38 protein-coding genes and 1 pseudogene (1 of these 39 running past the window's edge) are annotated in these 57,671 nt (G+C 72.9%); 7 read left to right on the plus strand and 32 right to left on the minus strand.

Annotated elements, in window-relative coordinates; genetic code table 11:
* The 6 genes from NFU81_RS22780 to NFU81_RS22805 form a co-directional block, all read right to left on the minus strand.
* Nucleotides 1–564: SCO3242 family prenyltransferase (locus NFU81_RS22780; RefSeq protein ID WP_251492838.1), on the minus strand; the 564-nt coding region annotated here is incomplete at its 3' end.
* Nucleotides 561–1,721, minus strand: a complete 1,161-nt coding sequence (locus NFU81_RS22785; RefSeq protein ID WP_251492840.1) for an inositol-3-phosphate synthase — start codon at nt 1,719–1,721, stop codon at nt 561–563. The genes NFU81_RS22780 and NFU81_RS22785, both read right to left, overlap by 4 nt.
* Nucleotides 1,722–1,838: 117 nt before the next feature.
* Nucleotides 1,839–3,023: a ScyD/ScyE family protein gene (locus NFU81_RS22790; RefSeq protein ID WP_251492842.1), complete on the minus strand. Its 1,185-nt coding sequence runs from the start codon at nt 3,021–3,023 to the stop codon at nt 1,839–1,841.
* A gap of 326 nt (nt 3,024–3,349) precedes the next feature.
* Nucleotides 3,350–4,885, minus strand: a complete 1,536-nt coding sequence (locus NFU81_RS22795; RefSeq protein WP_251492844.1) for an MFS transporter — start codon at nt 4,883–4,885, stop codon at nt 3,350–3,352.
* Between the two features lie 148 nt (nt 4,886–5,033).
* Nucleotides 5,034–6,812 carry an FAD-dependent monooxygenase gene (locus tag NFU81_RS22800; protein WP_251492846.1) on the minus strand — a complete coding sequence of 593 codons (1,779 nt, stop codon included), beginning with the start codon at nt 6,810–6,812 and terminating at the stop codon, nt 5,034–5,036.
* A gap of 144 nt (nt 6,813–6,956) precedes the next feature.
* Nucleotides 6,957–7,760 carry an AfsR/SARP family transcriptional regulator gene (locus NFU81_RS22805; RefSeq protein WP_251492848.1) on the minus strand — a complete coding sequence of 268 codons (804 nt, stop codon included), beginning with the start codon at nt 7,758–7,760 and terminating at the stop codon, nt 6,957–6,959.
* Nucleotides 7,761–8,754: 994 nt separating this feature from the next.
* Here NFU81_RS22805 and dxs point away from each other — a divergent pair.
* Nucleotides 8,755–10,668: a 1-deoxy-D-xylulose-5-phosphate synthase gene (gene dxs, locus NFU81_RS22810; protein ID WP_251492850.1), complete on the plus strand. Its 1,914-nt coding sequence runs from the start codon at nt 8,755–8,757 to the stop codon at nt 10,666–10,668.
* 140 nt (nt 10,669–10,808) lie between these two features.
* Nucleotides 10,809–11,726: an aromatic prenyltransferase gene (locus NFU81_RS22815; RefSeq protein WP_251492852.1), complete on the plus strand. Its 918-nt coding sequence runs from the start codon at nt 10,809–10,811 to the stop codon at nt 11,724–11,726.
* Between the two features lie 106 nt (nt 11,727–11,832).
* On the opposite strand, the gene NFU81_RS22820 is transcribed toward NFU81_RS22815, so the two are convergent.
* The gene (locus NFU81_RS22820) at nt 11,833–12,759 is read right to left on the minus strand and encodes a sigma-70 family RNA polymerase sigma factor (protein WP_251492854.1); all 927 of its coding nucleotides are present in this window, start codon (nt 12,757–12,759) and stop codon (nt 11,833–11,835) included.
* A 243-nt stretch (nt 12,760–13,002) separates the two neighbouring features.
* On the opposite strand from NFU81_RS22820, the gene NFU81_RS22825 reads away from it, so the two are divergent.
* Complete coding sequence (locus NFU81_RS22825; protein ID WP_251492856.1) at nt 13,003–14,799, plus strand: serine/threonine-protein kinase; 1,797 nt, start codon at nt 13,003–13,005, stop codon at nt 14,797–14,799.
* Nucleotides 14,800–14,992: 193 nt separating this feature from the next.
* Nucleotides 14,993–15,400 carry an SRPBCC family protein gene (locus tag NFU81_RS22830; RefSeq protein ID WP_251492858.1) on the plus strand — a complete coding sequence of 136 codons (408 nt, stop codon included), beginning with the start codon at nt 14,993–14,995 and terminating at the stop codon, nt 15,398–15,400.
* 45 nt (nt 15,401–15,445) lie between these two features.
* Here the strand turns inward: NFU81_RS22830 and NFU81_RS22835 are convergent, their stop codons facing one another.
* A complete protein-coding gene (locus NFU81_RS22835; protein ID WP_251492860.1) occupies nt 15,446–16,708 on the minus strand; it encodes an acyltransferase family protein in 1,263 nt (420 codons plus the stop codon).
* A pseudogene (locus tag NFU81_RS22840) lies at nt 16,705–17,292 on the minus strand (glycosyltransferase family 2 protein); the annotation flags it as partial. The gene NFU81_RS22835 and the pseudogene NFU81_RS22840, both read right to left, overlap by 4 nt.
* A gap of 155 nt (nt 17,293–17,447) precedes the next feature.
* Here NFU81_RS22840 and NFU81_RS22845 point away from each other — a divergent pair.
* Both NFU81_RS22845 and NFU81_RS22850 read left to right on the plus strand, forming a co-directional pair.
* On the plus strand, nt 17,448–17,687 hold the full coding sequence (locus NFU81_RS22845; RefSeq protein WP_251492861.1) for a hypothetical protein: 240 nt from the start codon (nt 17,448–17,450) through the stop codon (nt 17,685–17,687).
* An 80-nt stretch (nt 17,688–17,767) separates the two neighbouring features.
* Nucleotides 17,768–19,072: an outer membrane protein assembly factor BamB family protein gene (locus NFU81_RS22850; RefSeq protein WP_251492863.1), complete on the plus strand. Its 1,305-nt coding sequence runs from the start codon at nt 17,768–17,770 to the stop codon at nt 19,070–19,072.
* Nucleotides 19,073–19,144: 72 nt separating this feature from the next.
* On the opposite strand, the gene NFU81_RS22855 is transcribed toward NFU81_RS22850, so the two are convergent.
* The 22 genes from NFU81_RS22855 to NFU81_RS22970 all read right to left on the minus strand — a co-directional run bounded on the left by NFU81_RS22855 (nt 19,145) and on the right by NFU81_RS22970 (nt 55,652).
* Entirely contained in the window at nt 19,145–20,713 is a 1,569-nt protein-coding gene (locus NFU81_RS22855) for an alpha-L-arabinofuranosidase B (RefSeq protein ID WP_422665264.1), read from the minus strand.
* A 231-nt stretch (nt 20,714–20,944) separates the two neighbouring features.
* Nucleotides 20,945–21,961: an ABC transporter permease gene (locus NFU81_RS22860; protein WP_251492865.1), complete on the minus strand. Its 1,017-nt coding sequence runs from the start codon at nt 21,959–21,961 to the stop codon at nt 20,945–20,947.
* The gene (locus tag NFU81_RS22865; RefSeq protein ID WP_251492867.1) at nt 21,958–23,574 is read right to left on the minus strand and encodes a sugar ABC transporter ATP-binding protein; all 1,617 of its coding nucleotides are present in this window, start codon (nt 23,572–23,574) and stop codon (nt 21,958–21,960) included. The genes NFU81_RS22860 and NFU81_RS22865 overlap by 4 nt, the downstream gene beginning before the upstream one ends.
* The gene (locus NFU81_RS22870) at nt 23,574–24,761 is read right to left on the minus strand and encodes a substrate-binding domain-containing protein (RefSeq protein WP_251492869.1); all 1,188 of its coding nucleotides are present in this window, start codon (nt 24,759–24,761) and stop codon (nt 23,574–23,576) included. The genes NFU81_RS22865 and NFU81_RS22870 overlap by 1 nt, the downstream gene beginning before the upstream one ends.
* A 595-nt stretch (nt 24,762–25,356) precedes the next feature.
* Nucleotides 25,357–26,157 (minus strand): inositol monophosphatase family protein, encoded by an 801-nt coding sequence (locus NFU81_RS22875; RefSeq protein WP_251492871.1) that lies wholly within the window; start codon nt 26,155–26,157, stop codon nt 25,357–25,359.
* Nucleotides 26,154–27,317 carry a phosphoserine transaminase gene (locus tag NFU81_RS22880; RefSeq protein WP_251492873.1) on the minus strand — a complete coding sequence of 388 codons (1,164 nt, stop codon included), beginning with the start codon at nt 27,315–27,317 and terminating at the stop codon, nt 26,154–26,156. The genes NFU81_RS22875 and NFU81_RS22880 overlap by 4 nt, the downstream gene beginning before the upstream one ends.
* A gap of 59 nt (nt 27,318–27,376) precedes the next feature.
* A complete protein-coding gene (locus tag NFU81_RS22885; RefSeq protein WP_251492875.1) occupies nt 27,377–28,444 on the minus strand; it encodes a TauD/TfdA family dioxygenase in 1,068 nt (355 codons plus the stop codon).
* The gene (locus NFU81_RS22890; RefSeq protein WP_251492877.1) at nt 28,441–29,346 is read right to left on the minus strand and encodes a class I SAM-dependent methyltransferase; all 906 of its coding nucleotides are present in this window, start codon (nt 29,344–29,346) and stop codon (nt 28,441–28,443) included. Before NFU81_RS22890 ends, NFU81_RS22885 begins: the two co-directional genes overlap by 4 nt.
* A 166-nt stretch (nt 29,347–29,512) precedes the next feature.
* Nucleotides 29,513–30,976, minus strand: a complete 1,464-nt coding sequence (locus tag NFU81_RS22895) for a diaminopimelate decarboxylase (protein ID WP_251492879.1) — start codon at nt 30,974–30,976, stop codon at nt 29,513–29,515.
* A gap of 34 nt (nt 30,977–31,010) precedes the next feature.
* Nucleotides 31,011–32,441 (minus strand): aminotransferase, encoded by a 1,431-nt coding sequence (locus NFU81_RS22900; RefSeq protein WP_251492881.1) that lies wholly within the window; start codon nt 32,439–32,441, stop codon nt 31,011–31,013.
* Between the two features lie 78 nt (nt 32,442–32,519).
* Nucleotides 32,520–33,500: an NAD(P)-binding domain-containing protein gene (locus tag NFU81_RS22905; RefSeq protein ID WP_251492883.1), complete on the minus strand. Its 981-nt coding sequence runs from the start codon at nt 33,498–33,500 to the stop codon at nt 32,520–32,522.
* A gap of 78 nt (nt 33,501–33,578) precedes the next feature.
* On the minus strand, nt 33,579–35,483 hold the full coding sequence (locus NFU81_RS22910; protein ID WP_251492885.1) for an FAD-dependent oxidoreductase: 1,905 nt from the start codon (nt 35,481–35,483) through the stop codon (nt 33,579–33,581).
* Nucleotides 35,480–36,643: a kinase-like protein gene (locus tag NFU81_RS22915; RefSeq protein WP_251492887.1), complete on the minus strand. Its 1,164-nt coding sequence runs from the start codon at nt 36,641–36,643 to the stop codon at nt 35,480–35,482. Before NFU81_RS22915 ends, NFU81_RS22910 begins: the two co-directional genes overlap by 4 nt.
* A 37-nt stretch (nt 36,644–36,680) precedes the next feature.
* A complete protein-coding gene (locus tag NFU81_RS40850; RefSeq protein WP_285833820.1) occupies nt 36,681–44,831 on the minus strand; it encodes a type I polyketide synthase in 8,151 nt (2,716 codons plus the stop codon).
* A 212-nt stretch (nt 44,832–45,043) separates the two neighbouring features.
* Nucleotides 45,044–45,532, minus strand: coding sequence for a YbaK/EbsC family protein (locus tag NFU81_RS22935; RefSeq protein ID WP_251492889.1), 489 nt, complete (start codon nt 45,530–45,532; stop codon nt 45,044–45,046).
* Between the two features lie 129 nt (nt 45,533–45,661).
* Nucleotides 45,662–46,996, minus strand: coding sequence for an MFS transporter (locus tag NFU81_RS22940; protein ID WP_251492891.1), 1,335 nt, complete (start codon nt 46,994–46,996; stop codon nt 45,662–45,664).
* Nucleotides 46,993–48,315, minus strand: coding sequence for an ATP-grasp domain-containing protein (locus NFU81_RS22945; protein WP_251492893.1), 1,323 nt, complete (start codon nt 48,313–48,315; stop codon nt 46,993–46,995). The genes NFU81_RS22940 and NFU81_RS22945 overlap by 4 nt, the downstream gene beginning before the upstream one ends.
* 142 nt (nt 48,316–48,457) lie before the next feature.
* Nucleotides 48,458–49,963, minus strand: a complete 1,506-nt coding sequence (araA, locus tag NFU81_RS22950; protein ID WP_251492895.1) for an L-arabinose isomerase — start codon at nt 49,961–49,963, stop codon at nt 48,458–48,460.
* Entirely contained in the window at nt 49,960–50,685 is a 726-nt protein-coding gene (locus NFU81_RS22955) for an L-ribulose-5-phosphate 4-epimerase (RefSeq protein WP_251492897.1), read from the minus strand. The genes araA and NFU81_RS22955 overlap by 4 nt, the downstream gene beginning before the upstream one ends.
* A gap of 90 nt (nt 50,686–50,775) precedes the next feature.
* Nucleotides 50,776–52,437, minus strand: coding sequence for a ribulokinase (gene araB, locus NFU81_RS22960; RefSeq protein ID WP_251492899.1), 1,662 nt, complete (start codon nt 52,435–52,437; stop codon nt 50,776–50,778).
* A 91-nt stretch (nt 52,438–52,528) separates the two neighbouring features.
* Nucleotides 52,529–53,599, minus strand: coding sequence for a LacI family DNA-binding transcriptional regulator (locus NFU81_RS22965; RefSeq protein WP_251492988.1), 1,071 nt, complete (start codon nt 53,597–53,599; stop codon nt 52,529–52,531).
* Nucleotides 53,600–54,473: 874 nt separating this feature from the next.
* Nucleotides 54,474–55,652, minus strand: coding sequence for an MFS transporter (locus NFU81_RS22970; RefSeq protein ID WP_251492900.1), 1,179 nt, complete (start codon nt 55,650–55,652; stop codon nt 54,474–54,476).
* Between the two features lie 38 nt (nt 55,653–55,690).
* Here NFU81_RS22970 and NFU81_RS22975 point away from each other — a divergent pair, with 38 nt between their 5' ends.
* Complete coding sequence (locus NFU81_RS22975) at nt 55,691–56,278, plus strand: CGNR zinc finger domain-containing protein (RefSeq protein WP_251492901.1); 588 nt, start codon at nt 55,691–55,693, stop codon at nt 56,276–56,278.
* Nucleotides 56,279–56,317: 39 nt separating this feature from the next.
* On the opposite strand, the gene NFU81_RS22980 is transcribed toward NFU81_RS22975, so the two are convergent.
* Nucleotides 56,318–57,671 carry the 3' portion of a glycoside hydrolase family 30 beta sandwich domain-containing protein gene (locus NFU81_RS22980; protein WP_251492903.1) on the minus strand. The gene runs 578 nt beyond the window's last position, so 1,354 of the gene's 1,932 nt are visible here — the last part of the coding sequence; its start codon lies beyond the right edge, outside the window; the stop codon is at nt 56,318–56,320.

Genomic DNA, 57,671 nt, shown 5'->3' on the forward strand with positions numbered 1-57,671 from the left:
CGTCGCGGGGGGCAACACCGGGCGGCCGCAGCCGGCCTCCCGGCGGGACAGCGCGGTGACGGTGTACGTGTGCGCCGCCACCGTCAGCGCGGGCACCGCCGCACGCCACCACTTCCCCGGGCGCGAGGTCGCGCCGAGCAGGACGTCGAGCCCGCGGCAGGCGGCCATGGCGGCGGGTCCCGCGCCGGTGCCCTTGAAGGCGGTGTCGTACGCCCACACCGCCGCGGTCAGCGGTACCGCCACCGCGAGCGCCCGCCGGCCGCCGGCCAGGCCCGCCAGGGCCAGGCCCGCCGCGCTCAGGCCCGCGGCGACGCCCAGGGCGGCGCCCGGCGAGACGCGGCCGGACGGTATCGGCCGCTCGGGGCGCTCCTCGGCGTCCAGTTCGCGGTCGGCCCAGTCGTTGGCCGCCATGCCCGCCCAGTACAGGCACACCGCGGACGCGGACAGCCCGGCGGTCCTGGGACCCAGCACGCCTGCCGCCGCGGCTCCCGCGACGGCGTCGCCGGGAACCGACAGGGCGGCCGGCGCGCGGACCAGCTCCGCGAGGTCGCGCAGCCCGGTCACCGCCCGCCGCCGGCGCCGGCCTCGGCGCCCAGTCCGGCGACGAAGGTGCGCAGCGTCTCCCACTGGGCGTGCAGCGCGTGGTCGACGTCGCCCATCGGGTCCTTGAAGAAGTACGCCAGCTGCTCCAGCGGCCCGCCTCGGCCCGCCTCGTGGGCGGCCAGCGTGATCCTGGCCAGGTCCAGGACGAGCGGCGCGGCGAGCGCGGAGTCGCAGCCCTGCCAGGTGAACTGCAGGCACATGCCGGTGCCGAGGAAGCCGGCGAAGGTGACCAGGTCCCAGGAGGTCTTGAAGTCGCCGATGTCGGCCACGTAGTCGATACGGGTGTCGCCCTGCGGCGCGTAGCCGAGGGTCTCGCGCAGCACCCGCTGCTTGCTGACCGACTTGGCCGCGTTGGCACCCGGGTCGACGAGGTTGGCGCCGTCGCCGCCGCCGAGCAGGTTGACGCCCGACCAGGTGCGCACGTCCAGGTTGCGCATCGCGAACATCGGCGCGAGCACCGACTTCAGCAGCGTCTCGCCGGTCTTGCCGTCGTGGCCCGCATACGGCAGGCCCTGCTGCGCGGCGAGTTCGGCCAGGGCGGGCAGCCGGGCGCCGGTGGAGGGGGTGAAGTCGACGTAGGGGCAGCCGGCGGAGAAGGCCGCGTACGCGTACAGCGAGCTGGGCGGCAGCACGTCGCCCGGTTCCGCCAGCGCGGCGGCCAGGGCGTCGAGCCCGGCGTGGGCGGGGTGCTCGGCGGGCGCCGCCTCGGTGGAGGAGACGTTGACCACCACGACCCGGTCGAGCCGGTGGCGGGTGCGGAAGTCGGTGAGGTCGCGGGCGATCAGCGCGGCGGTCTCCGCCTGGGTGGCGCCCTCGGGCGCGTGCCGCAGGTCCGCGTCGACCGCGTCGAGATCGGATTCCAGGGCCTGGACCAGCCGGGCCGGTACGACACCGGCGGCGGCGAGCTGCTCGGCCTTCTTGGCCAGCGGTCCCGTGGTCACGTCGTGGCCGCCGAAGCGAAGGTCGCCGAAGCCGGGCAGTGCGGCGCTGTTCATGTCTGGGTGGGCGGTCACGCATCCCACCGGGTCGGTCAGTCCTGCGCGCAGCGCGAGGGCGCCGACCACGCTGGTGGTGGCGACGGAACCGCGGGCGCCGATGAGCCAGATGCCAGCACGCACGTTCTTGTCCTCCGATCACGAACACAGCGAACGGATGGTGCGGTTCCCGTTGCGGGCCGCGGCCGGGGCCGGAGGCCGCGCGGCAGCGGCCCGCAACAGGGTGGTGACCGGTCGGTCTCAGCCGATCTTGATGATCTCCCCGTCGTGCGCGCCGACGGTCGACGAGGTGGTGCACGCCGGCGCGTCGTCGCAGGCGGGCCACATCATCGTCTTGCTGGCGACGTAGATGGAGCCGTCGCGGCCGGCCAGGAAGCCGGTGGGCGCGAAGAGCTTGCCCGACGCCAGCACGGTGCGCTCGTTGGTGTAGCGGTTGATCTGGATGACGTCGCCGATCGGGTCACCGGTCGGCAGGAAGCCCGTGGTGTCGAACTCGGTGACGTAGAAGTCGCCGTTGGCGCCGAAGCCGCAGCCGCTGATGGCGCTGAAGCCGCTCTGCCACACCGACAGGCTGCCGGTGCGCGGGTTGTACTTGTAGATCTTGGCCTCGGTGTTCGAGCTGGGCTTGCCGGTGATCTCACCGACGTAGACCGACTGGTCCGGGCCGACGGCGACGCAGGACGGCACGGAGTCGACGCCCGTCGAGGTCTTCGGGATCCACTTGAGGACCTTGATGTTGCCCCAGGGGTCCACGGAGTCCAGGGTGTTGGCGGCCGCGTTCACGGTGTAGAAGCCGCCACCGGGCTTGGTCGTCACCGCGTACGGGTTGGACTCGGGGTAGCTGTTGCCGAGCTCCAGGTGCGCCTGCGTCCACTCGTAGTCGAACGAGCCGACGTTGGCGACGTCCGTCGCCTGGTTCCCGGTGATCTTCAGCAGGCCGCCGTACTGCGTGGTGAGCGACGCCTTCAGGTCGGCCGGGATGGTGTCCGGGATCTGCTGTGCGGAACCGGTCTCCAGGACGTACAGGTGCCCGTCGGAGTAGGTCAGGCCGTTGGCGCCGACCACCTCCTCCTGGTTGAAGTTCGACGCCAGGCCCTCGATGATCCGCACCGGGGTGCCCGAGGAGACGTCCGCGAGGGACCCGGTGAAGCCGAAGCACTTGGTCGGGAACCCGGTGCCCACGCAGGTGGGCGGGGCCTCACCGGCCTCGGAGACGATGAGGTGTCCGCGCGGCCCCCAGACCAGGCTCCGCGGTGAGTTCAGGCCACTGGCCACGACGGTGACCGGTGCGTTGCTGGTCAGATGGGCGGGATGATGGGCCGCCTGGGCCTCCGCCCCTTCCGAGGGTCCTGCACCCACGCCGACGAGTGCTGTCGCCGCCGCCACGCCGGCGAACAGCAACCGACTCGTTTTGAGACGCCACATCTTGGCCCCATCTCCTCCGGGTTCGGGTGATCTGATTGCGTGAACGCCAAGGCGCACACAGGGAAACCGCCCGTCACGGTGGTGACCGGCGCGTTTCCTGTTGCCCCAGGCGCCTCAGCATTGATCAGCCGTCTTGGCCGGGACTGTTCGTCTGCTTGGCGCCGACTTGGTGTCGACGCGAAACCGACGGGGGACGGGACCGGTGGTGACCGCGGGCCGCCGGGCTGCGGACGCGGTGCGCGGGCGCTCCTGACGCGGGAACGGCGGCGGGCCGCCCGGCATGCGCCGGACGGCCCGCCGCCGTCACCGGTGGTGCCGTGGACGTCTCAGGAACGTGCCTTTTCGGCCGCGACGGCCGGCTTCGCGGCGCCGGGTCCGTGCGCGGGCGCCGGCAGCGGGCCGCTGCGCAGCAGCGCGCCGCAGATGACCGCGCCGACGCCGAAGATGGCGGTGCACCACCAGAAGACGGTGCTGTAGCCGTGGATCGTCGCGAGGTGGATCTGCACCGGGTTCGGCTTGCCCTGTGCATGGCTGCTCAGGTAGTGGGTGGCGGCGCTGGCCGCGATCGTGTTGAGCAGCGCGGTGCCGATCGCGCCGCCGAGCTGCTGCCCGGTGCTGATGGTCGCGGAGGCGATACCCGCGTCGCGGGGCTCGACGCCGGAGGTGCCGGTACGCAGCGCCGCCGCGTAGATCAGGCCCATGCCGAAGCCGCTGACCACGGTCGGGCCGAGGAGGGCCGCCGCGTAGCCGGAGTCGGGCCCGATCTGCGTCAGCCAGGCCATCGCGGCCGCGTTGACCAGCATGCCGCCGGCGACCAGCGGCCGCGGCCCGAACCTGGGCATGATCACGATGTTGCCCACGTTGCTCGCGACCGCGGTGACCGCGACCATCGGCAGCAGGGCCACACCGGAGGTGATCGCCGAGTAGCCCAGGTCGGTCTGCATGTAGTAGATGAGGAAGAGCAGGACGCCGAAGGTGCCCATGCCGACGATCAGCCCGGTCAGGTACGCGCCGCCGCGGTTGCGGTCCAGGACCACGCGGGGCGGCAGCAGCGGGTGCGGTGCGCGGAACTGCCAGAAGGAGAAGATCACCAGCAGGACGCCGCCGGCCGCCAGGACGGCCCAGGTGGAGGTCGCGTGCCAGCTGTGGGTTGCGGCGTTGGAGAAGCCGTAGACCACGCAGAACATCCCGCCGGACACCACGATCACGCCGGGGATGTCCATCTTGGCGCCGGACCTGGGCTGCCGGGTCAGCAGCGTCAGGCCGCCGACGAGCGCTATGGCGGCGAAGACCAGGTTGACGTACATGCACCAGCGCCAGGACAGGCCTGAGGTCAGCGCGCCGCCGATCAGCAGGCCTATGCCGCCGCCGCTGGCCGCGACCGCGCTGAAGACGCCGAAGGCCTTGCCGCGTTCCTTGGGGTCGGTGAAGGTCGTGGCGAGCATCGACAGGGCGGTCGGCGCCAGCAGCGCCGCGAAGGCGCCCTGGCAGGCGCGGGCCGCGACCAGCATGCCGAAGCTCTGGGCGGCGCCGCCGACGGCGGAGGCGAGGGCGAAGCCGCTCAGGCCGATGAGGAAGGTCTCCTTGCGGCCGACGAGGTCGGCCAGCCGCCCGCAGAAGAGCAGCAGGCTGCCGAAGCAGAGCGCGTACGCGGTCAGGATCCACTGCTTGTCCGCGTTCGAGAAGTCGAGGGCTTCCTGGGCCGACGGGAGTGCCAGGTTCATGACCGTGATGTCGAGGGTGATCATCAAGTAGGCGGTGCAGATGACGGCGAGGACCAGCCACCGCCTGGGGTCCCCGGCCGCTGTCCCGGCCGCCCCCGGCCCCTGTCCGGCTGCGGGGGCTGCGCTCCGTGCTGACATGTGTTCATCTCCTAGTCGCAGTGAACGAGCATCAGGCTCCGCTCGTATGACAGGCACTGGCGATCGGATGTGACCGTGGCCCGCCACTTTCGGACGTCCGGCGCCCCGTGACGTGATGTCGGCCGCCCGGGGGCCGGGGCGGCGCGGGCTAGCGCACCTCGGCGGCCTGGTGGTCCAGGATCTGCGAGACCACCTGGCTCAGGACCTCCGCGGGAGTGTCGCTGCCGCCGGTCGAGCGCCACGCGACGTGGTTGTCGGGGCGCACGAGGAGGGCGCCGGCGTCGCCGATCTCCCGGACCGCCGCCCACCGGCCGTCGGCGTCGGTGCAGTCGGCGCCGTCGGCCGGGTCGCCGATACGGGCCGTGGTGATCGGGACGGAGAACTTCTCCGCGACCTGCGCGGCCGCCTCCACCCACGCGGCGCCCGCAGGACCTGCGATCAGCGCGAAGCCGGTGCCCGCCAGGTCGTGGGTGGACAGCCGGCGCCCCTCCCGCTCGATCCAGGCGTGCGCCAGCCGGTGCCCGGGGCGGGTCGTGGGGTGGTACGCGTCGCCCATCGGTGAACGGGCCGGCGGCGGGCTGCCGTCGGGGACGACGGCGCCGTCCTCGTACGCGAAGCCGATCTCCAGGTCGTGCGCCTGGCATTCGGCGCGGTGGGTGCCGAAGATCTCCGCGGCCCGCGCCCTGACGGCCTCGCCGACCGGCGAGGTGTCGAAGTACGTGCTGAAGGCCGACGAGCGGTGCTCCGGCAGGATGTGCGCACCCAGGCCCACCGCGGCCTCGGTCATCAGCCGGTGGTGGAACCAGGTCGTCAGCCCCCACTCGACGTTGCGCTTGCCCAGCGGGCGGCGCTCGGCCTCGTAGGTGTCCAGCAGGCTGTCGTCGGCACGACCCGAGACGACCGCGGCGAGCTTCCACGCCAGGTTGTGCACGTCCTGGATGCCGCCGTTGAGGCCGAGCCCGGTGGTCGGCGGCTGGCGGTGCGCGGCGTCGCCGACGATCAGCACCCGGCCGTCGCGGTAGCGGTCGGCGAGCACGCCCTCCACGCTCCAGTGCGACACCTTGTGCAGCGTCAGGTCCAGGCCCGGCAGGCCCAGCACCTCGCGGATCCGCGCGGTGATCGCCTGCGGGTCGTCGCGGTCCGCGTCGCCGGGGACGAAGTGCAGGCCCCACTCCTCGCAGGCCTTGCCCCAGCTGGGGCCCATCTCCAGCAGGGTGCTGGACAGGTCGGGGCGGTAGGGGTTGAGGAACCAGGTGATGATCGTGCCCTCGTGCCACCAGCGCGACAGGTCGGCGGAGAAGTACGCGGTGGTGACGTCGACCATCGCGGGTACGCCCTGCATCCGCACGCCCAGCTGCGGGCCGAGGGTGCGGCCGCCGTCGGCGGCGACGACGTAGCGCGCGATGACGGTGGTGATCTCGCCGGTCGCGGTGTCGCGGATCTCGGCGACGACGTGGTCGCCGTCCTGCGTGAAGGCAGCCAGCTCGTGGCCGAACAGCACCCGCCCGGGATTGCGCTGCTCGGCCTGGCTGCGCAGGATCGGTTCGAGGCGCAGCTGCGGCAGCTTGATCGGCAGCACGGGTCCTGCCGCCGCGTAGGTCCCGGTCAGGGCGCCGCCGCCGAAGGCGTCCATCTCGTGGATCACCTGCCGGTCCAGCGGCCCTTCGCCGGTGAGCGTGGTCTGCCAGCGCACCCTGCCGAACTTCTCCAGCGGGGCCGCCCGTTCGACCGCGGCCTCGTAGAGGCCGTGCTGGCGGAAGATCTCCATCGTGCGCTGGTTGAGGTAGTGCGCCTTCGGCAGTTTCGACGTGTCCGCGTGCCGTTCCACCAGCAGGTGGTCGACTCCGTGGTCGGACAGGAAGACGGACGCGGACAGCCCGCACCCGCCGCCGCCGACGATCAGAACCGGAACCTCGATAGCCTCCATGTTCTGCCTTCCCTCATATGACGGCCCGGGCGCGAAGGCCCGGGCCGACGTATCACGGCCGATGCTGAGGGGACCCAGCATCGGCCGCGGGAATTGGCCGGCACCTGTCGGCGGGTTGGTGCCGGCTTGGCGTACGGGGGCAGCTCAGGCGGACTTGGCGATCACCCGGGGGTGCGGGCGCCAGTCGAGGGCGGGAGCGTGGTTCAGTATCTCGTTCTCCAGGTGCTGCAACGCGGGTCTGGGGTCGATGCCCAGCTCCTCGGCCAGCCGTTTCTGGTTGGTCCGCAGCACCCCCAGCGCGTCGGCCTGCCGGCCGGCCCGGTAGAGCGCCAGGCTCAGCAGCTCGCAGCCGTACTCGCGCAGCGGGTGCGCCCGGGTGAAGGCCTCCAGTTCGGCGACCGCCATCTCGTGGGCGCCGACCGCCAGCAGCGCGGCGCAGCGCCCCTCGACCACCGAGAGCCGCAGCTCCTCCAGCCGGGCCACGTCCGGCCGCACGTAGGTGGTGTCGGCGACCTCGGCGTAGGCCTGGCCGCGCCACAGCGCGAGGCCCGCCTCGAACTCCCGCACCGCCTGCTGGGGTTCGCCCCAGTCCAGGGCCTGCCAGCCGGCGGTGGCGCGTTCGCTGAAGCGGTGCACGTCGACCTCGACGACCCGGCTGTCGAGCAGGTAGCCGCGGCCGTAGGTCCGTAACACCGTCGCCGGGGTCCTGGGCGCGCGGTCCGGCTCCAGCACCCGCCGGAGGTTGGCCACGTACGCCTGCAGGGAGGTGATGGCCGACGGTGGCGGATTACCGGTCCACAGCTCCTCGACGATCATGTCGACGGCCACCGGTTGGCCCACCTTGCTGACCAGCAGCGCCAGCAGCGCACGCTGCTTGGGCGCTCCCGGATCGACCAGCCGGCCGCCGACCACCGCCTCGATCGGGCCGAGTGCCCGGAATTCGGCCATGGGTTGCGGAGTGTCCGGAATCTGCGGCGACTGCCCGGGGGTCCAGCGCACCGCACCCGGGGGTCCCGCGGGTGTCGAAGCGATGACTTCCGGCCGACTTCTCTCCCCGATCGTGCCGACGACTCGGGGGGGCGGCGATGGCAATGGATCAGCATCGAGGTCTTTAGCGAAATACTCTTTCAAAAACTCGTTCGTGCGCCGAAGTTCCCACACTTCGCGTTCCAACTCGGCGATGCGCCGGGCATCCGCGTTTCCGCTCACTGACGGCCGCCCGCCTTCGGTCCGCGTAGGGCGGCCGCCGACTAACTCAGCGCCGATGACGCGGCTATCGACATTGATTTCCTCGTTCGCCATCCCGAACTCCCAACATCTCACCGCCTGATCCGGTCGCCCGACCGGACCGGATTGCGGCCTGGCAGGCTGCCGGGCGTCACGGCCAGGCAGTTTCCGGTCACCGAACGCTCCGTATAGCGTGCGCGAACGGCCTACATGAGACGACTTTCAGAGTGCGCTCACAACACGCCGGGGGAACGCCAGAAGGCACGCATCCCTGAGGGGTATGCGTGACCCAAACACGATGTGTTGCCGGAAACGGCAATCGTGACTGGAGTGCCGATGCTTTCGACTTCCACCGGACCTGGCGACCAGAATGTCAACTCCCGGTCAATACGCCCACGGTCGGGTTCCAGTCCTGCGTCAAATAATTGCACGTCGCGCCCCCGCTGCGCTAAATAATTATCCAGTCTGCGCGAGAGAGTCTAGCCCTGTGCTCATAGAGAGTCAAGGGCGCGTTACAATCCGTAGCGGTAATGAGGCAAATACGCACGAAATCGGTGCAATGACTTATCACTTGCCCCTGTAGGCCGCCGCCTCCGCAGCCTACCCTCCGGCGGGCCGCGCAGTGACAGGAAACTGTCATCGAGGGGAACGGCGGCAATATGTTGCCCCTGGCCACGGGTTGACGGTATTTCACCGCCGCCAGGAGTGTTGCCGTATGACACTCCTTGATTCACTCCGCGGTCCACAGGACTTGAAGGATCTCGGACCGAATGAGCTGACGTCCCTGGCCGCGGAGATCAGGAGCCGCCTGATCTCGACAGTGTCCGCGAACAGCGGGCACCTGGGACCCAACCTCGGGGTGGTGGAGCTGACCATCGCCCTGCACCGGGTGTTCGACTCGCCGCAGGATCCGCTGGTCTTCGACACCGGCCACCAGTCCTACGTGCACAAGCTGCTGACCGGCCGGCAGGCGGAGTTCGCCACGCTGCGGCAGCCCGGCGGCATGTCCGGCTACCCCAGCCGGGCGGAGTCGCCGCACGACCACGTGGAGAACTCCCACGCCTCGACCTCGATGTCGTACGCCGACGGGCTCGCGAAGGCCTTCCGGCTGCACGGGGAGCAGGACCGCACCGCGGTCGCGATCATCGGCGACGGCGCCCTGACCGGCGGCATGGCCTGGGAGGCGCTGAACAACATCGCGGCCGACCGCACCAACCGGGTGGTCATCGTCGTGAACGACAACGGCCGCTCGTACGCCCCCACCCACGGCGCCATCGCCACGCACCTGGCGCAGGTGCGGACGACCCGGCGGTACGAGCACGTCCTGGACACCGTCAAGTCGACGCTGCCCAGGACCCCGCTGGTCGGCGCCCCGCTCTACGAGACGCTGCACGGGATCAAGAAGGGGATCAAGGACGTACTCCAGCCGCAGGTGATGTTCGAGGACCTGGGCCTGAAGTACGTCGGCCCGATCGACGGCCACGACCAGGCCGCGGTGGAACGGGCGCTGGCGCACGCGCGGGGCTTCGGCGGGCCGGTCATCGTGCACGTGCTGACCCGCAAGGGCCACGGCTACCCGCCGGCCGAGAACAACAACGAGGACCACCTGCACCAGGTCGCGGCGGGCACCGACCCGCTGACCGGGACGACGGTCAAGGCGGCGGCCCGCACCTGGTCGCACGTCTTCGCCGACGAGATCCTGCGGATCGGCCACCGCCGCAAGGACGTGGTCGCGATCACCGCGGCGATGCTGCACCCGACGGGGCTGGCGCCCTTCGCCGAGGCCTACCCGGACCGGGTCTTCGACGTCGGGATCGCCGAGCAGCACGCGGTGACCAGCGCGGCCGGGCTCGCCATGGGCGGCCTGCACCCGGTGGTGGCGCTCTACTCGACCTTCCTCAACCGGGCGTTCGACCAGCTGCTGATGGACGTGGCCCTGCACCGGCTGCCGGTCACCTTCGTCCTGGACAGGGCCGGGGTCACCGGCCCCGACGGCGCGAGCCACAACGGCATGTGGGACGGCTCGATCAGCCAGCTGGTGCCGGGCCTGCGGATCGCCGCGCCGCGGGACGCGGCCCGGCTGGCGGAGCTGCTCACCGAGGCGCTGGACGACGCCACAGGGCCGACGCTGCTGCGCTTCCCCAAGGCCCCGGCCGGCGGCGAGGTCCCCGGCCTCGGCGTGCTCGGCGGCATGGACGTCGTGGCCAGGCCCGAGGCGGGAGCGGCGGTGGACGTGCTGCTGGTCGGCGCCGGGGTGATGGCCGGCGTCTGCGCGGACGCCGCGTCCCGGCTGGCCGACCAGGGCATCGGCGCGCTGGCCCTTGACCCGCGCTGGGTCAAGCCGGTGGACCCGGCGCTGGTCCCCGCGGCGCGGGACGCGCGGCTGGTGGTCACCGTCGAGGACAACGGCATCGCGGGCGGCTTCGGCGACGCGGTCTCCCGCACCCTGCGCCAGGCGGGCGTCGACACCCCGGTGGTGGCCTTCGGCCTCCCGCAGGAGTTCCTCACCCACGACAACCGGGGCGACATCCTCGAACAGGCCGGGCTGACCGGCCGGGACATCGCCAGGTCGGTCACCGAGGCGGTCTCGGGGCGCGGCACCAAGGACACCGTCGTCGGCTCGCGCTGACCCGCGTACGGGAGCGGGCGCCGGCGGGGCGGGCGCGCAAGCAGCCGCCAAGCCGGCGCCAACCGGCAGCACAGTCCCGGCCAAGGTGCGTGGCCAATGCTGGGGCGACCGACCGTCACGATCTATGCGTGGAGGATTCAATGTCCGGAGCCGCTGAAGTCGAGCGCGTGTATTCGGCCATGGAGGAATCGGCCGGGCTGCTCGATGTCGCCTGCTCGCGTGAGAAGATCCAGCCGATCCTTACCGCGTTCCAGGACGTACTCGCCGACGGCGTGATTGTCTTCTCGATGGCCAGCGGCCGCCACGCGACGGAGCTGGACTTCAGCATCTCGGTGCCGGCCGACCACGGTGACCCGTATGCCGCGGCGCTTGCGCACGGGCTCATCCCGGAGACCGACCACCCGGTCGGCGACCTGCTCGCCGACACCCAGAAGGCGCTTCCGGTCTCGATGTTCGCGGTGGACGGCGAAGTCACCAGCGGATTCAAGAAGACCTACGCCTTCTTTCCGACCGACGACATGCCGGGTGTCGCGCAGTTGATGGACATCCCCTCGATGCCGCCGAGCGTGGCGCAGAACGCCGAACTCTTCGCCCGGTACGGCCTCGACAAAGTGCAGATGATCTCGCTCGACTACAAGAAGAACCAGGTGAATCTCTACTTCAGCAATCTGAAGTCGGAATTCCTTGAGCCCGAGCCGGTGCAGTCGCTGGTCCGCGAGATGGGCCTGGAACTCCCCGGCGAGAAGGGGCTGCCGTTCGCCAGGCGGTCGTTCGCGATCTACCCGACGCTCAGTTGGGACTCGCCGAAGATCGAGCGGCTCTGCTTCGCGGTGATCTCCACCGACCCGACCCTCGCCCCCGCGCAGGACGAGGCGGACCTCTCGCTGTTCTCGACCTACGCGAACAACGCGCCTTACGCATATGCCGGTGAGAAGCGCACCCTGGTCTACGGCCTGACGCTGTCGCCGAGCGAGGAATACTACAAGCTCGGCTCGTACTACCAGATCAGCGATATCCAGCGCAGGCTGCTGAAGGCGTTCGACGCCCTCACCGACTGACCCGCCGTACGCTTTCCCTTCCGCCGGCGCGCGTGCGGGGCGGCCTCCTGGAGGCCGCCCCGCACGCGCGCCGCGCTGTGCGCCCGGGTGTCGCCCGGGGTGTCGCTCAGGTCAGGACGATGTCGATGCCCGCCAGGTCGGCCTGGACGTCGATGGCGGCGATCCGCCCGCCGTCGATGGCGAAGCGGAAGACGACCCGCGGTGCGCCGTCGTGCGCCCAGACCAGGCCGGGCGAGCCGTCGACGAGGGCGGTGACCGGGGACCAGGTGCGGTTGAGGAAGGCGCGGGTGACGGCGTCGGCGCCGTGCACCTCGGGGACGGTGTTCCAGTTGGCGGCGTCGGCCATCCTGATCGCGGAGTCGTCGGTGCGCAGCACGATGTCCGGATCGAGCACCGCGAGCAGCGCCTCGAACTCGCCCTCGCGGGAGGCGGCGAGGAAGGCGCGGACCAGGTCGGCCCTGCCGGCCTGGGCGGCGGCGTCCGCGGTGTCGTCGCCGGCTCCCCTGGCCCCGGCGTCCGCCGCGTTCGCGCCCGCCCCGGCCTGCTGGACGCGGCGCCGGGCGCGGCTGGCCAGCTGGCGTGCCGCGGCCGGGGTGCGGTCCACGATGGGCGCGATCTCCTCGTAGGGGACGGCGAACATGTCGTGCAGCACGAAGGCCAGCCGCTCCGCGGGGGTGAGGGTGTCGAGGACGACGAGCAGGGCGAGGCCGACCGAGTCGGCGAGCATTGCCTCCTGTTCCGGGTCGGCGATCACCTCGGCGCGGTGCGCCGCGGCGTCCTCGGGGGCGTCCACCAGGTCCTCGCGGCGCGACTTGCGGGACTTCAGCATGTTCAGGGACACCCGGGCGACGATCGTGGTGAGCCAGCCGCTCAGGTTCTCCACGGCGTCGACGTCCGCGCGGCTCAGTCTGATCCAGGCTTCCTGGACGGCGTCGTCCGCCTCTGACAGCGAGCCGAGCATCCGGTACGCCACGGCGCGCAAGCGGGGCCGGTCGGTCTCGAACCGCTCGACCAGCCAGTCGTGTTCGTTCATCACGTCACATTCTCCCACTGGTGCCTGCCAGAACATGACAGCCGGAAGCCCGCCGATGTGACGGGACGGCATATCGTCCGCCGCCCCATCCGCCACCCGGACCTCTGCCCGACACACCCCGACGATACGGGGCGTGAATGAACGGCGACACGGCGTCCCCCTCCATGCGCCCGTTGCCGGGCGGGTTGTCGACCACTCGTGGTGCGTGTGGGTAACCTGACGCGCATGCACGGGGGTTGGGACATGGACGTCGATCTGGGCGGGAGCGGTGCCCTTCCGCTCGCCGAGCGCGACCCGCGGCGGATCGGGCCGTTCCCCGTGGTCGGGGTGCTGGGCTCCGGCGGGATGGGCCGGGTCTACCTCGGGGTGGCCGCGCAGGGGCGCTACGCGGCGGTCAAGCAGGCGCTGCCCGCGCTCGCCGGGGACGAGGGCTTCCTGCGGCGCTTCGGCCGGGAGTTGGACGCCCTGGAAGGGCTGCCGGCCGGGTCCGGCGCCGCGCTGCTGGACAGTGACCGGGACGCGCGCCCGCCCTGGTTCGCCACCGCCTACATACCCGGGCTCACGCTGACCGAGGCGCTCAGGGCGCACGGCGGGCCGCTGCCGGTGCCTGCGCTGTGGGCGCTGCTGCGGGAGGCCGCCGCCGGACTGGCGGACCTGCACGCGCGGGACATGGCGCACCGGGACCTCAAGCCGTCCAACGTCATGCTGACGCTGGACGGCGTCACGCTGATAGACGTCGGCGTCTCCCGTGCGGCGGACCGGAGCAGGCCGGCCAGGACCGGCGTCACCATCGACGCCCCGGCGTACCTGGCGCCGGAGCAGGCCCCCGAACAGGCCTCCGCGCAGGGGGAGCCGACGGGTGCGGCCGATGTCTTCGCGCTCGCCGCGGTGCTCTCCTACGCGGCGATCGGCGCACCGCCCTTCGGCGAGGGCGCGGGGCCTGACGTGCTGCACCGCATCGTGCACGACGAGCCGGAGCTGGGTCCGGTACGGGCGGTCGACGCGGACCTGGCCGGCGTCCTCGCCTCGTGCCTGGACAAGGACCCGACGGCCCGGCCCACCGCGACGGAGCTGTCAGGACTGGCCGGTACGCACGCGGCGGCCGGCTCCGGCGCCGCCGGGCTGTGGCCGGCGTCCGTCCGCGAACGGATCGCGCTGCGGGCCGGCTTCGCGACGTCGGCCCCCGACCCGGCCGCCGTCGGCGGCGCAGGCGGCACCCCGCAGGACCCGCCGCGGGACGCGCCCGACGCCGGCAGGCGGCCCGAGCGCCGCAGGAAGCTGCTGCTCCTGGCGCTGCCCGTGCTGGTGGCCTGCGGTGCGGCGCTGGCCGTCCTGCTGGCCCCCGACAGCGGTTCCGCGCAGGGCTCGGCCGCCCCCGGCGCCTCGGCGGCGGCGCTGGCCGGCCCCTCGGCCTCCGCCCCGCAGTCCCCGTCCGGCACGCCGTCGCCCGCCCCCTCCTCGGACGGCGCCGCCTCCCCCGCCCCCGACGGCTCCGCGTACGAGGGCGGCACCGGCGGTACGGGCGGTACGCCGCACGCGTCCGGCGGCGCCACGGGGACGAGCCCGAGCCGTGCGGGCACCGGCGGCGCCACGGGCGCCGGTGCCGTGCCGCCCCCGGCGGCGCCCGGCCCGCCCACCGGGACCGGCCAGTTGCGGAACTCCGCGGACTCCCAGTGCCTGACCGACCTGTCCCTGCTCGCCACCCACACCCCGCAGGTCGGCCCGTGCGGCTCGAAGGGCTCCCTCGGCGGCACCCTGACCTACTCGTGGACCTTCGCGGCCGCCTCGGGCGGCACCTTCCGGCTGGTCGACCAGGCGGGCGACGCGTGCCTGACCGCGGCCTCCCGCGGCGGCTCCACCGGCCTGAGCGCCTGCGACGACTCCCCCGGCCAGCAGTGGCGGATCGGGACGGCGACCGGCACCGGGAGCACGTACCAGAGCGTGTCGAACGGGCAGTGCCTGGTGGTGGCGTCGCTGCGCAGCGTGGCGACCGGCGCGTGCGACAGCGCCCAGGCCGCGCAGGTCTGGTACCGGCCCTGACGTCGACTCCGGGTACCGGCCCTGACGTCAGCTCTCGGCGAGGCGGGGTTCCGCGGTCGCCGTGACGGCCGCCGGGGCGGCCGAGCCGGCCGGAGACCAGGTGTCCGGCGATCCCGGCGCCCCCGCGGTTGAACGGGACGCGCCCCGGCCGCGTATCCCCCCGTTTGCACGCGGGGTCGATAGCGTCGCGGGCATGGACACCTCCGCCGTCGAGACGCGGCACATCGGCATCCGGATCGACCGTCCCGCCGACGCGGTGTACGCCTACGCGTCGGTGCCCTCGCACCTGCCCGAATGGGCGCACGGGCTGGGGAGGTCGGTCGAGGAGGCCGGCGGGAAGTGGGTCGCCGAGTCGCCCATGGGGCGGGTCGAGGTCGCCTTCGTGCCGGCGAACGACTTCGGCGTGCTCGACCACGACGTGACGCTGCCCTCGGGCGGGACGGTCCGCAACCCGGTGCGGGTGCTCGCCGACGGCGACGCCTGCGACGTGGTGTTCACCGTCCGGCGGCGGGCGGGCACGAGCGCGGAGGACTTCCGCCGGGACACCGACGCGGTGACCGCCGACCTCGCCCGGCTCAAGGAGGTGCTGGAGGCCCGTTGACACCCGGGCCCGGCCGCGGCGCGACGCCCGGGCCCGGCCGCTGCCCTACGCCCGCCGCCGGCCCTTCGCCCGCTGCGGGTAGGGGAAGAGGCGGGGGCGGCGCTTGGCGGCCGCGTCCTCGACCCAGCCGAAGAGCAGCAGTGCCACCGCGATCAGCGGCACCGCGATCAGCAGCGGCAGCCACTGGCTGGACAGCAGCCAGCGCAGGTGGGCGTAGCAGAACGGGTTGTTCCACAGCGGGTCGATCAGCGGCTCGGTCAGCACCAGCGCGACGCAGTGCCACAGGTAGACGGTGACCGCACGGGAGTTGAGCAGCGTGATCACGCCGTTGAACCGCTCCAGCGGTTTCGGCCAGCGCTCCCACGACGGGCTCAGGTGCAGCAGCAGCATGACGCAGCCGAACGACCAGACGGCCTGGGCCAGCGGCACCGCCTCCAGGTCGGGGCCGATCCTGGGGTCGTCGACCGGCGCCTGCTGCAGCCACCAGAAGCCGGCTGCCAGCACCAGCGGTGCCAGCGAGGGCACCACGTACTGCGGGATGCGGCGCAGCAGGCCCTCCTGGTGCGCCATGCCCAGCAGCCAGCAGGAGCCGAAGGTGGTGAAGTCGGTGGCGGTCTCCATGACGCGGCCCGACTGGTCCAGGAGACCGGAGTTGAGGACCGCGGAGAGCACCAGCGGCACCAGGAGCGTCACCCACGGCAGCCGGCGTACGGCCTTGAGCATCAGCGGCGACAGCAGCACGTACCAGAGGTAGGCGCGCAGGTACCACAGCGGGACGACGACCTGCTCGGCCCAGCTGGTCGGCAGGTGGCCGCCGAAGCCGTGCACGGTCTCGGCGAAGGGCGGGGTGCTCAGCGGCAGCACCCAGAAGGCGAGTTTGCCCCACCACCAGTTCGGGTGGCCCTCGGCGTGCGGACCCCAGCCGTCGAGGATCATCGCGGTCAGCACGACCGCGCCGAACATCCACATCGGCGGCAGCAGGCGGCGCATCCGGCCGCGGATGACGCTCCACGCGGGGCGGTTGAGCGAGCGGGCCATGAGCGAGCCGGCCAGCGCGAACATCACGCCCATGGAGGGGAAGAGCAGCGGCAGCCAGGTCCAGCCGAAGTTGTGGTAGATCACCACCCGGATCAGCGCGAGCGCCCGCAGCAGGTCGAGGTAGCGGTCGCGCACGCCCCGGCGGGCGGCCGGCGCCGGCTCGGGCTCCTCCGGGGTCTCGTGCACGAAGGGCGCGGGGATGGTGATGGTCCGCAGCCGCAGGGTCGCGGTGGGGTCCGCGTACGCGTCGTGCTCCGCCGTGCCGTTCATGACTGCACCGCCTCCGTGCTGGTGACGTCGAGGCCGACCTCGCCGGTGCGGTGCAGCTTCTGCCAGCGCAGCCGGCCGCCGGTCAGCGCGGTGATCCAGGACTGGAGCAGGACCATGTACATCAGCACCCGGTAGACCACCTGCTGCACCGGCAGCGTGATCAGGTACCAGGCCTTCTCGCGGTCGAGGCGGAAGGACCACCAGGCGCAGAAGCCCTGCAGGGCGAGCACCGCGAACCAGGCGAGCAGGCTCTTGTACGGGTCGACGAAGAAGACGCCGTAGACCATGGCGATGTCGATGGCCGGTGCCAGCAGCGGGGTGAAGACCATGAAGAGCGCCACGAACGGCAGCCCGATGCGCCCGAAGCGGCCGCCGGGGCCGCGCTCGAAGAACGCGTGGCGGTGCTTCCACATCGCCTGCATGGTGCCGTAGCTCCACCGGTAGCGCTGCGACCACAGCTGGCTCATGCTGCCCGGCGCCTCGGTCCACGCGCGGGCGTTCTCCGCGTAGACGATCTTCCAGCCGGCCCGGTGCAGGGCCATCGTCACGTCGGTGTCCTCGGCGAGCGTGTCGTCGCTCATGCCGCGGCACCACCGCGAAGCTGCGGCCGTACTACCCGGGCGACGCCTACGTCGACTGGGTCGGCCTGATCGGCTACTACGGCCCGATCGACGGCGCCGCGTTCTCCGGCCTGTTCACGCCGACCCTGAAGGAGATCGCCCGCTTCTCCGACAAGCCGGTGCTGATCACCGAGACCGGGGTGGCGGAGAGCGACCGCAAGGAGCAGCAGGTGCGCGACCTGTTCCAGGGTGCCGCCAAGGCCGGCGTGATCGGCCTGGTCTGGTACGACCAGCGCAAGGACTGGCCGGGCAGCACGCAGATGATGGACTGGCGGATCGACACGTCGGTGGGCGCGAGGGCCGCCTTCCGGGTGGAGTCGGCGCGGTACGGGTTCGGCCACCCCTTCGGGAGCGGCTGACAACCGTTCGGGCCGTCGGTGACGGCAGGGCGCGAGGCAGCAGGACCGACCATGGGGCGAGCGGAGTGGAAGTGCGGGGGATGACGACGGAACCGTCGCCTGGGCAGGTCGCGCCGCAGGCGGGACCGCCGCGGGCCGACCGCAGGGCCGAACAGCGGGCGGTACGCCGGCGGGGCCGCGGGCGGATCGCGCTGGTGCTCGCGCTGCTGGCCGCGGGCGGCACCGCCGCGGCCGTCGCGCTGCACCGGGGGGAGTCGGCGCCCTCCGCGTCCCGGCACCTGGCACCGGTGTGGCAGGTGCGCTCGCCCGCCGCCGACGACGAGTTGATCGGCAGCTGGGTCACCGGCAAGTTCCTGGTCCGCGCCAGCACCCGCGGCGGCGTCACGGCCTACGACCTGGCCGACGGCAGCACCGCGTGGACGGCGGCGCTGCCGCCCGAGGTCGGGGGCGGCGGCACCCAGCCCTGCGCGATGTCGCCCACCCTGACCGCGGCGGGACTGGGCACCGTCGCCTTCGGCAAGGACGGCCACACCTGCACCACCCTGGCCGGTGTCGACGCCGCCACCGGCACGGTGCTGTGGACCGTACCGCTGGTGGACGCGGCCCACCCGACCGCGATGGGCGCGAAGACGTACCTGCAGGGCGGCGTCGCCACCGTCGTCGGTGAGAACTTCCTCGGCGGGCTCGACGTCCGCACCGGCCACCGGGTGTGGGGCTTCCACGCCCGCGGCGACTACTGCAACGCCTACACCTGGGGCGGCGCCGGGGTCGTCCTGGTCGACGACTACTGCGCCGACAGCAAGACGCCCTTCACGCTGACCGCCTACGACGGCCGCACGGGCAGGACGCTCTGGAGCCGGGACCAGGACACCCACACCGACATCGCGCACGTCTTCTCCGGCTCGCCGCTGATCGTCTCCGAGCACGCGGCGGGCGAGGACAGCGTGCGCGTCGTCGCCCCGTCGGGGACCACCCGCAAGCTGGTGGTCGGCGACACCGAGCTCGCGCCGGGCAACGACAGCGACGCCGACCACTCCGCCCGCCTCGTGGGCGACGTCCTGGTGACCCCCGCCTCGACGGCCCACGGCAGCGAGATCGACGCGTTCGACACCGCGACCGGGGCGAAGCTGTGGAGATACCCCGCCACCGCGCTGGCCACCGCCACCGCTTCGGGGGACCGCGTCTACGTCCTCGCCGGGTCGCCGAGCGCACCCCAACTGGTCAGCCTCGACGCGCGCACCGGGCAGGCCCATGCGGTGGCGGCGCTGCCCGACGCCACCGCGAAGCAGGGCTTCACCGCGGGCACGGTGTACGTGACGCCGGACGGCGGGGTGCTGGAACTCGACGCGCAGGGCACGGGTGTCGGGGTGCGCTTCTCGCGGTAGCGGGACGCGGTCCGGCCCTGGTGCCGTACCGCCGGTCGGTCCGGCGGTACGGCACCAGGGGGCGCTGCGGGGTTACGGAGCCCAGGGGGACGCCGTAGCCCAGCTCACGTCGTCGGCCCAGGACGTGGCCGAGTCCCAGGCGTTCGAGCCGCCGTTCGAGGCGATGTAGACGGTGTAGCTGTAGTGGCGCAGGTACTTGTCGGGGAAGTTGACGGACTGCAGCGAGAAGCCCTGGCCGTTCTGGCCGGTCTGCGGGCAGAAGGTGGCGTCCTGCTGGAAGGTCGTGCTGCCGTCGCTCGACGCCAGTTGGAGCTTGTAGTTGGAGTGGCGCAGGTACTGGCCCGACGTGTTCGCGGACTCGAAGGACACGCAGGTGCTGTTGGCCAGGCCCGCGCGGACGATCCAGGTCGAGTCGCCCTTGTCGGTGGCCGAGCTCGACGAGGTGATCGGGGCGATGACCACGTTGGCGTCGGCGTCGTCGTGCTTGATGTAGTCGCCGGTGCAGCAGGCGGTCGTGGCGCGCAGGGACGTCTTGGACCCCACGGCCGGGAAGCCCGAGCCGCCGCCGGAGCCGTTGCCGTAGCCGACGGAGTTGATGTTGGCCTGGACGGAGTTCTCGGTGGCGTCCGACGGGTAGCCGGAGGTCATCACGCCCTCGTAGAAGGTGCCCTGAGCCCCCTTGCTGTTGTCGCCGCCGATGCCGAGGATGATCGCGCCCTGCTTCTTCATCGGGTTGTAGCCCGAGACGTTGGGCCGTACCCCGTTGTAGAAGGTGGACAGGCCGCCGGACTGGGCGTTGCCGCCGCGGATGGCCCAGTGGTTGGGCTCGCCCTTGATGATGGCGGTGGTGTAGCGGTAGTTGATGGTGGGGTCACCGGAGTTCAGGTGCTGGTTGACACCGGAGAACAGGCCGTTCTCCAGGTCGGCCATGATCCACGGGCCGTTGCCCGAGCCATAGCCCCAGACCTTGATGTTGCCGAAGTAGATGGCCTCCATCGTGCCGTTGCCGTCGTCGTTGTTGTTCGTTTCGGCGTTGCCGTAGTCGAAGCAGCAGCCGCCGTTGTAGTGGGTGCCGTCGAAGATGGCGTACATGCCCTCGGCCGCGTCGCCGGTGGCGATGCCGCTGGTGTGGTCGTTGCGGTAGCCGGTGCCGGGGGCGACGAAGACGCCGTAGGCCTTGTGGCCGCCGACCGTGGTCGGTGCCGCCGTCGCGTTGGCGAGGTTGTCCGGGCCGCCTGCCGCACCGCCGGCGGGCGCCTGGGTGAGGTTGTTGCCGCGGCCCGACTGGTCGTAGATCACGGTGATCACGCAGGCCGTGCCGGAGCAGAAGGAGTCCTGCGCGGCGGCGTTGGCGTAACCGCCGGCGCTCAGCACGCCGATGTTCTGCGTGGCGTTGTCCGACGCGCGCCGGACCTGGTAGAGCGAGCCGTTGTACGAGCCGTACAGCGCGCGGGTGGTGCTGTGCGCGGCCACGCAGGGCGTACCGCCGGACTGGTAGATGTCACAGGGCAGCGAGCCCGCGGCCTGCGACGCCGGGGAGGTGCCGGCCAGGACGCCGGCGATCAGCGCGACGACGGCGGTGAGGGCCAGAGCCCATTTTCTGACGTGCCGTTGCAGATGAGCCAGTGCGGGTGCGGACACGGAGTCCTCCTCCGGTGTGGGGGGGGGTGGGGGGCTACCGGCAGCCGCGGGCGCGGCTGCCGGTACGTGGGGGGCCTGCGGGCGGGCAGGCCGAAGGCAGCCCTGGCGCCGTGGGGGGGTGCCAGAGCCTGCCCTGCCGATCAGGGGGACGTGCGCGTCCGGCACCGCGCTCGCCCGGACTGCGTCCAAGGGCGCGCGCAGGCTGACCCGCCGTGTTCCGCCGGAAGGGCGCTAGCCGCGTCTGGCGACGCTTCTGGCGCGCAGCCGGTCGGCGGTGATCGCCAGACCGAGGACGCAACCGAGCACGATGTTGGTGTAGTTGGAGTTGATCTGCAGCGTGGTCAGGCCGTTGTTGATCAGTTCGAGCAGGATCGTGCCGGCCACGATGCCGATGATCCGGCCCTGCCCGCCGACCAGGCTCACCCCGCCGATGACGGCAGCGGCGATCGCGGACAGCTCCCAGCCGACGCCGACGCCGCTGGCCGAGCCGACGCCCATCCGGCCCAGCACCATGATCCCGGCGAAGGCGGACAGCAGCGAGCTGGTCACGTACATCGACACGATCCGCCGCTCGCCGCGGATACCGGCGAGCCGGGCCGCCTCCGCGTTGCCGCCGACCGCGTACACCTGGCGCCCGGCGTAGGTGCGCTCAAGGAAGAACCAGGCGACGAGCGCGACGATGACGAAGAGGATCAGCGGGAGCGGGACCTGGGCCACGTACTGCTGGCCGACGTCGGAGAACAGGCCGCCGATGCCGGTGATCGAGGTGCCCGAGGTGATCGCCAGCGTCACGCCCTGCGCGACGGTGTACGTCACCAGGGTGACGACGAAGGGCGCCATCTTCAGCCGGGTGACGGCGAGGCCGTGGATGAGGCCGACCGTCCCCGCGATCAGCAGCGTGACCAGGATCGCCAGCACCGGCGGCAGACCCGCCCGCACGTTGAACCAGGACATCAGGATCACGCTGGTGCCCAGCAGCGCCCCCACCGACAGGTCGATGCCGCCGGTGAGGATCACCAGCGACTCGCCGATCGCGATGAGGCCGTACTGCGCCAGGTCGAAGCCCATGCCCTGGAGGTTGACGGCGCTGGCGAAGGTGGACTTGTCGATGGCGAGCGCGGCGAAGACGACCACGCAGGCCGCGACGACGCCGACTTCGGGGGTCTCGGCCAGCCGCCGGAGCAGTGACGTGCGCGACTGCCCCGCGGCGCCGAGGTCCGCGAGTGCCGGGGCGGTGCTGGTCTTCATGCGCGAGCCTTCCCTTCGCCGGGCGTGCCGGCTTCCTCCGTACCGCCGCCGCGGGCGGCCTGGGTGCCGGCCGCCGCGGTCATGATCACTTCCTTGCCGAACCGCTCCCGCGGGATGTCCGCGACGACGCGGCCGCGGGCCATCACCACGATGCGGTGGCAGATCCAGAGCAGTTCCTCCAGTTCGGAGGAGGCGACCAGGACCGCCAGGCCGTCCTGCGCGGCCGTGTCGATCAGGCTGTAGATCTCGGCCTTGGCGCCGACGTCCACCCCGCGGGTCGGCTCGTCGAGCAGCAGCAGCCTGGGTTCCGCTGCGAGCCAGCGGCCGAAGACCGCCTTCTGCTGGTTGCCGCCGGACAGCGAGCTGATCGGCTGCTCGTTGCTGTGCAGGCGCACCCCGAGGTCCTTGACGATGCGGGCCGCGTGCTCCTTGTCGCGCCGGGGCCGCAGCACACCGCGGCGGCTGATCCGGCGCAGGGTGGTGAGCGTGACGTTCCAGCGCACCGGGTGCGCCGGCAGCAGCGACTGGACCTTGCGGTCCTCCGGCACCAGGCCGATACCGGCCGCGACGGAGTCCGCCGGGTGCCGCGGGCGGAAGTCGGCGCCCTCGAAGGCGACATGGCCGCCGGTACGCGGCTGGGCGCCCATCACGGTGTGCAGCAGCCGGCTGCGGCCCGAGCCCATCAGGCCCGCCACGCCGACGATCTCGCCGGCGTGCACGTCCAGGTCGACCGGGCCGAGGCCGTCCGCGGTGAGCCCGCGCACGCTCAGCGTCGCCTTGCGCTCGACGGAGGACGGCGGCGCGAGGTCGGCGCGGGCCAGCTCGCTGCCGACCATCTCGCGGATCATCCGCTCCTCGCTCGCCTCGGCCGGTGTCAGGTCGGCGACCAGGTGACCGCTGCGCAGCACCACCACCCGGTCGGCGACCGACCGCACCTCGTCGAGGCGGTGCCCGATGAAGAGCACCGCTCCCCCGGCGGCGGCATGGGTGCGGGCCAGCTCCAGGACCCGCTCGGCCTCGACCGGGCCGAGCGAGGACGTCGGCTCATCCAGGATCAGCACGACGGGGCGGTGGCCCCAGGCCTTGGCGATCTCGATCATCTGCCGTACGGGGACCGGGAACCGGCCGACCGGGCGGTCGACGTCGACCCCGTTCACCCCGACCTCGGCCAGCAGCGCCCTCGCCTCCGCCCGGGTACCCGCCCGATCGACCACCACCCGGCCGAGCGGGCGGGCGGCGGCTCGCTGGGGGCGGCGGCCGAGCAGCAGGTTCTCTGCCACGCTCAGCTGGCCGACCAGCGGGAACTCCTGTGCCACCAGGGCCACTCCCATGTCGCGGGAGTGGTCGGGCCGGCCGGGCTGCAACGGCTGCCCGGCGATCTCGATGGTGCCGGTGGTGGGGGTGACGGTGCCGGAGAGCACGCCCATCAGCGTGGACTTGCCCGCGCCGTTCTCGCCCACCACCGCCACGATCTGACCGCGCGCCAGGTCGAGTCGCGGGATGTCGAGCACTTTCACCGGGCCGTAGACCTTGCTCACGTCGCGGAGCGAGACGGCGATCTCGGACGTGGCGACCGTCCGCTCGCCGGCCGGCGTGCTCTTCGGCGCAGTCATCAGCCGATGCCGAGTTCGGTCAGCTTGGCCTGGTAGTCGGTGAGGTTGGCCTGCGTCACCAGGCCGACGCCGGAGCTGATGGTGGTGCCGTCGGACTCCAGGTAGGGCTTGACCAGGTCCAGAGTGGCCTGCTTGCCGAGCACCTTCAGCGCCGCCAGCAGGTACGCGCCGGTGTACCCCTGCTGGTAGGGCTGCTGCAGGACGGTGGCCTGGATGACCCCGGACTTGACGAAGTTCAGCGTCTGCGGGTCGGAGTCGTCCGAGATGATCTTGACCTTGCCGGACTTGCCGGCCGCCTGGACGGCCTGGCCCGCGGACGGGCCGTCGTAGGAGTACACCCCGTACAGGCCGTTGATGTTGGGGTTGGTCTGGATCGCGGTCTGCGCGTTGGTCAGCGCCTTGGCGGCGTCCATCCCGTCGCTGAGCTTCTGGGCGACCTTGATGTCGGTGCCCTTGAGGGCGTCCTCGAAGCCCTGGATGCGCTCGACGGCGTTCGACGTGGTGAGCGAGCCGACCAGGACCACGACCTGGCCCTTGCCGTTCAGCGCCTGCTTCATGGCCTCACCGGCCTTCTGGCCAGCCTGGTAGTTCGGCGTGCCCAGGTACAGGGCGGCGCCGTCCTCCTTCGGCAGCGGCGAGTCGATCGCCAGCACCGGGATGCCGGCCTTGTTCGCCGACGTGATCGGGGACTTGATGGCGGTCGGGTCGATCGCCGAGACGCTCAGGCCCGTGATGCCCTGGCCGCGCAGCGTCTGGATGATCGACAGCTGCTGGTCCAGCCGGCCGTTCGCCGGGGCCTGGTAGGTGCCCTTGACGCCGAGGTCCTTCAGGCCCTTGTTGAAGCCGATCTTTCCGGCGTTCCAGTAGTCGACGGCGACGTTCACGACCATCGCCTCGTCGAGCTTCGAGAGGTCCTTGCCGGCCAGCGCCTGCTTCAGCGCGGCGTCCAGCTTCGCGAGGTTGGCGTCGTTGAAGGTGATGTCGCCCTGGATCGTCACCGCGGGCGCGTTCGACGTCGAGCCGCCGGAAGAGCCGGAGCCGCTGCCCGATCCTCCGCTCGACGACGAGCCCGCACCGCTCTTGCTGCACGCCGCCGCGCCGACCACCACCGCGAGCACGACGGCCGCGGCGCCGCAGCGACGCCCCAGCCCGGCTCGTCCGACCCGCCCACTCCGCACTGCACCCATGACCAACATCCCGTCCGGAAAGGCCTCGCAGCCATTTGTTAGCGCTCACATACAGATCGCGCAGAAATGCCGTTCTCGTTCCCCCGCCGGGCCGGTGGACGGGTCGGCGCGACCCGTGCCCCAGCCGGTGGGCGGGGTGCCCACGGTGACCACGACCGGGAGAATTCGGTGCCGTTGCGGCGGCGCCGGGTTCTCCCGCGTCTCATTGACGCCCGTGCGTGCTCAGGAGCAACACGGTGGAATTCGGGGCCACAGGGGCATCGGCACCCCTGGACTCCGTCGTCTCCGAGAATGTTAGCGTTCACTGAGGGACCGTCAAGATGTTGCGCAAAAGAAAAACGGCCTCCGGCCCGGGCCTTCCGCACGGCCCTCCACCCGCCGGTGGTCCGGCATCGCCTCTCCGGGGCGGAGGCTCAGCCGGCCGCCGGCCGGGTGATCCGGATGGGACAGCAACAGCCCCCTTGCGTCGGTGACGACCCGCGCCCCGGTGGTCCGGATACGACTGCGACAGGCCCTCTCGGACGGCGGCGAGGCGCAGCTCCTCGCGCCCCTCCGGGTGGGCTGGGGCGCGAATCGGGCGTGCTCGTAAGGGAGTTCAGTGCAGGAGGTCCAGGACCTCCGGGTGCAGGGACGGGTCGGCCGTGGAGAGGAAGGTGCCGGTGGTGGTGAGGTCGAGGGGGGCGCCGGACCACTGGGTGGTGCGGCCGCCGGCGCCGGAGATGACGGCGGCGGGGGCGAAGACGTCGTACGGCTTGAGGCCGCTGTCGACGGCCAGGTCCGTGCGGCCCGCGGCCAGCAGGCCGAACGCGTAGGAGCTGGCGCCGTAGAGGGTGTACTGGACGCGGCCGCGGACCCGGGCGAGGCGGGCGTGGTCGGGGGCGCTGAAGAAGTCCGGGTTGGAGCAGGTGGCGAGCGCGGTCGACAGGTCCGCGCACGGCCTGGTGCGTACGGGGGCGCCGTTGCGGCGGGCGAAGGCGCCGTCGACTCCGGTCCAGCGGTCGTCGGTTGCGGGGTAGTCCATGACGCCGATCCACGGACTGCCCTGCCGGGCAAGGCCGATGAGGGTTCCGTACACGGGGATTCCGGCGACGAAGGGCGCGGTGCCGTCGAGCGGGTCGAGCACCCAGACGTGGTCCGCGCCCAGGCCGTGCGCGCCGAACTCCTCGCCGAGGACGCCGTGTCCGGGGTGGGCGTCGGCGATCAGCTCGCGCAGCCGGGACTCGATGAGGCGGTCGGTCGCGGTGACGTAGCTGTTGTCGGCCTTGACGTCGGGGCGCACCGCGTCCAGCGCGGCCGCGGCGAGCAGCTTGCGGGCCTCGTCGGCGAGGCGTTCGGCGAAGGCCAGCATCTCGCGGGTGTGGGCGTCGGGCACGTCGTCCGGCGCTGCGTCGCTCATGCGTACTCCTCCTCGGTCTCGGCGAACGCCCAGTCGATCCAGGGCAGCAGCAGGGCGATGTCGGCGCTGTCCACGGTGGGGCCGCCCCAGATGCGCACCCCGGGCGGCGCCTCGCGGTGCCCGGCGATGTCGTATCCGGCGCCCTCGGCCTCCACCCGGGCGCACAGCCGGTCCACGAACCGGGTGCGTTCGGCCGGCGGCAGCGCGTCCAGCACCGGTGAGGTGAAGGTCAGGCAGATGCTGGTCGAGGAGACGGTCGCGGGGTCGGCGGCCAGGAAGCGGGCGTAGGGGCGGTCGGCCACCCACGCGGCGACCGTCTCCAGGTTGCGGCGCGAGCGGGCCAGCATCTCCGGGAGCCCGCCGGCCTGTTCGCACCAGTCGAGCGCGCCCAGTACGTCCTCGACGGCGAGCATGGAGGGCGAGTTGATGAAGAAGCCGTCGAACACGTCGTCCAAAAGCCGCCCTTCACGGGCAATGCGGAAGACCTTCGGCAGCGGGCGCTCGGGGCGGTATTCGGCCAGCCGGTCGACGGCGGCCGGGGACAGGGCGAGCATCCCGTGCGCTCCCTCGCCCCCGAGCGCCTTCTGCCAGGACCAGGTGACGACGTCGAGCCTGCTGAAGTCGACCTCCATCCCGAAGACGGCGGAGGTCGCGTCGCACAGGGTCAGCCCGGTGCGGTCGCGGGGAATCCACTCGGCGTCGGGGACGCGCACGCCCGACGTGGTGCCGTTCCAGGGGAAGACGACGTCGTGCGCGAAGTCGACCCGGGTCAGGTCGGGCAGCTGCCCGTAGCCGGCGCGGTGGACGGTCACGTCCGGCAGCCGCAGCTGGTCGGCGACGTCGGCCAGCCAGGTGTAGCCGAAGTTCTCCCAGCAGCAGACCTCCACCCCGGTGTGGCCGAGCAGGTTCCACATCGCGGTCTCGATCGCGCCGGTGTCGGAGCCGGGCACGACCGCGAGCCGGTAGCCGGGCGGCAGCCCCAGCACGCGCGCGGACCGCTCGATCACCTCCCGCAGCCGTGCCCGCCCGTCGGGGTGGCGGTGGGACCGTCCGACGAAGGCGTCCTTGAGGTCGCCGGGGTCCCAACCGGGCCGTTTGGCGCACGGACCGGAGGAGAACCACGGCCGTTCCGGCTTGAGTCGGGGCTTGCGCGCGCGCAATGGTCGCCTTTCCGTTCGTGCGGTGCCGCGCTCCGGCGGCCTGCGTGCGGTGCCGTGCTTCAGCGGCTGAGGCTGACGTAGTGCCGGCGCCTGCCGGTGTAGGACATCCGGCCGTGCTGGACGACCCGGTTGTCCAGCACCAGCAGGTCGCCGGGGCGCATCCGCACCGCCCGGGTGCTGCGCCACAGCACGCCCCGCAGGAAGGAGATCTCGTCGTCCTCGATGGGGCCGCCGTCGCCGTAGGTGGTGGTCGCCGGGTAGTGGTGCGCGGGCAGGTCGGCGGGGAAGTCCGGGTGGGACCGCCAGTAGGAGCAGTGCAGTTCGGTCACCTGGTTGAACCACAGCTCCTGGCCGGTGTCGGGGTGCGCGGCGAACGCGTCCTGCCGGTAGTGGTAGCGCAGGACGTCGTCGCCGCCGTCGCCGCCCCACTCGTAGTCGTAGCCGGAGGCCCCGAGGTGGTCGGCGACCTCGTGCGGGTCGGTCGTGCCGAAGGTGTCGGCCCAGCCGGTGGCGCCGGGTCCCGACTCCTTGGCCAGGGTGCGGTGGTAGCGCACCCCGCGGGTCCTGAAGACCTCCTGGATGTCCGGCGGGATGGCCGCGACGGTCTGGCGGATGTCGTTGACGGGGACCTCGCCGCCCGCGGCCGCCGCGGTCTCGCAGAAGAAGAACACCCGGCGCGGCGAGTCGGGCAGGTAGGCCATCTCGTTGTGCGGCGAGAGGGTGATCCTGGGGTCCTCCTCGCTCGCCTTGAGCGCGACCCCGGAGTCGTTCCTGCGGACGGCGATCCCGCCGCGGTAGCCGAGCGGCTCGTATCCCAGGCCGGTGACCAGCTTCTCGAAGCCGGTCCTGTCGGCCAGCGGCAGGCCGCGGACCAGCACCCCGCCGGCGGCGGGCAGTTCCTCGTCCACGACGTCGCGGACCGCGCCCGCCAGCAGCGCGTCGGCCGGGTCGGCGGCGACCGGGCCTGCGGCCTCGCGCACCGGGATCATGCCGCCGGCGTCGGGTATCCGCTCGGGGAAGCTGAGGTGGGCGGAGCCGGCCAGGAAGGGGCGGTTCCTGACCGGGATCGTGAAGGGGGCGCCGCCTTCCGCGCGGCGGAAGCGCGGTGCGCCGGACAGGACGGTCACAGTAAGCCTCCGGTCGCCTGGGGGTGGCCGCGCAGCACGCAGATCTCGTGGTAGACCGGCGCCGCCGGGTCGGTGTCGAGCAGCGCCCTGGCCTGCCGGGCCGACAGCTGCGTGCGGCCCTCGGGGTCGGCGTAGAACTCGCAGCGGACGTCCTGCTCGTAGCCGGTGCCGCGCATCGCGGTCTCCAGGGCGACGAAGAAGGAGATGTCGGTGCCCGCGTGCTGCCGCACGATGCGCGAGGCGAGTTCCTCGGTGCGGTAGCCGTAGGAGCGCAAGACCTGCACCAGGGTGGCCTTGCCGATCCGGCAGCCGAGGTTGAGCACCACCTCGGCCTGCGGTGCGACGGTCTTGAGCCGGGTGAGCAGCGCCTCGATCAGGCCCATGCCGATCGAGTTGAAGGGGCGGTCGTTGAAGGCGGTCCACGGGTAGTAGTGGGCGACGTGGTCGTCACCGGGGTCGCCGGGGTGGGCGGCGGTCTTCAGCTGGGCGGTGCGGAAGCGCGCGTAGAGCGGGTCGAACGGGTCGGGCACCTGGGGCAGGCAGGCCACGACGACGTCCGCGGCGGCCGCCTCGGTGACGGCCTCGTGGACGTCGAGCAGGCTCACCGGGCCGTGCACCGGCCGGAAGCGGTCGGCGAGTTCGGGTGCGGTCCTGCTGAGCAGGGCGCGGGCCAGCTCGGGCAGCCTGCGGTCCAGGTCGCTGCCGGCCACCCGGGAGGCGGCGCAGTCGCGGAGCATGAACAGCACGTTGGCGCCGCTGCCGACGCCGACCTCGTAGACCCGGCGGCCGCGGAGCCCGGCGCGTTCCAGGCCGGCCTGGAAGGTCTGCGTCCACGGGTCGGTGGGGTCGAAGGCGTAACTCGGCACCGGCTCGTCGGTGTCGACGTCCAGGGGTGCTCTCACGGGTCTGTCGTTGACCAGATGCATGTCCGGGGTTCCTCCGTGTGGGCGTGGGGTGTCCGCGGTGGGCGGGGTGGGACGGGGACGGCGGTGTCCCGGGCGCGGGGTGTCCGCGGTGGGCGGGGTGGGACGGGGGACGGCGGTGTCCCGGGCGCGGTGCGGGCGGGTGCTACGGCTGGGTCGGCGGCTGCTCGTCGATGAGCAGCACCTCTCCCGCGCCGCCGCGCAGGCAGTGGTCGGAGCGCATCGAGGCCGCGTAGCCGCCGGAGTTGATGAGGGCGACGCGGTCGCCCTCGCGCAGCGGCGTCATGCGGTGGTCCACCGCCCACTGGTCCAGGGCCTCGTTGATGTTGCCGACGACCGTGTAGGTCTCGGTGCCCTCCTCCCAGCGCGGGGCGACCGCGACGGGCTCGCAGGGCATCCCGTAGAAGGCGGGCTCCACGGCGAGGTTGAAGCCCGCGTCGAGGCCGGCGAAGAGCACCTCCCTGCGCCGCTCGACGTAGGTGGCGGTGGTGAGCAGCAGGCCGGCGTCCTTGACCAGGTAGTCGCCCGGCTCCACCGCCACGGTCAGGCCCCGGCCGGCGAAGCGGCGGGCGACGGCGGCTGCCCAGCGGTCCAGGTCGAGTGGCGCGTCCGCGGGGGTGTGCGGGACCCCGAGGCCGCCGCCGATGTTGACCTCGGCGAGGTCGGGCAGCTCCGCGGTGAAGGCGTCGGCGGCGTCCAGCGCCGCCTCCAGCTGGTCGAGCTGGCCGTCGAGGTAGCCGCAGCCGGCGTGCAGGTGCAGGCGGACGACCCGCAGGCCCCACCGTTCGGCGACCGCCTTGGCCTCCGCGAGGTGCTCGCGGTAGATGCCGAACTTGGTGGTGGCGGCGCCGCTGTAGCTCAGCCGCTCGTCGCCCTGGTAGCCGACGCCGACCGCCGGGTTGATCCGCAGGCCGACGTCGCGGCCGGGACAGCTGCGGCCGAAGCGGTCCAGGGCGGAGACCGAGTCGAAGTTGACCCGCAGGCCCGTGAAGCGGGACAGCACCTCGATGTCCTGGCGGGACAGCGAGGTGCCGGTGAAGGAGATCGCCTCGGGCGGGAAGCCGCAGCCCAGCGCGTGCGTCAACTCGCCGGTGGAGCAGACGTCGACGCCGCACAGCCGGGAGGTGCGCAGGTAGGACAGCAGCGCGGGCGACCTGTTGGCCTTGATGGCGAAGTAGATCCGGTGGTCGAGGCCCGCGGCGGCCATCGCCCCGGAGAGCCGCTCGATGTTCTCCCGCACCCTGCCCGCCCTGCACACGTAGGCGGGGGTGCCGACCTGGCTGGCCAGCTGGTCCATGTCGACGCCGCCCAGGTGCAGCCGGCCGCGGTCGTAGCGCAGGTCGCCGCGCTTCCACCAGGGGTCCTCCGGCGGGTGCTGCGGCCGCTGGGCCTGCGCGGCGGGGGCGTCGTCCTGCGCGCCGACGTAGCGGACGCGCGCGGCCACGTCGCCGAGCGCGCGCGAGACCTCATCGCGCCGGCACTGCTCGCCCAGCATGACGTGCAGCGGGGCGTCGGCGGTCGCGCCGGAGCTGGCGGCCTGTTTGACCCGTAACACCGTCAGGGCCGTCGTCAGTCCACGGCAGTCCAGGACGTCCTGGAGTGCTTCCATGCGTCACCTCCCACGGTGAATTCGGTGCGCGGCGCTAGCCCGCGGCGACGGTCCCGGCCCTCAGGTCCGCTTCGGCCCGGGCGAGGGCGCCGGCCATGATGCCGGCGATCCGGTCGATGCCGGCCCGGTCGACGACCAGCGGCGGCGACATGATGCAGAGGTTCTCGTAGGGCCGCACCAGCAGCCCGCCCGCCTCGCAGTACGCGTCGACCCGCTGGGCGAGCGCCATGTTGCGCGGCGTCGGCCCGGACTCGCCGGGGACGCGGCACTCGACGCACGCCATCAGGTGGTCGCCGCGCACCGCGTGGACGATCGGCGAACCGCGCAGCTCGCGCAGCCGGTCGATGAAGTACGGCCCGACGTCGCGGACATGGCCGCAGATGTCCTCGCGGCGCATCAGCTCGATGTTGGCCAGAGCCGCAGCGCAGGCCACCGGATGCCCCGAGTAGGTGAAGCCGTTGGAGAACACCGGCTTGCCGGGGTCGGCGGTCCCGGCCAGCGCGTCGGCGATGCGGTCGGAGATCAGGACGGCGCCCAGCGGCTGGTAGCCGGAGGTCAGGCCCTTGGCGGTGGTGATCATGTCCGGCACGATGCCGAACCGGTCCTGGGAGGCGAAGAAGTGGCCGAGCCGCCCGAAGCCGGTGACCACCTCGTCGCTGACGTAGAGGATGTCGTGCCGCCGGCACAGCTCGCGGGTGGCCCGGTGGTAGCCGGGCGGCGGGACGAGCACCCCGCCGGAGGCCAGGACGGGTTCCGCGACGAAGCACGCGATGTTCTCCGGGCCGATCCGGGCGATCGCCGCCTCCATCCCGTCGAGCAGCCCGGTGAGGCGGTCGTCGGCGGACAGCGGGGAGTTGTCCGGGTCGTGACCGGGGCTCTCCAGGTGGTGCACCCACCGGTCCTCGTAGTGGAAGCGGACCCGGTCGGCCTCCTTGCCGGACAGCGAGGCGGCCAGGTAGGTGCTGCCGTGGTAGGCGTCGACCCGGGACAGCACGTGGTGCTTCTCGGGCCGGCCCATGGCCGCGTGGTAGAGGTGGGCGATGCGGACCGCGGAGTCCACGGCGGTGGACCCGCCGGTGGTGAAGTGCACCCGGTTCAGGTCGCCCGGCGCCAACGCGGCCAGCTGCGCGGCCAGTTCGATGGCCGGCTCGTTGGCGACGTCGCCGAACGGCGTGAAGTACGGCATCCTGCGCGCCTGGGCGGCCATCGCCTCGACGAGTTCCTCGCGCCCGTAGCCGACGGTCACGCACCACATGCCGCCGATCGCGTCGATGTAGCGCCGCCCCCGGCTGTCGACCACCTCCACGCCCTGGGCGCCGGTGATGACCAGCGCGTCCTGCTTGCCCAGGGTGCTCAGGTCCGCCCAGGGGTGCAGGGCGTGGCGGGCGTCCTTCGCCAGGAGCGGCCCGTGCGCGGGTGCCGCGCCCGCCTGCCCGGCGGGTGCGCTGTTCTGCTGTGCGGTCACTGCCGCTCCTTGTCGTGTCGGGTCGGCCCGCAGGCCCGTGCCGGGGCCGGCCGGGCGTCGCCCGGCCGGCCGGCGCGGTCAGGGGCGGCCGAGGATCGCCCGGTAGGCGTCGTGGGTCCTGGTCATGGCCGCGGCCTTGTACGCCGCCTCGTAGTCCGCGAGGCTCGGGTATCCGGCCTGTGCCTCGCGGCTCAGCTCCGCCACGAAGTCGCCGTTCCTGATCCCGGCGAGGATCTGCGCGCCCTTGTCCCGCACCTCGGGTCCCAGCAGGGTCCCCAGGTACTTCTGGACGCCGAAACGGCAGGTGGGCGAGCCCTGTTCCTCGATCACCTCGTAGAGCCCGGTGGTGGCCGCCTCGACCATCATCTCGGCCATCTCCCCCGAAGCGTGCATGTCCAGCAGCGCCGGTACCGGGTCGCAGCCCGCCTCGACCAGCACCTCGAAGGCGGTGCGGAAGGCGTCCAGCAGCAGCGGGGTCAGGAACTGCTCCTGGAAGAGGTCGAGTTCGGTCTCCGTGGCGAGCGAGACCGGCAGCACCCCGTAGCGCGTGAAGCCAACCGCCTTGGCGAGGCCCAGGGTGCGGCGCAGCGCCCGCCCGGTGCGGTCCTCGACCACGTCGAGGAAGGCGAGCACCCCGGAACCCTCGGTGTAGCGCTGCCTGATCGGCTTGCCGAACATCTTCGGCGCCAGCAGCGCCACGTCGATGTCCTGGGGCAGCGCGATGCGCCGGTAGCGCAGCGAGAAGCCGTGCGCCAGCACGAACAGGTCGCCGGCCCGCAGCCCTGGCGCGATCTGCGTGCCGTACACCTCCTGATGGGCCTCGTCCGGGATGAGCAGCAGCACCGTCGACGCGGCGGCGACGGCCTCGGCGATCGGCCGGGTGTCGAAGCCGTCGGCGACGGCGGCCGCGCGGTAGTCGTCGTCGCGGTTGCCGACGACCACGGTCACCCCGCTGTCGCGCAGGTTCGCCGCGAAGGCCTTGCCCTGGATGCCGTAGCCGACGACGGCGACGACCTCGTCCTGGATGTCGTGCAGACTCGCGTCCTTCTCGAAGTACACGCCTTACCCCTCTCGCGTCGGAGATGGTGCACGTGGCTCACGTCGGAGGTGCTGTGGTGCCGCCCGGCGGCCGGGCGCCTACTCCGCGGCGCCGGCCGCGGCACCCGGCAGGCTGAAGGGCTCGGCCGGCTTGTGGCCGCGGACCTTCCCGCCGAGGTCGGCCCACGCCATGTTGCGGCCGTACACCTCGGCGAAGCGCTCCCACTCGGCCCGCCGGCGGTCGGCGTCCCAGCCGAGCAGGGACGCCATCTCGTCGAGTACGAGGTCGAGCACCGCGAGGTCGATGTCGCAGCGCCCCTCGTCGTCGAAGGCGACGGCGTCCCTGATCCCGCCGGAGTTCAGCAGGTAGTCGTCGTAGCCGCCGGCCATCTGGTGGCGGACGTAGTGCCCGACCTTCTGCGCCACGAACTCCGGCTCTCCCCAGGGTCGTTCGGCGCCGCCGGGCGTGAAGCGGTGCTCGCCGGGGACGGTCAGGAACGGCAGCCGGCGGGTGGTGGAGCGGCCCAGCACCTTCGAGGTCCTGCGCCGCACCTCCTTGGCGATCAGCTCGCCCACCTCGCGGCCGGCCCAGCGGAACTCGGTGAGCTTGACGTTGACCATGTCGAAGACCGGGCCGCCGCCGTGGTCCTGGCGGGTGATGCGGAACATCCGGGAGATGTCCTGGACGTTGATCTTCCCGCCGTCGCCCGAGGCCAGCGGGCGGATGCCGCAGAAGACGTTGAAGATGTCCTGCCGGCCGATCTTCCAGCGGTCGTCCACCAGGGCGTTGTAGGAGTGCAGCAGCTCCTCGATCTCGTCCTCCTCCGGCACCACCACGTCCGGGTCGGTCTGCGCCCGGTCGGTGGTGGTGCACTGCACATACCACATGCCGTGCTGGTGGAACGGCCGCAGGTAGTGCTGGCGTTCGGCGTTCAGCGGCACCAGGCCGACCTGGAGGCGCGGGTCGGCGGTCAGGCTCTCGTGGATGAAGCGGTTGGTCGCCTCCAGGTGGGTGCCGCGCGAGTACACCACGGACTGCCGGCCGTCGGGCCGCTCGGTGCGGTTGCGCACCCGGTCCACCCACGGCCCGGCCGCGTTGGTGAGGGTGTGCGCCCTGACGGTGACCCGCTCGGGCAGCTCGTCGTGGTCGAAGCGGCGGGCCAGCGTCACCACGAAGTGGCCGCCGCCGGGAGCGCCCTGCTGCTCGCGCCACTCGTAGTGCTCGACCTCGACATGGCTCAGGGCGCGGATGGGGTGCGCGGCGGTACGCCGGTAGTACGCGTCCCTGATCGCCTTGAGGACCAGGATCTTGTCGTTGTTCGCCTTGCCGTCCCAGTAGAGGATGCCGCCGAGGACGTCCTCGGAGTCCAGGTTGGGCAGTTCGCGGTGCAGGGACTTGCCGTTGAGGAACAGCTTGACCCGGCTGAACCTGGGCGTCAGCCCGCCCCACGCCCACACGGTGGTGAACAGGTCGTACAGCGAGATCCCGAAGAAGACCGCCCACTTCTTCTCCGGGCTGTCGGGCAGCACGAAGACGATGTTGGGGATCTCCTCGACGGTGTTGTCGGCCGTCTCCAGGAGGATCTTCCGCTCCCGCGTCCCGTACCAGACCAGTTGCAGGTCGAGCCACGCGCCGCGCAGGTTCTGCGCGGTGGTCTGCTTGATCTTCGGGTCCCTGCGCAGGTGGAAGGCCAGCAGCCCGCGGTGGAAGGCCATCCGCAGGTAGCGGATGCCGGGGTGGATGGCCTTGCCGGTCTTGCTCGACGTCTGGCCGCCGAACGGCCCGCGGTCGACCAGCAGCGCGCTGGCGTTGCCGCGCGAGGCGAGGTCGCGCAGCACCCCGGCGCCGGCTGCCCCGCCGCCGATCACCAGGGTGTCGTGGACGAAGCCGGTGTCGTTGTGCTGCTCCTCGACGAGTTCGCGGTACTGGCTGACGACGTCGGACATGGCGAACGTCCAGTCCGCCGGCTGGTTGGGGGACGACGATCCCCTCGCCTGGCTCACGCTGCTCGGGCTCCTTTTCGCACGGCGATCACTCGGTGGCCCTCGTCCCGCCACGCGCGGAAGGTGACCACCCGGTCGGGGGGGATCGGCGAGGTGGTGCGCCAGTCCCAGCTCTGCTCGGTCATGTACGCCATGAAGCCGCGGATGTGGTCGGGCGACATCCCGCGCCGGCCGTGCCGGGCCTCCACCAGCCGCTCCTGTGCCTCGCGTTCGGCCACCATCTGGTCGAACGAGGGCCACTGGTAAGCCCACAGCGCGTCCATCCGGGCGAAGACCGGCTGCCACGAGGGGAGATGCTCCGCGACGCGGCGCCGCAGCCCATCGGGCAGCGCCAGCGGGTCCACGGCGGTCTCGGCGCCGGCGAACCACAGGTCGAAGAGGAAGACGCCGACCTTGCCGTGCACCGTGAAGGCGTCGGCGGGCTGGTCGTCGGCCTTCTTGTCGAAGTTTCCCAGCGCCATGGTGCTGTCCTGCCGGCTGTGCTCCAGCTCGTGCAGGTTGCGCAGCAGCCAGTCCATGTCGTGGGTGCCGGGCAGCGAGCGGTTGGAGACGCCGGGCGGGCCGGGGTCCCAGCCGCGGGCGCGCAGCGGCTCGCGGGCGCTCCTGGGCAGGTACCAGTCGTCGCCGCTGCGGGCCAGCGCCCGCCCCTCGGTGCGCGGGTCGAGCAGCTGGTCGAGGACGACGGCCACGGCGTTGGTCAGCACGGTCTTGCCCGCGCCCGGGCTGCCGTTGAAGCCGGCCATGTACAGCTCGCCGGGGCGGCGCCGGCGCTTGTCGCGGACGATCCACTGCGCCAGCGGGAGGTGCAGCCGCCACAGGTCGGCCAGCGCAGCCCCCGTGGGGTCGCTGCCGGGGAAGTACGAGCGCCACCACGCGGCGAAGGGCTCCCACACCCGCGGCAGGAGCGCGGCCCTCCCGGCGACGAGGGCGCCGGGGCTGCCGGCCGCACCGGGCGGGTCGAACGCGGGCTGTACGCCGTCGGCTTCCGCGGCCGCGGTCAGCTCGGCCAGTTCCTTCGGGCCGAGCTCGCGGCCGGCGGCGAGGTCGTGCAGGACGGGCGCGAGGCGCCGGTCGGTGGCGTCGCGGTCGGCGGCCGCGCCGAGGGGCGGCGGCGCCGCGGCGGGCGGGGCGGCGGGCGCTTTGCCGTCGGTCACGGACATCGGCGGGCTCCCGCGGGATGAGGTCGTTCGGCCGGGGTCAACACTCGGACAGGAAGGCGTAGAGCTGGCCGAGTCGCTGGTCGGGCCGGGCGAGGGCGGACAAGGGCACGTCCTTTCCGAAGGTTCGGGCGAAGTCGCCGCGCATGCGGGCGAAGTCCAGGGAGTCCAGGCCGAGTTCGCCAAGCCGGCGGGACTCGTCCCAGCGGTGGACGTAGGCGCGGAGGAAGCTGCGGACGGGGTCGGCTTCGTCGCCTGCGCCGGTTGCGTCGTCCGCCGCCGGGGTGCGCTCAGCGGCCGGCCGGCCCGCGGCGGCGGGCTGCCCGGCGGGCAGCGACGCGACCAGGGGGTTGCCCGCCCAGGGCGAGGCGGGCCAGTCGATGTCGCAGACGGCGAGGTTGCGGGCGGGGGCGCTCCCGGAGAGCAGGCCCGCGACGACCTTCCCGAGCAGCGCGAGTGCCGTGCCGGCGGGCAGCGGGCTCTCCCCGCCGCCGCGGGCGGCCTCCCCCGCTCTGGCGTTGGCTGCGGCCATCCCGGTCGCCTCCCAGGTGCCCCAGCCGACCGCCACGAGGGCCGGGCCGCCCGCGCCGGGGTGCGCCCAGTGGGCGTGGGCGTCTGACCAGCCGTTGGCGGCCGCGTAGTTGGCCTGTCCCGCGGCACCGAGCAGGGAGCTGGTCGACGAGAAGGCGGTGACCCACGCGGCACCGGCCCGCCCGGCCAGCTCCATCAGGCGGGGCAGCGCCAGCTTCGGAGCGAGCACCGCGGGCAGCCGGGAGGCGTCCAGGTTGCGCAGCACCCCGTCGTCCAGCGCCCCGGCCAGGTGGAAGACCCCGGCCAGCGGTCCGGTACGTGCGGCGAGCGCGCCGGGGTCGAACGGGGCGGCCAGGTCCAGCGCGAGGAACCGCACGCCGGGGCGCAGCCCGGAGGGCGCGGTGCGGCCGGTGACGGTCACCCGCTCCGGCGGTACGCCCTGGTGGTGGATCAGCCAGTCGGTGACGGCCCGCCCGATGCCACCGGTGCCGCCGGTGACCAGGTAGCCGCCGTCGGCGGCGCCCAGCGTCCCGGGCGGCAGCGGCGGCAGGACCGCGGGCGCGAGCCGCCGGGCGAGCAGGTGCCCGCCGCGCAGCAGTACGTCCTGCTCCCCCGGGTGGCCGCCCACCCGGCCGAGCAGCCGCCCGACCGCGGCACCGTCCCACCCGCCCGCGGGCCACGGGTCGACATGCACCCGCCGCACCCGCAGCCCCGGCTCCTCCAGCACGAACGCCCGCGTGAGCCCCGCGACCAGCCCGCTGTCCGCAGCCGCGGGCAGCACCAGCGTCAGCCCGCCCCGCGCCTCCCTCTCGGCGAGGCTCCTCAGCACCCCGAGGAACCCGGCGCAGTACGCCTCCGCGTCGCCGTCCCCGGGCGGCGGGCACACGAGCACCGCCTCACGGTCGGCACGGTTCAGCACTCCTTGCAGGAACCCCGCGGAGGTGCCGGCGTCGTACACGCCCCAGGGCACGCCGGGGGGCGTCATCGTCCCGGCAGGGCTGCCGACCGCCACGGCTGCGCCACCCGGCGCCGGCTCGCCCTGCGGTGCTCCGTCCGGCGCCGGCTCACCGGCCGCCCGAGCCACGCCGGCCGCCTCCCCCGGCGCGGACCTGCCATGCGACGCCACCGATGCCACGGGCGCCGGCTCACCGGCCGCCTCCCCCGGCGCGGACTCGCCCCCCGCACCGCCTGAGGTGGCGCCCGTCCCGCCCGGCGCGGCCTCACCGTCGCCCGCCACCGCCCGCGCCGCGGGCAGCGGCTCCCAGCGGACCTCGTGGACCTTGCCGTCCCATGTGCCCGGGTGCGCCGGCCGGGGGGTGAGGCGGGACAGGAAGGGGAGGAGGCGGGCGAGGATCGCGTCGCGTTCGTGGAGCATGAAGTCGTGGGCGCCCGGGTGGGTTTCGACGTCGACGAGCGGGCTCGACGTCGCCGCTGCCCACCGGGGCGCCGCCGCCGGGGGGAAGGACGGGTCGTGCGTGCCGCAGTGCACCTGGAGGGGCGCCGCGAGCGGGGGCCGGCCGGTGGCACGGCGGCGGGCGGTGACGCGCCGCTCGGTACGGGCGTCCCACGCCAGGTCCGCGCGGAGCAGCGGCAGCACCGTCTGCTGCCAGCGCGGGTCGGCGCGGACCTCGTCCGGGGCCATCAGGTACGTGTCGGCGGGTGCGCCGGGGTCCGCGGCGGCGGGGCCGAGCGGGGCGCGGCCCACCGCGCAGAAGGCGGCGACCCGGCCGTCTTCCGCCCAGCCGGCGAGCGGCCCGCCGAGCAGGTCGAGGGCCAGCGCGGCGCCGAAGCTCAACCCGCAGAAGGCCACGGCCGCTTCTCCCGGGTCGCCCGCGTCGGCCGCGATGGCCTCGGCGAGGTGGGCGAGCACCGCGGTGTCCTCGTCGTCGCCGGCCGGTACGGGCAGCCCCGACCGGCCCCCGCGGCCCGGCGGTTCGACCGCCACGACGTCGAGCCACGGCGGCGCCGCGTGCGCCCAGGAGCGGACGGCGGAGCTGTCGCCGCCCGCGTAGGGGAAGCAGTAGAGCCGGGTGTGCGCGGCGGGCTTGCGGACGTGGCGGACGAGCGGCCCGTCCGTACGCTCCTCGTTCCCGTCCGCGCTCGTACGGCCCACGTACGGCGAGGCGTCCGGCTTCGTCCAGTAGCGGCTGCGGTCGAAGACGTACGTCGGCAGCAGCAGCCGTAGCGCGGGGTCCCCCGCGGGCTCGCCCTCATGCAGGGCGGCGAAGTCCAAGTCCACCCCACGGCACCACAGTTCGCCCAGCACCGACAGCAGTGACCGCTCGTCGTCCTCGGCCGGGTCGGCCGCGTGCGGCAGGGCGGCGAGTGCGACCGGCGCCGAATCCTGCCCGGCGTCCAGGCACTTGGCGGTGAGCGCGGTCAGGACGCCGCCGGGTCCGATCTCCAGGATGACGTCCGGCGACCACTTGAGCAGGGTCGCCACGTCCTCGCGCCACCGCACGGTCGACGTCACGTGCTCGCCCCAGTACGTCTGCGGCTGGTGGCGGGCGTCGAGCCAGGTGCCGGTGAGGTTGCTCGCGGTCGGCACGTCGGGGACGCGCGCGGGCAGGTGCGCGGCGGCGGCGTCGAGTCGCGCGGCGACCGGGGCCATCAGGGCGCTGTGGAAGGGGTGGGAGACCGGCACCGTCCTGCACGTGAAGCCCTGCGCGGGCAGTTCCGCGGCCGCGGCGCGCAGGGCGTCCGGGGTGCCGGAGACCACCGTGCGGCCGGGGGCGTTGAGGGCGGCCGTCCACAGGTCCTCGCGGCCCGCGAGCCATCCCGCGAGCCGGTCCTCGTCGCCGACCACGCTCAGCATCCCGCCGGGCGCCGACTCCTCGGTCGCGCGGGCGCGTACGGCGACGAGCATCGCCGCCTCGTCCAGGGTGAGCAGCCCCGAGAGCGCGGCGGCCGCGTATTCGCCGATGCTGTGGCCCGCGACGGCGACGGGGCGTACGCCGAGGTCGACGAGGGTGCGCGCGAGTGCGTACTCGACGGCGAACAGGCCGCACTGCGTCGTCAGGGGGCGCTGCACCGATGCGTCGTCCGCGTCGAGGACGAGCGGGGCGGGGTCGGTGCCGAGGTGGGCCGCGAGGGCTTCTGCCGCGGCGTCGAAGTGCCGCCGGAAGCGGCCGCCGTCCGCCCGTCCGCGGTAGAGGCCGCGGGCCATCGCGGCGGTCTGCGAGCCCTGGCCCGAGAAGACGAACGCCACGGTGGCGCCTCGGGCGCCGTTTCCTGCTGCTCGGTGCAGCCACTCTCCCGTTGCGGTGTCCAGCACGGCGGCCCGCCGCAGGGGGTACGCCTCCCGCGTCAGGTGCCACGCGCGTACGGCGCCGGCCGTCTCCTCGGCGGAGAGCCCTTCGAGCGCGCGCTGCAGCGCGTCCGCGGTGCTCTCCAGCGCGCTTTCGCTCCTCGCGGACGTGGTGACGAGCTGCAACGCGCAGTGCGCCGACGGCTCTTCGCGGACCGGGCTGCCTTCGCCCGGCCCATCGCCCGCCGGTGGTCCGGAGCGGACCGGACTGCCCCCTTCGGACGGAGACGACGCGCCACCCGGCTGGTCGCGCCCCTCAAGCGCGCCCTCCGCCGCGGAGGCGACGCCCCCCACAGGGGCGCCCCCTCGCGCGGAGGGTGACGGGGCCGGAGGCGGAGGCGGCTCCTCCAGGACGACGTGCGCGTTCGTGCCGCCGATGCCGAAGCTGGAGACGCCGGCCCGGCGGGGGGACTGGGCGGGGGAGACCTCCCAGGGCTCGTGGTGGGTCTGGATGGTGAAGGGGGTGCCCTCGTGGTCGACGAAGTCGACGAGTTTGGGGTTCACCGTGTGGAAGTTGACCGTGGGGACCAGTTCGCGGTGGTGGAGGCAGAGCACCGTCTTGATGAGGCCGGTGATACCGGCGGCACAGTTGGCGTGGCCGATGTTCCCCTTCACGCTGCCCAGCGCGCACTCCCCAGGACCCGGCGCGGCGGCGCCGTCCGCGCGGTGGCGGGCGAAGGCGTCGGACAGGCCCTTGACCTCGATCGCGTCGCCGACATGCGTGGCCGTCGCGTGGCACTCGACGTACGAGATCTGCTCGGAGCCGATGCCGGCCATGGCGATCGCGTCGGAGATGCACTGCTCCTGCGCGCGGGCGCTGGGCGCGGTGTAACCGGCCTTCATGCGGCCGTCGTTGGAGACGCCGTAGCCGGACAGGACGGCCCAGACGTGGTCGCCGTCGGCGAGCGCGTCGTCCAGGCGCTTGAGCACGACCGCCCCGACCGCGTCGCCGAACAGCGTGCCGCTCGCGGCCTCGTCGAAGGGCCGCACCCGGCCGTCGACGCTGCCGACCAGGCCCTCTTCGTACCGGTAGCCGAAGTTGGGGAAGTTGAGCGACGAGGCCCCCGCCAGGGCCATGTCGCACTGGCCGGCGGCCAGCGACTGCGCGGCCTGGGCGACGGCGACGAGCGCGCTGCTGCACGCGGAAGTGACGGTCGCGGCGGGTCCGCCGAGGTCGAGGAGGTAGGCGACCCGGGTCGCGATGTAGTCCTTCTCGTTGCCGATCTCGGTGAGGAAGAGCCCGGCGGGGTCCAGCGGCCGGGTCAGGCCGCCGCCTTCGAGGTGGTGGATGAGGTAGCCGTCGATGCCGCAGGCGGCGAAGACGCCGGTGCGCCGCCGGTAGGGGTTGTCGCGGCGGGCGTAGCCGGACTGTTCGAGTGCGGTCGCGGCGACCTCGACGAAGAGCCGGTGCTGCGGGTCCATGAGCACCGCCTCGCGCTGCCCGATGCCCCACATCTCCGCGTCGAACGCGTCCGCGTCGTCGACGAGTTGGGCGGCGGCCACCCACTGCGGGTGGGTGACCACCTCCTCGGGTACGCCCTTGGCGCGCAGTTGCTCGGCGGTGAAGGTGGTCAGCGCGTCGGTGCCGTCCTTCAGGTTGGACCAGAAGGCGTCGATGTCCTGCGCCCCGGGGAAGCGTCCCGCCATGCCGACGACGGCGATCCTGGTGCCGTCCTGCCGGGGCGGGCGCGGGCGCTCCCGCACGGCTGGCGAGGCAGCGGCGCCGGAGCAGCGGGCGGCGAGTTCGCGCAGCGTGGCGTACTGGAAGACGTCGACGACTGGCAGCGCGATGCCGTACCGCTCGGCGAGCAGGCCGGACAGCCGGGCGGCGCTGAGCGAGTCGCCGCCGACGTCGAAGAAGTTGTCGTCGGGGCCGGCCGCGCGCAGGCCGAGCACCTCCGTCCAGGCGTCGGCGACCCGCTGCTCGGCCGTGCTGAGCGGCCCCGCGGCACCGGGCTCGGGCTCGGGCTCCTCGGACGGGGCGGGCAGCGCGGACAGGTCGAGCTTGCGGGAGTCGCTGCGGGTGAAGGGCAGCGCGTCGAGTCCGATGACGTGGCGGGGCCGTGCGTACTCCGGCAGGTCGCGGCCCGCCTTGCCGCGGGAGCGGGCGAGCAGCGTCGGCGAGGGGCTGCCGTCGTCGCCGAGGACGTAGGCGAGCAGGTGGGACGGCTGGCCGGTGCGCGGGTCCTGGACCGGCCGCACGATGACCCGGGCCACGCCCTCCTGGTCCTCCAGTACCGCCTCGACGGCCCGCAGCGACACCTTGAAGCCGCGCAGTTTGACGACGTCCCCGGTCCTGCCGAGCAGTTCGAGGCCGCCGCCGGGCAGGAACCTGCCACGGTCGCCGGTGCGGTAGAAGACCTGGCCTGCGAAGGCGGAGCCGGCCAGCGCGGGCGGGCAGGGCACGAAGCGCTCGGCGGTCTTGGCGGGGTCGTCGAGGTAGCCGGTGGCGACGCCGGGGCCTGCGACGTACAGCTCGCCCACCGACCCGTACGGCACGGGCTCGCCGTCGTCGTCGAGGAGGGCGGCGGCGCTGCCGTCGAGGACGTGCCCGACCGGTGCGCAGCCGGATGTTCCCGTGGGCGGTGTGCCGGGCGGGCGCGGCAGCAGGTCGGCGAAGGAGACGTCCAGGCTCTCCCACGTGCTGTAGGCGTTGACGACCCGCACGTGCGGCGGCAGCAGCGCCGCGGCCTTGTCCACGACGCGGGTCGGGACGACCTCGCCCATCAGGAAGACGATCTCCATGTGGGCGAGGCTGTCGGCCAGTCCGGGTCCTGCGGCCGGGTGGTCCAGGACGCTCTCGAAGAGCGACGGCGGCACCACGATGCGGGTGATCCGCTCCTGCCGGAGGGTGCCGACCAGCCGGACCGGGTCGAAGACGTGGTCGTCGGGCACCACGACCGCGGGGCGGCCCTGGAGCAGCGGCCGCAGGCACTCCCAGGCGAAGAAGACGTTCAGGCCGTCGCGGGAGGTGTCCTGGTACGGGTAGAGCGCGTAGCGGGCGTCGAAGCAGTACAGGCAGCCCAGGTGGGTGTTGAGCACCGCCTTGGGGGTGCCGGACGTGCCGCTCGTCATGGAGATCAGGGCGATGTCCGACGGTGCGACGTCGGGCAGTTCGGGCGGGGGCGTCGTGGGGGCCGTGGGGGCCGTCCACCGCTCGGGTGTCAGGACGAGCAGCCGCTCGGGGGTGGTGTGGGTGTCGGGGAGCAGCCCGACGAGGTCGGGGGTGGTGACGACCGTGGTGACGCCTGCGCCGGCGAGGAAGCCGGCCAGCAGCGAGGGCGGCCAGTTCTTCTCCAGCAGGCAGGCGGGGGTGCCGGCGGCGAAGCAGGTCAGCAGGGTGATGGCGTACTCGGCGGAGTGCGGCAGCAGCAGGCCGACGACGTCGCCCTTCTCGACGCCGCGGCCGGCCAGTTCCGATGCCAGGCCCAGGGCGCTGTCGCGCAGCTCGCGGTAGGTCCAGGAGCGGGGGCCTTCGCTGAGTGCCGGCCGGTCGGGGGCGGCGTCGGCCTGTTCACTGAATCTGGCCCATAAGCTCCGGGTCGGCGGCGGGTACGGGCTGCCCGCGACGGCGATGGACGGCCCTGAGGCGGTCCGCAGCCGGTCCAACTGCCGGGTGAGGCCGGTCAGGAGGGCCTGCCGGGAGTCGACGGTGTAGAAGTGGCCGCCGGGGAGCGTCTCCACCGGTACGTCGCCCTCGAAGTGGTCCCGCCAGGCCCGCAGTTCGCCGGGGGCCACGGTGCGGTCCGTGCTGCCGCCGTAGACGACGCAGGGGACGGGGAGCCGGCCGCCGGCCGGCGGGGCGTACTCCTCGTCGAGCCTCAGGTCGGCCCGGAGCGGCGGGAGTACGAGGTCGAGCAGTTCTTCGTCCTGCAGCAGTTCGTCGGGGATCAGACCCCATAATCGCACCCGGCCGAGGAACTCCTCGTGCGGCAGCCCGTGCGCGGGCCGGTCCGGCGGGAGGTGGGGCGCCCGGTGCGCCGAGACCATCAGCAGGCCAGGACATCGGCCGCGCAGGCCGACGAGCCGGCGGCTGACCTCGAAGGCCACCAGGGCGCCGAAGCTGTGGCCGAAGAAGGCGAACGGAGCGCCGTCGTCGAGCCGTTGGACCATCTCGACGAGGTCGTCCACGAGGTCCGTGAACCGCTCGTGCGGGGCGTCCTTGCGGCGGCGGCCGCGGCCGGGCAGCGCGTAGCTGACGACTTCCACGTCGTCGGGCAGCCCGGCAGGCCAGTCCTGGAACGCCGTGTGATTTCCGCCGGCGTGCGGAAAGGCGAACAGGCGTAAGGCCACGTCCTCGCGGCGGGCGATGACGACGGGCTCGACGCCGCCCGTCGGACCGTGGGAGTTCATGGAACGCGGCAAAGCGGTTTCCCTCCCCCGTCAATACGGTGGAACCCTGGTGACCCGTGACAATACCTGTGCCATACACGACGGTGCGGGACGTGCAGGAGAACAGAAAGCACCAGGTCCCGAGAAGGGGGACTCTGCTCTGCTTGCGGAAAACTGGCGATTATTTTTACAGTGGCCGACACTCGTCGTCAAGGCCGTCAGGAAGAGCGATTTCAGGCCTGGGTGATTGGCTCGATCGTGGGGTTCGCAATGGCGAGGTAGTCCTTGGTCGACAGTGCGATCGTGCGGTCGAGCCGGCCGGCGTTGAAGAACACCTCGGGGAATTCCAGCAGCTCAGGGTCCATGAACAGGCCCATCCGCTCGTCGAAGGAGAACGGCGGGATGGTGCCGACCGGGGTGCCCGCCAGCTCCTCGGCGACTTCCGGTGTGGCGAACGAGGCGTATGTGCCGTTGCACAGGGTCTTCATACGGTTGAAGTCGACACGGCGATCTCCCGGAAGGACCGCGGCCGCGTACCGCTTCTCCTTCTTTCCGATCTTCACCATGATGACGATGCACTTGGCGGCCTGTCGCGGATCGTGCCCGCGCAGCCGGCTGACCGCCTCTGTCACGCCTTCCGGCTCGTGCTCGATGATCCGATAACTGGCGCCGTGCTCGTCGAGGAGCGAGATCAGCTTGCCGTACACGTCCTCAGAGGCCATCGGTGCCCACTGCTCCCTGACTGAAGAAATACCTGTCCGCCGGGTGAATTGCCCCCGCACAAAAGCCGATAGGGAAATCGCGGCGTGCGTTCTTGTCGGGTTGCCGAGCATACCCGATCGGACGGACCGTCAGACGGGCGCGGCCGCGGGCCCGCGGGTGGCCTCCGCCCACCGCACCGCTCGCGGGGTCAGCGCGCCGCAGCCGAGCAGCAGGGCGCCCAGCACCGCCCAGCCCGGCGGCCCGTGGTCGAGGCAGACCGCGGCGAGCACCGCGGGCGCCGCGGCGTTCGCGCCACCCACGCCGAGCCCGAAGATCCCGGCGTACTGCCCCTGGAGGTGCGGCCGGGCCAGGCCGAAGGCGAGCTCGAACGAGGCGGCGGCCTGCCACAGTTCGCCGAAGGTGTAGACGACGGTCGCGACGAGGAGCACCAGCAGCGCGGACCACCAGGCCAGCCCGGACATGGCGCCGATCAGCACCGTGGAGACCAGCAGTGCGGCCCCCGCCCACCGCATCCGCAGCGCCGCGGTGCGCGGGTCGGTCACCCCGCGGCTCACCCGGACCTGGAGCGCGACCACCAGCACCCCGTTGACGAGCATGATCCCGGTGATCGCGGCGCGCGGGGCCGAGGTGTTCTCGACGATCCACAGCGGCAGCGCGAACGTCGGTATCGCCAGGTGCAGCGACATCCCGCCGTTGATCAGCGTCACGGCCAGGTAGGCGCGGTCGGTCAGCGCCGCCCACCGGCTGTGGGCCGGGTCCACGGGCAGCGGCGGTACGTGCGGCAGCCGGGTGAGGATCGCGGCGGCGACCAGGAAGGTCCCGGCGGCGGCCAGGATCAGGCCGACGTAGACAGGCCCCGAGTCGAGCTGGATGCCGACGGTCCCGATGAGCACGCCCGCCATGATGGCCACGTTGGTGATCGCCCGCTGGTAGGCGAGGTAGGCGGTCGCGTCGGCACCGGCCAGCGCGCGGATCAGCGGCGCCCGGCTCGCCACGGCCGCCGAGCCGACCGCGGTGGTCAGCAGCGAGACCAGCGCGAGCGCCCAGAAGGAGCGGGCCACCGCGAAGCCCGCGGTGGCCGCCACTCCGCACATCATCGTGGCCACGTGCACCTCGCGCGGGCCGCGCCGGTCGGCGAGGTGGCCGATGTACGGCCCGAAGACCAGCCCGAGCACGGCCCCGACGGTCAGGCCGAGCCCGACCCGGACCGCGGACATGCCGACGATCCGGGTCAGGTAGAGCATGGTCGTGCCGGCCAGCATGCCGCCGCCCACGGTGACCGCGAAGGACGCCCCGGCGAGCAGGCGCTGCGGCCCGGGCTCGGGCAGGGCGCGGCGCACGGCGGCGCGCAGCCTGCCCGGGCGAGGGCCGGCTAATCGCGGCGGCTCGGGCGACTGCGGCGGCTCCGGCTCCGCCGGCTCCGCAGCCGTCCCGCCGCGGGGCGGGCCGCCGGCACGCTTCACCGGCCCTCGTACAGCCAGTCGCGGTACTCGCGGTCCGGCCAGTTGGCGTTCTGCCAGGCCCACCGCTGGCCGCTGTTGAGGTTCGGCCGGGCGACCACGAGCCGGTCGTCGATCCAGGTGCGCAGCTCCACCACCCGCTTGTCGAAGTCCTCGACGCTCTGCGTGGACAGCAGGATCGCGCCGAGCATGTCGGCGGAGGCGGAGAACTTCGTGGACAGCGTGGCGCCCGGCGGCACGTACGTCTGGGCGAAGATCACGTCGGGCTCGGCGATCAGCTCGTCGGGTGTCGGGTAGCTGATCACGGTGCCCGCGGTGCCGTAGAAGCCGACGCAACCGATGACGTCGGGGGTGACGTTGACCTTCAGGTCGGGGCGGCGGCCGAGCGCGCACAGCAGCGCGGCCTCGGCGAGGTCGACGTTGAACTTCGCGTGCACCTGCTCCTGGGTGAGCGCTCCGCCGCGCCGGGCGGCGCACTCGCTGAAGACGATCCGGCCGGTGCCCGGTTCGCGGAACAGCTCCATGTGGAAGACGCTGTCCTGCAGCCCGAGCGCGGCGATGGCCGCGCGCACCACGGGTTCGGCGCTCGCGTACGCCTCCGCATCCTTGGTGGGGTCCAACCGGCGCAGTGAGATGGGCACTTGGCCGCTCACGGCCTCAAGGCAGGGCTCGGTGTAGGCGCCGAGGCCGAAGAAGATCACCTCGCCGCCGAAGACGATGCCCTCCGCCATCCACTCGTCGCCCTCGACGAACTCCTCCAGCAGGAAGGTGCGGCTGGTCTCCTTCTGCTCGCGGAAGGCGCGGCTGGCGTCCTCCAGGTCCTTGCGGGAGGTCACCACGCTGGTGGAGGTGGTGCCGCCGCCGGCGATCGGCTTGAGGACGGCGCGCTCGAAGTCGAAGGGGACGTCGGCGACGTCGAAGACGTCGGGAACGACGACGGCCCGCGTGACCGGGACGCCGGCGTCTCGGAGGCGGGCCTTCTGGAGGGACTTGTCGCGGAAGTGCAGGGCGGTGACCGGGTCGATGGTGCGACAGCCGAGGGCGCGCGCCAGGACGGCGGTGGTGACCGCGGCGTACTCCCAGGTGGTCTGCACCGCGTCGAACCTCAGGTCGCCCAGGCCCTCGCGGTGCAGGGCGCCGAGTATGTCCTCGACGTTGGTGACGTCGTCGACCCGTATCAGCCGCCCCCCGGTCGGCAGCCGCACCCGGCCCGACTCGTACGCACCGGAGTTGCTGATCACCACCGCGTCCACCTGGTGGCGCTCGCAGGCCCTCAGTACGTAGCTGTCGGCCCCCACTAACAGGACGGTCGGCCTACTCATGTCCCCTCCAAGCTCTCCGGTCCTCGTGACACTCCGTGTGGTAAAGCCCGCGTAGTGTAACAGGGCGGGGAGGCGCCCCCACAGGGGCACCAGGGGTCGTTTTTACGCTCCCTGCGGCCCCTGGGAGGCGCCCTGCCGGGGACTACAGGCCGCGGGCCAGGTGGTAGTAGGCCTGGTTCCAGCGGATCTCCCTGGTGAACTGGCGGATGTCGGTGTCGGTGTCGATCATCAGCAGCTCGGTGCCCAGGAGGTCGGCGAGGTCGGTGAGTTCCTCGGCGCCGATCGCGGTGGACAGCACCGTGTGGTGCGGGCCGCCCGCGGTCAGCCACGCCTCCGTGGAGGTGCGCAGATCGGGGGCGGGCCGCCACACCGCGCGGGCCACCGGCAGGGCGGGCAGCGGCTCGACGGGGTCGACGATGTCGATCTGGTTGGCGACCAGCCGGAAGCGGTCGCCCATGTCGGCCAGGCCCACCACGACCGCGGGTCCCGGGGCGGCGTCGAAGACCAGCCGGACCGGGTCCTCGCGGTTGCCGATGCCCAGCGGGTGGATCTCGCAGCTCGGCTGCGCGCCGGCGATGGTGGGGCAGACCTCCAGCATGTGGGCGCCGAGGATCAGTTCGCTGCCCGGAGCCAGGTGGTAGGTGTAGTCCTCCATGAAGGAGGTGCCGCCCGGCAGCCCCGCGCCCATGGCCTTGATGGTGTGCAGCAGCGTGGCGGTCTTCCAGTCGCCCTCGCCGCCGAAGCCGTATCCGTCGGCCATCAGCCGCTGCACGGCCAGGCCCGGCAGCTGCCGAAGTCCCCCGAGGTCCTCGAAGTTGGTGGTGAAGGCGCCGAAGCCGCCGTCGTCGAGGAAGGTCCGCAGGCCCAGTTCGATACGGGCCGCGTAACGCAGCGAGTCGTGCCGGTCGGCGCCCGCGGCCAGTTCCGGTGCCAGGCGGTAGGCGTCGGCGTACTCCTTGACCAGGGCGGTGACATCGGCGTCGGAGGCCGAATCGACCGCCTCGACCAGGTCGTTGACGCCGTAGGTGTTCACCGACACCCCGAAGCGCAGCTGCGCCTCGACCTTGTCGCCCTCGGTCACCGCGACGTCGCGCATGTTGTCGCCGAAGCGGGCCAGCTTCAGCCGGCGCAGCGCCGCGTGGCCGACCGCGGCCCGCATCCAGGCGTGGATGCGCGCTCCGACCTGCGGGTCGGTGACGTGGCCCGCCACCGTCTTGCGGGTGACGCCGAGCCTGGACTGGACGTAGCCGAACTCCCGGTCGCCGTGGGCGGCCTGGTTGAGGTTCATGAAGTCCATGTCGATGGTGGACCAGGGCAGTTCGACGTTGGCCTGGGTGTGCAGGTGCAGCAGCGGCTTGCGCAGCAGGTCCAGGCCGCCGATCCACATCTTCGCCGGGGAGAAGGTGTGCATCCAGGCGATCAGCCCGACGCACCCCGGGTCGGAGTTCGCCTCCAGGACGATGCCGGTGATCGCGGCGGCGTCGGTGAGCACCGGCTTCCACACCACCCGCGCCGGCCCGCCCGGCAGCGCGGCGAGCTGGTCGGATATCTGCCGGGACTGCTCGGCGACCTGCGCGAGGGTGTCGGGACCGTACAGGCCCTGGCTGCCGGTCAGGAACCAGACCTCTGCGGTGGGGGTGGAGTTCATGCGGTGGCTCCTCGGTCGGTGGCGGGGCGTTCGGTGGCGGGCGCGGGCTGGCCGTAGACGTTCTGGTAGCGCTCGTAGAGCCGGTCGATGTCAGAGCCGGCGATCGGCAGCGGATCGCCCAGCTGCCGCGAGATGTGCACCGTCCGGGCCACGTCCTCGCACATCACCGCGGCCTTCACCGCGGCACGGGCGTCCCGTCCCACCGTGAAGACGCCGTGGTTGCGCATCAGCACCGCGGGCGAGCGGTGGCCCTCCAGCGTCTCGACGATGCCCCGCCCGATCGAGTCGTCCCCGATCAGCGCGAACGGCCCCACCGGGATCTCCGCCCCGAACTCGTCGGCCATCGCGGTCAGGACGCACGGCACCGCCTCGCCGCGGGCCGCCCACGCGCACGCGTACGTCGAGTGGGTGTGCACCACCCCGCCGACCTCGGGCATGTGCCGGTAGACGTACGCGTGCGCCGCGGTGTCCGACGACGGCGACAGGCCGCCGCCCTCCACCACACGGCCCTGGAGGTCGCACACGATCATGTTCGCGGGCGTCAGCCGGTCGTAGTCCACCCCGCTGGGCTTGATCACGAAGAGATCGGCGTCCGGCACCCGGGCGGAGACGTTTCCGGCCGTCCACACCACCAGGTTGTAGCGGACCAACTCCTGATGCAGGTCGCTGACCTGCTCACGCAGGCGCGCGACGGCGCCGGCCGGTGCGGGGGGACTGCTCATGGCGAAGAACCTCGGTCTCGTCTCTCGGATAGTGAGCGCTAACAAAAATAGTGATCGCTAACAATCTGCGGTGTGTGCCGACCCGGCACCTCACGCCTCCCGGGCCGTGCGCAGCGCGCGCAGCCGGTGCATGACCTCGTTGCCGCCGCGGCCGAAGTGGTCGTGCAGGGTGCGGTACTCGGCGTACAGCAGGTCGTACGCGGCCGCCCGCTCCGGATCGGGGACGTAGACCGCCCGCTCGATCCGCCCCATCGCCTCCGAGGCGCTGCGGATGTCCGGGTACTCCCCCGCCGCGACCGCCGCGTGGATCGCCGCGCCCAGCGCGGGACCCTGCTCGGAGGCCAGCAGGTTGATCGGGCGGCCCAGCACATCGCTGTAGGTCTGCATCAGGAAGGCGTTCTTCAACAGCCCGCCCGCCGCAGTGAATTCGCCCACCGGCACGCCCGACTCCTCGAACGCCTCGATGATCGTGCGGGTGCCGAACGCGGTCGCCTCGACCAGCGCCCGGTAGATGTCCTCGGGGCGGGTGTCCAGCGTCAACCCCACGATCAGTCCTGACAGATGGTGGTCGACCAGCACCGAGCGGTTGCCGCTGTGCCAGTCCAGCGCCACCAGGCCGTGCCCGCCGACCGGCTGCGACGCGGCCTTGCGGGTGAGCAGCTCGTGCACCGAGACGCCCTCGCGCCGGGCCTCGGCGGCGTACTCGTGCGGCGCGGCGGTGCGCACCGCCCACGCCAGGATGTCGCCCACCCCGCTCTGCCCGGCCTCGTAGCCCCACAGCCCGGGCACCACGCCGTCGCGGACCACCCCGCACATGCCGGGGACCTCGCCCAGCACGTCGGAGTTCATGATGTGGCAGGTCGAGGTGCCCATGATCGCCAGCATGTGGCCGGGCTCCAGCGCCCGGGCCGCCGCGCTGGTGACATGCGCGTCCACGTTGCCCACCGCGACGACCGTGCCCTCCCGAAGCCCGGTCAGCGCCGCCGCCTGCGCGCTCAGCTTCCCCGCCGGGGCGCCGAGTTGGGACAGCGGGTGCTCCAGCTTGGCGGTGAAGTCCGCGAAGTCCGGGTGCAGCGAGGCCAGGAAGGCCGCGTCGGGGTAACGGCCGTCCTGGTGGATGCCCTTGTAGCCGGCCGTGCACAGGTTTCGGTTCTCCGAGCCGGTCAGCTGCCACACGATCCAGTCGGCCGCCTCGATCCACCGCTCGGTGGCGGCGTAGACCTCCGGGTCCTCGCGCAGCATCTGCAGCGCCTTCGCGTACTGCCACTCGCTGGAGATCTTCCCGCCGTAGCGGGGCAGCCAGTCCTGCCCCGACTCCTCGGCCGCCCGCACGATCGCGTCGGCCTCCGGCTGGGCCGCGTGGTGCCGCCACAGCTTGGGGTACGCGTGCGGCCGGTCCGCGAAGTCCGGCAGCTCGCTCAGCGGCGTACCGTCCGCGAGCGCCGGCAGCACCGTGCACGCGGTGAAGTCGGTGGCGATGCCGACCACCTGCTCGGCCCGCACCCCGGCCGCCGCCAGCGCGCGCGGCACCGCGAAGCGCAGCACGTCGCGCCAGTCCTGCGGGATCTGCAACGCCCAGTCGGGCGGCAGCACATGGCCGCTGCCGGGCAGCACACCGTCCACCACGCCGTGGGTGTACTCGTGCACCGCGCTGCCCAGCTCGGCGCCGTCCTCGACGGCGACGACCAGTGCGCGGCCCGACAGGGTCCCGAAGTCGACACCCACGGTCACGGCGGGCGAATCGGTGGTCATAGATGCTCTCCAGATATGCGGGAGGTCCCGGCGGCGCCCGTGGCGTGCCGGAACCTTCGTGCGGGCCGCCGCGCGGGCGGCCCTGGCGGCCTCAGGACGACGTACTGCTGCGCCGGACGATCAGCCGGGGTTCGATCACCACGCGCTCACCGTCATGGCTGGTCGAGCCGGACTCCAACTGGGACACCAGCAGGCGGATGCTGGCCTGCCCGACCGCGGCGAAGTCCTGCCGGACGGTCGTCAGCGGCGGGGCGAAGAACTCGGCCTCGGGGATGTCGTCGAAGCCGGCGATCGCGACCTGGCCCGGGACCGAGAGGCCCGCCTCGCGGAAGGCCCGCATCAGGCCCAGCGCCATCTGGTCGTTGGCCACGAACACGGCGGTGACGTCGGCGGACGTCCTGCGGGCCGACCCGGCGGCGACCCGCCCGGCCAGCTCCTGGCCCGCGCGGTAGCCCGACAGCGGCGTCCAGTCCCCCACCAGCGGCGGCGGCACCTCGACGCCGGCCTCCTCCAGGGTGCTGCGCCAGCCGTTCACCCGGGCCTCGGCCTCGAACCAGTCCGGCGGCCCGGCGACATGCCACACCGTACGGTGGCCGACCCCCAGCAGATGGCTGGTCGCCAGCCGCGCGCCCAGCTCCTGGTCGACCGACACCCCCGCTATCGGCAGCGAGTGCCCGCCCTCCACGGTGACGACCGGGAACGGCAGGCGCAGTTCGGCCAGCGCGGCGACGGCCTCGCGGTGCGGCACTATCACCACGATGCCCTCGACGCCCCAGTCGCTCAGGTGGTCGATGGCCTCTTCGAGCGCCTTGGCCGTGTAGCGGCGCAGCGTGACGGCGGAGACCATGTAGCCCTCGTCGCGGGCGGCCTCCTCCAGGCCGAACAGCGTGCTGGCGGGACCGAAGAGCGTCGGGTTGCACGCCACCACCCCGAGGGTGAGGGTGCGCCGGGTGACCAGGGCTCTCGCCGAGGAGTTGCGCCGGTAGCCGAGCTGCTCGATGGCCCGCTGCACCTCGGCGCGGGTCGTGTCGCGCACGTTGGGGTGGTGGCTGAGCACGCGCGAGACGGTCTGGTGCGAGACGCCTGCCACCTGGGCGACATCCGCCATCGTGGGCGCGCGGCCCCGGCGGGCGTGCCCGTCGCTCTGCGCGGTGTGCGACATGGTTCTCCGATCCGTGATGATGTCATTGTTAGCGCTCACAGCACAGATCGTCAAGGCCAGCGCACCACCCACTCCACGTGGGGCGCCCCCGAGCCTATTGCCCCACCGGGCGGTGCGTCGCCCCCGACGCGAGGGGGCTCTGCGGTCCGTCCCGGACCACCGGCGCAAGGGGGCTCTTCGGTCCGTCCCGGACCACCGGCACAAGGGGGCTCTTCGGTCCGTCCCGGACCACCGGCGCAAGGGGGCTCTTCGGTCCGTCCCGGACCACCCGCCGGTGGTGGTGGGCTGAGCGCGCAGTTCCCCGCGGAGGAGGGCAAGCCCTCAAGGTGGCGCTGGGGGTACCTCCACGACGGGCCGCACGTCGCCACCGGCCCAAAGGGGCTCATCGGTCCGATACGGACCACCCGCCGGTGGAGGGCTGAGCGCGCAGTTCCCCGCGCCCCTGGTGTGCCCCCCTTGCGCAAGTGACCGCGACACCACCGTCACGTGGAAACGGACCGCCACCGCGTCCAGGTGGCGCTGGGGGTGCCCCCAGGCGAAGCCATGGGGGGCGGAATGCGCGATCAACCGTCGACGGGCTGTACGGCGCCACCGGACCGGAGGGGCTGTTCGGTCCGATACGGACCACCCGCCGGTGGCCGGCTGAGCGCGCAGTTCCCCGCGCCCCTGGGTGGCACCCTCATGCGGCGACGGGCCGCCAGCCGATCAGGGGCGCGGGGAACTGCGCGACCAGCCCACCACCGGCCGTCGTGTGGCCACGGACCGCCAGCGCATCCAGGTGGCGCTGGGCGCGGCCAACCGTCGACGAGCTGCACGTCGCCACCGGACCGGAGGGGCTGTTCGGTCCGATACGGACCACCCGCCGGTGGACCCGTCACAGCGCGCCCGCAGGGGGAACCGCGCGCAGGCCTCCCCGGCAGGGGAAGGCGGCCAGGGCGGCGACGCAGGCCGCGGAGGCCAGGGTGGTGGGGAGGGAGCGGGTGGCGAGGGGGCCGGCGAGGGCCGCGCCCAGGGCGAATCCGGTGAGCTTCACGCTGGCTCCCGTCGTGAAGACCTGCGCACGCAGGTGTTCCGGGGCCTCCCGGTGCCGGATGGCGAACAGTGCGGCCAGTTGGGGGCCTTCGCCGAGCCCGGCCAGGAGCGCCGCCGCGACGAGCACGACGGGTTGGCCCCAGGCCGCCAGGGCCAAGGCCGCCGCCTGGACGAGCGCGCCGGCCCGGATGACCGCGGCCGGGGCGACCGCCCGCGGGAAGCGGGCGAGTACCGCGTTGGCCACCAGAGCCGAACCCGCCGCGCAGGCGAGGAGCACCGCCCCCCGTCCGGCTCCGCCCAGAACCCGCTCCCCCAGCAACGGAACGCAGGCCATCAGCATGCCCTGGGCGACGCAGGAGAGGACCGAGGCGAGAGTCGCCCGCGCCAGCGCGGGCCTTCCGGCGACGACCCGCAGTCCGGCCGCCAGGGTCGCAGCCCTCCTCACCCGGCCGGGTCGGCCGGGTCGGCCGGGCAGAGCCCACGCGGCGGGCAGCGCCAGCGCGATGAGCATCAGCGCGACGACGACCGCGGTCCGAGCTCCCACCGCCTGCGCCACCCCGCCGGCGAGAGCCGGACCGGCCAGGCTCGCCACCCCGAAGGTCATCGCGTCGAACGCGTTCGCCCGGGGCAGGCGGTCGCCGTCCACCACGCGCGGCAGTTGGGCCGTCCATCCGCCCGACAGGGCCGGCCCCGTCAACCCCGTCACCACAGCGATGGTGATCGTGACCGCGAACGGCACCCGCCCGAGGCCCAGGAGAACCGCCCCCAGCCCCACCGCGTACAGCGCCAGCGCTCCGGCGAGCAGGCGACCTGGCCGTGCGGCCCTGTCGAGGAGCACCCCGAGCACCGGCCCCCCGACCGCGGCGGAGATCGTGATGCCCGCGAGGAGCGCCGACGCGTCGGCGGTCGACCCGGCCAGGGCGAATCCGGCCAGCATCAGCGCGGGTCCCGACATCTCGTCCCCGGCGCGGGCCACCGTCGCCCCCGCAAGATAGAAGGTGAGCGAGTAACGCCTTCTCATCGAAGCGACGTTACGGTGGTAACTCAGAACCTTTCAAGATGCGTTACATTCGCACGGTGTCCACCGACAGCGACGACTGGTCCACCCGGCACTCCGTACTGGCCACGGCCCGGCGGGCCGCCGCACTCGTCAACGCCCTGTCCGGCGACCGCCCCGACCCGGCCGACGTCGCCGACGTCGCCGACGTCCTCCGCGCGTACGGCGAGACGGACCCCCTCGACCTCACCGCCCACGACGTCGCCGGGATGCGTACGGCAGCCGCCCTGCTACGCCAGGTCTTCGCCGCCGAGCACGCCGACGCCGCCGCGGCCGTCCTCAACCGCCTCCTCCAGGAGCACACCGGGCCGCTCCGCCTGACCTCGCACAGCGGCAGCACCCCCTGGCACCCGCACGTCGACCGCGACGACGACGGACCCTGGGACGAATGGCTCCTCGCCTCGTCCTGCCTGGCCCTGGCCGTCCTGGTCTGGGATCGTCAGCATCCGCCCGGCAGGATCTGCGCCTCGCCCAGTTGCGACAACGTCTTCATCACCCAGGGCAGCGGCCAGGAACGCCGCTACTGCTCCCGCCGGTGCGCAACCCGCGAACGGGTCGCGGCCCACCGGCGCGCCCACGCCGGCGGATGAGCGGGGGCGCCGCACGCAGCAGCACCCCCGCGCACCGCGTCAGCGGTAGAGGTGGAGGTCCGCCACGCTCCACCAACTGCCCGAGGCAGCCGTCTGGTTCACCCGGACGTAGCGTGCGACGGCAGCGGACCGCAGGTCGACGTTCGTGAGCTGGCCCGTACCGGCGCCCGAGGCGACGTCACGCCAGTGCGTACCGTCGTCGCTCAGCGACAGCGTCCAACCACGGGCGTAGTCACCGAGGTTGTCACCGCTGTCGATCCCCACCCGCCGGAAGGCGACCCGGTGGCCCAGGTCGAGCTGGACGTACTGGCCCGGGGTCTGCGCGGCCCCGGTGGTCCAGCGGGTGGACCCGTCGCCGTCAGCAACGAGTGCCGCCGAGGCGGGGGTTGAGGCCGAGACGGTGGCACCGTCGAGCGGCACCTCGTGCAGCGGGCTCACGAGCCGCCCGTCACGCGGCCAGGTGAAGGTGGCCAACGCCCCGCCCGGCAGCGTGTAGTCGAAGCTCTCGCCGCCCACCGCGACGGTGAAGGACCGCGGGTTGTCGTTCTCGTTGTGCACGACCAGCGCCGTGGAGCCGTCCGGGTTGCGGAAGGCGACGTCGGTGAGCTGGCCGTTCCAGCCGGTCGTGCCGTAGTTCGTGCTGCCGATGCGGACCGCACCCGGCTTCACGAACTTCGACAGGTGGCCGATCGTGGAGTATTCGGCGTTGGTGGTGACGGTGCCGTCGGGCGCGACGGTCAGCAGCGCCGAGCAGGTGTCGCAGCCGCCGTTGTGCGGGCCGCCCGCCGGGTCCAGGGCGAGGTTCCAGTCGGCCACGGACTTGGCCCAGTTGCGGGTGGTGCCCACCGTGATCGTGCGGGCGTGCCAGGTGAGGGTGCCGCGGAAGATCTGCGCGGGCGTGTCGGTGGCACCGTGCGAGCCCGAGCACTCGGTGAACCAGATGCCCTTGTCCGGGTGCGCGTCGTGCAGCGCGGTCTGCGCGCTGGGGTCGCCGGAGTAGCAGTGGTACGCGGTACCGGCGATCCAGCGGGCGGCGGAGCTGTCCAGCACCTCGTACGGGTAGTCCGTCTGCGGGTCCTCGCCCAGCTTCTCGGCGGTCGCGATGTCGCCGGGGTGGGTGGTCCAGTTGTGGTCGTACGCGAGGATCTTCGTCCGCGGGCTCGCCTCGCGCAGCAGCGGGCCGAGCGCCTCGATGACGGCGACCTCCTGCCGCACGTCCAGGTCGGTGCCGGGGTACGCGTTCGGCGCGCGGTTCTGCGGCTCGTTCTGGACGGTGAGGTAGTCGACGGGGACGCCCGCGGCCGCGTAGGCCTGCACGAACTTCACCAGGTAGCGGGCGTACGCCTGGTAGACGGCCGGGTCGTCCTTGAGGTGCCCGCCGACCAGCGAGTCG

Source organism: Actinacidiphila cocklensis, assembly GCF_907177275.1.
GTDB lineage: Bacteria > Actinomycetota > Actinomycetes > Streptomycetales > Streptomycetaceae > Actinacidiphila > Actinacidiphila cocklensis.

Bases quoted from the DNA above. Each gene is read 5' to 3' on its own strand.
- NFU81_RS22790 (WP_251492842.1), bottom strand. From the start codon at position 3,023: ATGTGGCGTCTCAAAACGAGTCGGTTGCTGTTCGCCGGCGTGGCGGCG.
- NFU81_RS22795 (WP_251492844.1), bottom strand. From the start codon at position 4,885: ATGTCAGCACGGAGCGCAGCCCCCGCAGCCGGACAGGGGCCGGGGGCG.
- NFU81_RS22800 (WP_251492846.1), bottom strand. From the start codon at position 6,812: ATGGAGGCTATCGAGGTTCCGGTTCTGATCGTCGGCGGCGGCGGGTGC.
- NFU81_RS22805 (WP_251492848.1), bottom strand. From the start codon at position 7,760: ATGGCCGAATTCCGGGCACTCGGCCCGATCGAGGCGGTGGTCGGCGGC.
- dxs (WP_251492850.1), top strand. From the start codon at position 8,755: ATGACACTCCTTGATTCACTCCGCGGTCCACAGGACTTGAAGGATCTC.
- NFU81_RS22815 (WP_251492852.1), top strand. From the start codon at position 10,809: ATGTCCGGAGCCGCTGAAGTCGAGCGCGTGTATTCGGCCATGGAGGAA.
- NFU81_RS22820 (WP_251492854.1), bottom strand. From the start codon at position 12,759: ATGAACGAACACGACTGGCTGGTCGAGCGGTTCGAGACCGACCGGCCC.
- NFU81_RS22825 (WP_251492856.1), top strand. From the start codon at position 13,003: ATGGACGTCGATCTGGGCGGGAGCGGTGCCCTTCCGCTCGCCGAGCGC.
- NFU81_RS22830 (WP_251492858.1), top strand. From the start codon at position 14,993: ATGGACACCTCCGCCGTCGAGACGCGGCACATCGGCATCCGGATCGAC.
- NFU81_RS22835 (WP_251492860.1), bottom strand. From the start codon at position 16,708: ATGAACGGCACGGCGGAGCACGACGCGTACGCGGACCCCACCGCGACC.
- NFU81_RS22850 (WP_251492863.1), top strand. From the start codon at position 17,768: ATGACGACGGAACCGTCGCCTGGGCAGGTCGCGCCGCAGGCGGGACCG.
- NFU81_RS22860 (WP_251492865.1), bottom strand. From the start codon at position 21,961: ATGAAGACCAGCACCGCCCCGGCACTCGCGGACCTCGGCGCCGCGGGG.
- NFU81_RS22865 (WP_251492867.1), bottom strand. From the start codon at position 23,574: ATGACTGCGCCGAAGAGCACGCCGGCCGGCGAGCGGACGGTCGCCACG.
- NFU81_RS22870 (WP_251492869.1), bottom strand. From the start codon at position 24,761: ATGGGTGCAGTGCGGAGTGGGCGGGTCGGACGAGCCGGGCTGGGGCGT.
- NFU81_RS22875 (WP_251492871.1), bottom strand. From the start codon at position 26,157: ATGAGCGACGCAGCGCCGGACGACGTGCCCGACGCCCACACCCGCGAG.
- NFU81_RS22895 (WP_251492879.1), bottom strand. From the start codon at position 30,976: ATGGAAGCACTCCAGGACGTCCTGGACTGCCGTGGACTGACGACGGCC.
- NFU81_RS22915 (WP_251492887.1), bottom strand. From the start codon at position 36,643: ATGTCCGTGACCGACGGCAAAGCGCCCGCCGCCCCGCCCGCCGCGGCG.
- NFU81_RS40850 (WP_285833820.1), bottom strand. From the start codon at position 44,831: ATGAACTCCCACGGTCCGACGGGCGGCGTCGAGCCCGTCGTCATCGCC.
- NFU81_RS22935 (WP_251492889.1), bottom strand. From the start codon at position 45,532: ATGGCCTCTGAGGACGTGTACGGCAAGCTGATCTCGCTCCTCGACGAG.
- NFU81_RS22945 (WP_251492893.1), bottom strand. From the start codon at position 48,315: ATGAGTAGGCCGACCGTCCTGTTAGTGGGGGCCGACAGCTACGTACTG.
- araA (WP_251492895.1), bottom strand. From the start codon at position 49,963: ATGAACTCCACCCCCACCGCAGAGGTCTGGTTCCTGACCGGCAGCCAG.
- NFU81_RS22955 (WP_251492897.1), bottom strand. From the start codon at position 50,685: ATGAGCAGTCCCCCCGCACCGGCCGGCGCCGTCGCGCGCCTGCGTGAG.
- araB (WP_251492899.1), bottom strand. From the start codon at position 52,437: ATGACCACCGATTCGCCCGCCGTGACCGTGGGTGTCGACTTCGGGACC.
- NFU81_RS22965 (WP_251492988.1), bottom strand. From the start codon at position 53,599: ATGTCGCACACCGCGCAGAGCGACGGGCACGCCCGCCGGGGCCGCGCG.
- NFU81_RS22970 (WP_251492900.1), bottom strand. From the start codon at position 55,652: ATGAGAAGGCGTTACTCGCTCACCTTCTATCTTGCGGGGGCGACGGTG.
- NFU81_RS22975 (WP_251492901.1), top strand. From the start codon at position 55,691: ATGCGTTACATTCGCACGGTGTCCACCGACAGCGACGACTGGTCCACC.